Source organism: Streptomyces carpinensis, from assembly GCF_002154505.1.
GTDB lineage: Bacteria > Actinomycetota > Actinomycetes > Streptomycetales > Streptomycetaceae > Streptomyces > Streptomyces carpinensis.
In genome coordinates this window covers 1-49,861 of record NZ_MUBM01000201.1, presented here as the reverse complement: position 1 = coordinate 49,861, position 49,861 = coordinate 1, and the positions used below count along the sequence as shown (strand labels likewise).

45 protein-coding genes, 1 tRNA gene and 2 pseudogenes are annotated in these 49,861 nt (G+C 70.3%); 33 read left to right on the top strand and 15 right to left on the bottom strand.

All coding sequences use genetic code 11. The annotated features are described in order from the left end of the window. Positions 1–2,411 (top strand): alpha/beta fold hydrolase (locus BZY54_RS26035; RefSeq protein WP_086727752.1); only part of this gene is annotated, 2,411 nt, incomplete at its 5' end. Then, complete coding sequence (locus BZY54_RS26030; RefSeq protein ID WP_086727751.1) at positions 2,408–3,268, top strand: ABC transporter permease; 861 nt, start codon at positions 2,408–2,410, stop codon at positions 3,266–3,268. The genes BZY54_RS26035 and BZY54_RS26030, both read left to right, overlap by 4 nt. Positions 3,269–3,339: 71 nt before the next feature. On the opposite strand, the gene BZY54_RS26025 is transcribed toward BZY54_RS26030, so the two are convergent. After that, complete coding sequence (locus tag BZY54_RS26025) at positions 3,340–3,735, bottom strand: rodlin (RefSeq protein ID WP_086727750.1); 396 nt, start codon at positions 3,733–3,735, stop codon at positions 3,340–3,342. Between the two features lie 249 nt (positions 3,736–3,984). On the opposite strand from BZY54_RS26025, the gene BZY54_RS26020 reads away from it, so the two are divergent. The 17 genes from BZY54_RS26020 to BZY54_RS25945 all read left to right on the top strand — a co-directional run bounded on the left by BZY54_RS26020 (position 3,985) and on the right by BZY54_RS25945 (position 17,582). Next, positions 3,985–4,386, top strand: coding sequence for a rodlin (locus tag BZY54_RS26020; RefSeq protein ID WP_086727749.1), 402 nt, complete (start codon positions 3,985–3,987; stop codon positions 4,384–4,386). Between the two features lie 250 nt (positions 4,387–4,636). Beyond that, complete coding sequence (locus BZY54_RS26015; protein ID WP_086727748.1) at positions 4,637–4,864, top strand: chaplin; 228 nt, start codon at positions 4,637–4,639, stop codon at positions 4,862–4,864. Between the two features lie 137 nt (positions 4,865–5,001). Beyond that, positions 5,002–5,661: a chaplin gene (locus BZY54_RS26010; RefSeq protein WP_086727747.1), complete on the top strand. Its 660-nt coding sequence runs from the start codon at positions 5,002–5,004 to the stop codon at positions 5,659–5,661. An 805-nt stretch (positions 5,662–6,466) separates the two neighbouring features. Then, positions 6,467–6,706 (top strand): chaplin, encoded by a 240-nt coding sequence (locus BZY54_RS26005; RefSeq protein ID WP_086727746.1) that lies wholly within the window; start codon positions 6,467–6,469, stop codon positions 6,704–6,706. A 639-nt stretch (positions 6,707–7,345) separates the two neighbouring features. After that, positions 7,346–7,561, top strand: a complete 216-nt coding sequence (locus BZY54_RS26000; protein WP_143668124.1) for a hypothetical protein — start codon at positions 7,346–7,348, stop codon at positions 7,559–7,561. Between the two features lie 223 nt (positions 7,562–7,784). Continuing rightward, complete coding sequence (locus BZY54_RS25995) at positions 7,785–8,069, top strand: hypothetical protein (protein ID WP_086727744.1); 285 nt, start codon at positions 7,785–7,787, stop codon at positions 8,067–8,069. A 178-nt stretch (positions 8,070–8,247) separates the two neighbouring features. After that, the gene (locus tag BZY54_RS25990; RefSeq protein WP_086727743.1) at positions 8,248–8,766 is read left to right on the top strand and encodes a hypothetical protein; all 519 of its coding nucleotides are present in this window, start codon (positions 8,248–8,250) and stop codon (positions 8,764–8,766) included. Positions 8,767–9,038: 272 nt separating this feature from the next. After that, positions 9,039–9,515, top strand: a complete 477-nt coding sequence (locus BZY54_RS25985) for a tyrosinase cofactor (RefSeq protein WP_244217337.1) — start codon at positions 9,039–9,041, stop codon at positions 9,513–9,515. Continuing rightward, a complete protein-coding gene (locus BZY54_RS25980; RefSeq protein WP_086727741.1) occupies positions 9,499–10,365 on the top strand; it encodes a tyrosinase family protein in 867 nt (288 codons plus the stop codon). The genes BZY54_RS25985 and BZY54_RS25980 overlap by 17 nt, the downstream gene beginning before the upstream one ends. Positions 10,366–10,957: 592 nt before the next feature. Next, the gene (locus BZY54_RS25975) at positions 10,958–12,859 is read left to right on the top strand and encodes an alkyl/aryl-sulfatase (protein ID WP_086727740.1); all 1,902 of its coding nucleotides are present in this window, start codon (positions 10,958–10,960) and stop codon (positions 12,857–12,859) included. Between the two features lie 165 nt (positions 12,860–13,024). Next, the gene (locus BZY54_RS25970; RefSeq protein WP_086727758.1) at positions 13,025–13,336 is read left to right on the top strand and encodes a DUF6416 domain-containing protein; all 312 of its coding nucleotides are present in this window, start codon (positions 13,025–13,027) and stop codon (positions 13,334–13,336) included. A 112-nt stretch (positions 13,337–13,448) separates the two neighbouring features. Continuing rightward, the gene (locus BZY54_RS25965) at positions 13,449–13,814 is read left to right on the top strand and encodes a hypothetical protein (RefSeq protein WP_143668123.1); all 366 of its coding nucleotides are present in this window, start codon (positions 13,449–13,451) and stop codon (positions 13,812–13,814) included. Positions 13,815–14,029: 215 nt separating this feature from the next. Further along, positions 14,030–14,899: an LLM class F420-dependent oxidoreductase gene (locus BZY54_RS25960; protein WP_086727738.1), complete on the top strand. Its 870-nt coding sequence runs from the start codon at positions 14,030–14,032 to the stop codon at positions 14,897–14,899. 361 nt (positions 14,900–15,260) lie between these two features. After that, entirely contained in the window at positions 15,261–16,067 is an 807-nt protein-coding gene (locus tag BZY54_RS25955) for a YwqG family protein (RefSeq protein WP_086727737.1), read from the top strand. Positions 16,068–16,168: 101 nt separating this feature from the next. Next, positions 16,169–16,636, top strand: coding sequence for a YxiG-like protein (locus BZY54_RS25950; RefSeq protein WP_086727736.1), 468 nt, complete (start codon positions 16,169–16,171; stop codon positions 16,634–16,636). Positions 16,637–16,818: 182 nt separating this feature from the next. Further along, complete coding sequence (locus tag BZY54_RS54805) at positions 16,819–16,944, top strand: hypothetical protein (RefSeq protein ID WP_279634706.1); 126 nt, start codon at positions 16,819–16,821, stop codon at positions 16,942–16,944. An 89-nt stretch (positions 16,945–17,033) separates the two neighbouring features. Beyond that, on the top strand, positions 17,034–17,582 hold the full coding sequence (locus BZY54_RS25945) for a DUF1062 domain-containing protein (RefSeq protein WP_086727735.1): 549 nt from the start codon (positions 17,034–17,036) through the stop codon (positions 17,580–17,582). Between the two features lie 177 nt (positions 17,583–17,759). Here BZY54_RS25945 and BZY54_RS25940 read toward each other — a convergent pair whose 3' ends face one another. The 3 genes and pseudogenes from BZY54_RS25940 to BZY54_RS25930 form a co-directional block, all read right to left on the bottom strand. After that, positions 17,760–18,785 (bottom strand): hypothetical protein, encoded by a 1,026-nt coding sequence (locus BZY54_RS25940; protein WP_086727734.1) that lies wholly within the window; start codon positions 18,783–18,785, stop codon positions 17,760–17,762. Positions 18,786–19,207: 422 nt separating this feature from the next. Further along, a pseudogene (locus tag BZY54_RS51720) lies at positions 19,208–19,619 on the bottom strand (DUF4265 domain-containing protein). A 281-nt stretch (positions 19,620–19,900) separates the two neighbouring features. Continuing rightward, the gene (locus BZY54_RS25930) at positions 19,901–20,074 is read right to left on the bottom strand and encodes a CsbD family protein (RefSeq protein WP_086727733.1); all 174 of its coding nucleotides are present in this window, start codon (positions 20,072–20,074) and stop codon (positions 19,901–19,903) included. 246 nt (positions 20,075–20,320) lie between these two features. On the opposite strand from BZY54_RS25930, the gene BZY54_RS25925 reads away from it, so the two are divergent. The 3 genes from BZY54_RS25925 to BZY54_RS25915 all read left to right on the top strand — a co-directional run bounded on the left by BZY54_RS25925 (position 20,321) and on the right by BZY54_RS25915 (position 22,925). Further along, the gene (locus BZY54_RS25925) at positions 20,321–20,491 is read left to right on the top strand and encodes a DUF5670 family protein (protein ID WP_086727732.1); all 171 of its coding nucleotides are present in this window, start codon (positions 20,321–20,323) and stop codon (positions 20,489–20,491) included. 597 nt (positions 20,492–21,088) lie between these two features. Next, a complete protein-coding gene (locus BZY54_RS25920) occupies positions 21,089–21,763 on the top strand; it encodes a formylglycine-generating enzyme family protein (protein WP_208640765.1) in 675 nt (224 codons plus the stop codon). A gap of 472 nt (positions 21,764–22,235) precedes the next feature. Then, positions 22,236–22,925, top strand: a complete 690-nt coding sequence (locus BZY54_RS25915) for a tyrosine-type recombinase/integrase (RefSeq protein ID WP_244217335.1) — start codon at positions 22,236–22,238, stop codon at positions 22,923–22,925. A gap of 1,457 nt (positions 22,926–24,382) precedes the next feature. Here the strand turns inward: BZY54_RS25915 and BZY54_RS25910 are convergent. The 6 genes from BZY54_RS25910 to BZY54_RS25885 form a co-directional block, all read right to left on the bottom strand. Next, on the bottom strand, positions 24,383–24,736 hold the full coding sequence (locus BZY54_RS25910; protein ID WP_086727730.1) for a hypothetical protein: 354 nt from the start codon (positions 24,734–24,736) through the stop codon (positions 24,383–24,385). A gap of 269 nt (positions 24,737–25,005) precedes the next feature. Continuing rightward, positions 25,006–26,532 carry an FAD-binding oxidoreductase gene (locus BZY54_RS25905; protein WP_086727729.1) on the bottom strand — a complete coding sequence of 509 codons (1,527 nt, stop codon included), beginning with the start codon at positions 26,530–26,532 and terminating at the stop codon, positions 25,006–25,008. A 402-nt stretch (positions 26,533–26,934) separates the two neighbouring features. Beyond that, complete coding sequence (locus BZY54_RS53570) at positions 26,935–27,291, bottom strand: hypothetical protein (protein ID WP_244217334.1); 357 nt, start codon at positions 27,289–27,291, stop codon at positions 26,935–26,937. Positions 27,292–27,638: 347 nt separating this feature from the next. Further along, positions 27,639–27,896, bottom strand: a complete 258-nt coding sequence (locus BZY54_RS25895; protein WP_086727728.1) for a hypothetical protein — start codon at positions 27,894–27,896, stop codon at positions 27,639–27,641. Positions 27,897–28,916: 1,020 nt separating this feature from the next. Beyond that, positions 28,917–29,354 (bottom strand): NUDIX hydrolase, encoded by a 438-nt coding sequence (locus tag BZY54_RS25890; RefSeq protein WP_086727727.1) that lies wholly within the window; start codon positions 29,352–29,354, stop codon positions 28,917–28,919. Positions 29,355–29,366: 12 nt separating this feature from the next. Continuing rightward, positions 29,367–29,852 carry an NUDIX domain-containing protein gene (locus BZY54_RS25885; RefSeq protein ID WP_086727756.1) on the bottom strand — a complete coding sequence of 162 codons (486 nt, stop codon included), beginning with the start codon at positions 29,850–29,852 and terminating at the stop codon, positions 29,367–29,369. Positions 29,853–30,065: 213 nt separating this feature from the next. Between BZY54_RS25885 and BZY54_RS25880 the strand changes: the two are divergent. The 3 genes and pseudogenes from BZY54_RS25880 to BZY54_RS25870 all read left to right on the top strand — a co-directional run. Continuing rightward, positions 30,066–30,407: pseudogene (locus tag BZY54_RS25880) on the top strand (replication initiator); the annotation flags it as partial. Continuing rightward, positions 30,404–30,592: a helix-turn-helix domain-containing protein gene (locus tag BZY54_RS25875; RefSeq protein WP_086727726.1), complete on the top strand. Its 189-nt coding sequence runs from the start codon at positions 30,404–30,406 to the stop codon at positions 30,590–30,592. The pseudogene BZY54_RS25880 and the gene BZY54_RS25875, both read left to right, overlap by 4 nt. Further along, positions 30,592–31,815 carry a tyrosine-type recombinase/integrase gene (locus tag BZY54_RS25870; RefSeq protein ID WP_086727725.1) on the top strand — a complete coding sequence of 408 codons (1,224 nt, stop codon included), beginning with the start codon at positions 30,592–30,594 and terminating at the stop codon, positions 31,813–31,815. The genes BZY54_RS25875 and BZY54_RS25870 overlap by 1 nt, the downstream gene beginning before the upstream one ends. A 75-nt stretch (positions 31,816–31,890) precedes the next feature. Here the strand turns inward: BZY54_RS25870 and BZY54_RS25865 are convergent. Beyond that, positions 31,891–31,966, bottom strand: a tRNA-Arg gene (locus BZY54_RS25865). A gap of 320 nt (positions 31,967–32,286) precedes the next feature. Between BZY54_RS25865 and BZY54_RS25860 the strand changes: the two genes are divergently transcribed. The 4 genes from BZY54_RS25860 to BZY54_RS25845 all read left to right on the top strand — a co-directional run bounded on the left by BZY54_RS25860 (position 32,287) and on the right by BZY54_RS25845 (position 38,854). Then, entirely contained in the window at positions 32,287–33,909 is a 1,623-nt protein-coding gene (locus BZY54_RS25860) for a dynamin family protein (RefSeq protein WP_086727724.1), read from the top strand. 630 nt (positions 33,910–34,539) lie between these two features. Next, positions 34,540–36,354, top strand: a complete 1,815-nt coding sequence (locus BZY54_RS25855) for a YfjP family GTPase (RefSeq protein ID WP_086727755.1) — start codon at positions 34,540–34,542, stop codon at positions 36,352–36,354. Between the two features lie 231 nt (positions 36,355–36,585). Then, positions 36,586–37,158: a single-stranded DNA-binding protein gene (locus BZY54_RS25850; protein ID WP_086727723.1), complete on the top strand. Its 573-nt coding sequence runs from the start codon at positions 36,586–36,588 to the stop codon at positions 37,156–37,158. 301 nt (positions 37,159–37,459) lie between these two features. Further along, on the top strand, positions 37,460–38,854 hold the full coding sequence (locus BZY54_RS25845; RefSeq protein ID WP_086727722.1) for a thioester domain-containing protein: 1,395 nt from the start codon (positions 37,460–37,462) through the stop codon (positions 38,852–38,854). 210 nt (positions 38,855–39,064) lie between these two features. Here the strand turns inward: BZY54_RS25845 and BZY54_RS25840 are convergent, their stop codons facing one another. Continuing rightward, positions 39,065–40,369 carry an MFS transporter gene (locus BZY54_RS25840; protein WP_086727721.1) on the bottom strand — a complete coding sequence of 435 codons (1,305 nt, stop codon included), beginning with the start codon at positions 40,367–40,369 and terminating at the stop codon, positions 39,065–39,067. Positions 40,370–40,937: 568 nt separating this feature from the next. Between BZY54_RS25840 and BZY54_RS25835 the strand changes: the two genes are divergently transcribed. The 4 genes from BZY54_RS25835 (at position 40,938) to BZY54_RS25820 (ending at position 44,240) form a co-directional block, all read left to right on the top strand. After that, a complete protein-coding gene (locus tag BZY54_RS25835; protein WP_208640763.1) occupies positions 40,938–41,198 on the top strand; it encodes a hypothetical protein in 261 nt (86 codons plus the stop codon). Positions 41,199–41,406: 208 nt separating this feature from the next. Then, a complete protein-coding gene (ettA, locus tag BZY54_RS25830; protein ID WP_086727720.1) occupies positions 41,407–43,071 on the top strand; it encodes an energy-dependent translational throttle protein EttA in 1,665 nt (554 codons plus the stop codon). 6 nt (positions 43,072–43,077) lie between these two features. After that, positions 43,078–43,515 carry an acyl-CoA thioesterase gene (locus tag BZY54_RS25825; protein ID WP_086727719.1) on the top strand — a complete coding sequence of 146 codons (438 nt, stop codon included), beginning with the start codon at positions 43,078–43,080 and terminating at the stop codon, positions 43,513–43,515. Further along, positions 43,512–44,240 (top strand): DUF8010 domain-containing protein, encoded by a 729-nt coding sequence (locus tag BZY54_RS25820; RefSeq protein ID WP_086727718.1) that lies wholly within the window; start codon positions 43,512–43,514, stop codon positions 44,238–44,240. The genes BZY54_RS25825 and BZY54_RS25820 overlap by 4 nt, the downstream gene beginning before the upstream one ends. A 72-nt stretch (positions 44,241–44,312) precedes the next feature. On the opposite strand, the gene BZY54_RS25815 is transcribed toward BZY54_RS25820, so the two are convergent. The 3 genes from BZY54_RS25815 to BZY54_RS25805 form a co-directional block, all read right to left on the bottom strand. Beyond that, positions 44,313–45,272, bottom strand: a complete 960-nt coding sequence (locus BZY54_RS25815) for an ABC transporter ATP-binding protein (RefSeq protein WP_086727717.1) — start codon at positions 45,270–45,272, stop codon at positions 44,313–44,315. 175 nt (positions 45,273–45,447) lie between these two features. Next, on the bottom strand, positions 45,448–48,210 hold the full coding sequence (locus BZY54_RS25810; protein WP_425276314.1) for an FtsX-like permease family protein: 2,763 nt from the start codon (positions 48,208–48,210) through the stop codon (positions 45,448–45,450). A gap of 1 nt (position 48,211) precedes the next feature. After that, positions 48,212–49,861: FtsX-like permease family protein (locus BZY54_RS25805; RefSeq protein ID WP_143668122.1), on the bottom strand; the 1,650-nt coding region annotated here is incomplete at its 5' end.

Genomic DNA, 49,861 nt, shown 5'->3' with positions numbered 1-49,861 from the left:
TCGGCGGCAGCAAGGACGACGTACGCCGCCAGGCCGAGGGCCTCGCCGAGGACGGGTACGCGGTGCTCACCTGGTCCGCCCGCGGCTTCGGCAGGTCCACCGGCAAGATCGGGCTCAACGACCCCAAGGGCGAGGTCGCCGACGTCTCGAAGCTGATCGACTGGCTGGCCCGGCAGCCCCACGTCCTGCTCGACCGGCCCGGCGACCCGCGCGTCGGCGTGGCCGGCGCCTCCTACGGCGGCGCGATCTCCCTGCTCGCCGCCGGGTACGACCACCGGGTGGACGCCATCGCCCCGGCGATCACGTACTGGAACCTCGCCGACGCCCTGTTCCCGAACGGCGTCTTCAAGAAGCTCTGGGCCGGCGTCTTCATCAACTCCGGTGGCGGCTGCGCGAGGTTCGAGCCCGAGCTGTGCCGGATGTACGAGCGGGTCGCCGAGTCCGGGAAGCCGGACGCCGAGGCCCGCAGGATGCTCCAGGCGCGTTCACCGTCCGCCGTGGCCGACCGGATCAAGGTGCCCACGCTGCTGGTACAGGGGCAGTCCGACTCGCTCTTTCCGCTGGGCCAGGCCGACGCCGCCGCCCGGGCGATCCGGGCGCACGGCGCAGCCGTGGACGTGGACTGGATCGCGGGCGGGCACGACGGCGGCGACCTGGAGAGCGACCGGATCCAGGCACGCGTGAAGACCTGGTTCGACCGGTACCTCAAGGGGGACAAGGGCACCGACACCGGCCCGGCCTTCCGCGTCACCCGCACCTCGGGCGTCGACTCCACCGACGGCGCGGCCGTGCAGCGGGGCGCGAGCGCGAGCACCTATCCGGGGCTGGCGAGCGGGCAGCGGACCGTCGCCCTGACCGGACGCGAGCAGCGGTTCCAGAACCCGGCCGGCGCGAACCCGCCCGCCGTCTCCTCGCTGCCCGGCCTCGGCGGCTCGGGCGGCGGGCTCGCCCAGCTCTCCGCGCTCGGCGTCGGCGTGTCCCTGGACTTCCCCGGCCAGTACGCGAGCTTCCAGTCCGCGCCGGTCGGCAGCGATCTGCGGATCACCGGATCGCCGACGGTGACCGTCCACACCACGTCCACCAGCGACGACGCCGTGCTCTTCGCGAAGCTGTACGACGTCGGACCGGGCCGGGCGCGGCCGGTGCTGCCCGCTCAGCTGGTGGACCCGGTGCGCGTCGCGGGCGCCCGGGCAGGCAAGGACGTCACCCTCACCCTCCCGGCGATCGACCACGAGGTGCAGAAGGGCCACCGGCTCCGCCTGGTCCTCGCCTCCACCGACCTCGGCTACGCCTCCCCGGCCGCCCCGGCCACGTACACCGTTTCCCTGAAGAGCGACCTGAAGGTGCCCACCGCCCCCGGCGTGACCACCGGCGCGGCGCCGCTGCCCGCCTGGGTGTGGTGGCTGCCGGCCGCGGGCGCGCTGACCGCGCTGGCGCTGCTGCTGACCGCCCGCCGCCGTACGGCCGGACCGGCCCCCGATCCGGACCTGGCCGACGTCCCGCTCCAGATCACCGGCCTGAGCAAGCGCTACGCCCGGTCAGCCGACCGGTACGCGGTGCGGGACGTGTCCTTCCGAGTGGAGCAGGGCCAGGTGCTCGGTCTGCTCGGGCCGAACGGCGCCGGAAAGACCACCACCCTGCGCATGCTGATGGGCCTGATCCGGCCGGACGGCGGGGAGATCCGCGTCTTCGGCCACGCGATCCGGCCCGGCGCGCCCGTGCTGTCCCGGGTCGGCGCCTTCGTCGAGGGCGCGGGCTTCCTGCCGCACCTGTCCGGCCGGGAGAACCTCGAGCTGTACTGGCGGGCCACCGGCCGCCCACCCGAGGACGCCCACCTCGACGAGGCCCTGGAGATCGCCGGGCTCGGTGACGCGCTGGCCCGCGCGGTGCGCACCTACTCCCAGGGCATGCGCCAGCGGCTGGCCATCGCCCAGGCCATGCTCGGCCTGCCCGACCTGCTGATCCTCGACGAGCCGACCAACGGCCTGGACCCGCCCCAGATCCGCGAGATGCGCGAGGTGATGATCCGGTACGCGGCCGGCGGGCGCACGGTGATCGTCTCCAGCCATCTGCTGGCCGAGGTCGAGCAGTCGTGCACGCACCTGGTCGTCATGGACCGGGGGCGGCTGGTGCAGGCGGGCCCGGTGGACGAGATCGTCGGCTCCGGGGACACCCTGCTGGTCGGCACCGCCACGCCCGTGGACGAGCCCGTGGCCGAGAAGGTGTCGGCACTACCGGGCGTCGCCTCCGCCGTCCGCGCCGAGGGCGGTCTGCTGGTCCGGCTGGAGCCCGGCGGCACCGCCGAGCGCCTGGTCGTGGAACTGGTGCGGCTGGAGGTGCCGGTCGCCTCGGTCGGACCGCACCGCCGCCTGGAGGACGCCTTCCTCACTCTGATCGGAGGTTCCGCATGAGCACGTCCGTCGTCGCCGAGACGGCCATCGGTTACCGGGCGGGCCGCACCCTGCCGCTGCGGGTGGAGCTGGTGCGGCAGCTGAAGCGGCGCCGCACGCTGATCATGGGCGGGATCCTGGCCGTCCTGCCGTTCGTCCTGGTGGCCGCCTTCGCCATCGGCGGCGATCCGGGCGGCCGCAACAACCAGGTGACGCTGATGGACACGGCCACCGCCTCCGGCGCCAACTTCGCCGCGGTGAACCTGTTCGTGTCGGCGGGCTTCCTGCTGGTGATCCCGGTGGCGCTGTTCTGCGGGGACACGGTCGCCTCGGAGGCCAACTGGTCCTCCCTGCGCTATCTGCTCGCCGCGCCCGTGCCCAGGGCCCGGCTGCTGTGGTCCAAGCTGGTCGTCGGGCTGGGGCTGAGCCTGGCCGCCATGGTGCTGCTGCCGCTGGTCGCCCTCGCCGTCGGCACGGCCGCCTACGGCTGGGGCCCCCTGCAGATCCCCACCGGCGGCGCGCTCGACGCGGGGACCGCCGCGCAGCGGCTGCTGGTGGTCGTGGCGTACGTCTTCGTGTCCCAACTGGTCACCGCGGGACTGGCGTTCTGGCTCTCCACCAAGACGGACGCGCCGCTGGGCGCCGTGGGCGGCGCGGTCGGACTGACCATCGTCGGCAACGTCCTGGACGCCGTCACGGCCCTCGGGCACTGGCGCGACTTCCTGCCCGCGCACTGGCAGTTCGCCTGGGCCGACGCCGTGCAGCCGCACCCCGAGTGGTCGGGGATGATCCAGGGCACGGCGGTCTCCGTCAGCTACGCGCTGGTCCTCTTCGCCCTGGCCTTCCGCGGGTTCGCCCGCAAGGACGTGGTGTCGTAGGAGCGTCGCGGGGGAGCAACGCGGAGCGGGCCGCCGAGGGACTCGGCGGCCCGCTTCCGTGTCGACCGCGGTCAGTTCCCGGAACTCCGGGACAGCAGCGAGACGTTCTCCAGCAGGTGGGCCAGCGCGCCGTCCCGCTTGGCCTGGGTGGAGTTCTCGGCGCACTGCTGGTTCAGGTCGTCCGACAGGATCGGGATGTCCTGGGCCGTGACACCGAGCAGGGCGGCGCCGATGGGCAGGTCGCTCACGGCGATGCACGGCTTGTTGAACGAGCCCTGGATGAGCGCCAGCTGAGGGCTCATGGTCCCGTACGTGGTCGAGTTGCCGAAGCTCTGCCACGCGCCCCTGGCGTTGTCGGCGGTCGGCCCGCCGTCGTTGTTGATCGCCAGGGCCTGCGGAGCCGCGGCGGCCGTGGCACCGAAGGCGGAGGCGGCGATGGCCGCGGTGGCAACAATCTTCTTGATCACTGAGCGATCCTTTCTGAGGAAACCCCGTCCACCGGAGCGTTCTGGTCAACTGCTCGACGGCGGCCTGGTTTCTCCCGTTCACCCCCACGGCGGATGCGGCGAAGTGCTTGTGTGTTTTCCGGGATTCCCGATTTTCGGGGACTTCCGGCCGCGACGCGAGCCAACCGGGTGAATATCCGCAACCAAACCTGAAGGCTCGTGTTGAATGAGGCCGTAGGGCATGCGTCGCTACGAGGAAAGGAACGCGTAGTGCTCAAGAAGGCAATGGTCGCCGTTGCGGCCGCCGCTTCTGTCGTGGGAATGTCAGTGGCGGCAGCTCCCACGGCGCTTGCCATCGACAACGACAGCGGACCGTCCGTCACGAACGGCTCCAACACTTCGTCGTCGTTCGGCAACTCGGCGACGAACGGCAGCATGAGCCCGCAGCTCTCACTGGTCCAGGGGTCGCTCAACAAGCCGTGCGTGGGGGTTCAGAACGTCGACGCCGGCGTCGCCGCCCTCATCGGCGTCGTGGCCGAGGACATCCCGGTCCTGTCGGACCAGGAGCACCAGCAGTGCGCCGAGAACTCCACCCAGGCCAAGCGGGACGGTGCGCTGGACAACGTCCTGGGCAACGTGGCGCTCCTCTCGTCCAACAGCGAGGGAAGCTGAGCCGATTCCGGCCGGCCCGGGCAGTCCGCTGCTCCGATCGCGGGCTGCCCGGGTTTTTCCGGGAACTCTTTTCGCCCGAGCGGTCGAGGCCGACGCGTATGGCGCGCGGCACAATCGAGTGAATTGTCGGGCGACTCGTTTTCCGTCGTTTTCCATTGTGTCTATTCCTCGTCAGTGCCGCGACCGCCCAGGTCGTGCTCACTCGGTTTCTGGCCGTCATTGGGGAATACGACCCCAGAAGGGACCTTTCATGAAGAAGAGCGTTGCTGTCGTGACGGGCGCCGTCCTGGCTCTGGGCGTGGCGGGCCCTGCCTTCGCCAACTCCGGGGCCACGGGCGGCTCCGCCGACTCCGCGGGCGTGATCTCGGGCAACACCATCCAGATCCCGCTCCACGCCCCGATCAACCTGTGCGGCAACACCGTCGACGTCATCGGTCTGCTGAACCCGGCGTTCGGCCACACCTGCGCCAACGCCTGAGCGCACGGGCGCACCAGCCACCCCGGCTGTGTCTGGGCCGGCCTCGGACGTCGAACCTCACGACCCGAGGCCGGCCCTGCCACATCGCCACGTTCCTCAAGCGGCTTCGAGCAGCTTCGAGCAGGAAGACAACTAGATTGCGACAGACCCTGAGCAGGGGAGTGTTCGCGGCGGCCGCCGCGACGAGTGTGCTGTCCCTGTACGGCAGCGCCGCCTTCGCCGACACCCAGGCGGACGGAGTTGCCCAGAACTCGGCCGGCGTCCTGTCCGGCAACACCGTCCAGGCGCCGATCGAGGTGCCGGTCAACGTCTGCGGCAACACCGTCGACGCCGCGGCCGCGCTCAACCCGGCGTTCGGCAACAGGTGCGGCAACGTCTCGGACGGCACGACGTCGACGGTGACGACGCCACCGACGACGCCCGTGACCGCGCCACCGACGACGCCGACGAGCACGACGCCGACGAGCACGACGCCGACGAGCACGACGCCGACGACGAGCACGACGCCAAGGACGTCGGCAGTGACCGACTCCAGTTGTGACGACCAGGGCGGGTCTGGGGACGAGGACGGGTACGGGAACGAGGACGGGTACGGGGACCAGCCATCCGGCGACTGCCCGACGTCACCGCCCACCGAGCACACCCCGCCCGCGCACCACAGCACGCCTCCGCAGATGGCTGAGACCGGCAGCGGGAACACCGGGGCGATGATCGCGACCTCGGCCGCCAGTGCGGCCCTGATCGCGGGTGGCGCATTCCTCTACCGCCGCAGCCGGACCATCGGCTTCAACCGGTAGGTCCTGTCGTCAGCTTCCCCTGGGCGGACCGCCCGTGGGCCATTGCGACGTGCATGGCCGGTACCGACGTGAGCCGCCGTGCCCGAGCGCCCCATAACGGGGCAGGGCACGGCGGCTCACGCGTACCGTCGATCAGTGGTTCCACACCACCTCGGATCCCGCACAGGAACTCCAGGAACTCCCCGCTCCGGGGCCTTCCCCGGCCGCGGTCGCGAACACCGCCGCGCTCAGCGGCCTGCTCGGCTCGGCCGGCACGTTCCGGACCCGGATCGGCACGCCGTGCGGACCGTTCGACGAGCCGCTCGCATCCCAGCCAGCGACAGCGCGGCCGTGACGGTGATGCCGATGGCGATTCCCCCACGCCCACGGGCCGCCGGCCGCGGCGTCGGCTCAGGAGGCCACGACGATCTCCGCGGCCATGGCACCGAACGGATACCGGGTGTCCCGACCGCGGTGACGTGCTGGTGCGCCCCCGGCCCCTGCAACATCCCAAGCACCACGATCCAGGGCGCCGCGGGTGGGGTACGGGGCAGGACCCTCGGCCCGGTGTGGTTGGGCGACAGGCGCATGTGTGCGGATTCCATGGTGGAGAAGGCGCACGCCTGCCGAAAGGATGGGCGAAAGGTCCGCGATGACTGGCCGAGCGGTCCCACCTCGGCGATCCGGACGAGCGTGTCCGAGCCGTGAAGCCGGTCCGATACCGAGATCACTCCTTTGGCGGCACAACCCTGACAAGTGCCACGCGTTGACACAGCGCCGGGCATTCGCCCGGGTGCCTTTACGTCAACTCGAGGAGCATCTCTCCATGTCGCGTATTGCCAAGGGCCTGATCCTTACCTCCGTCGCCGCCGCGGCTGTCGCCGGCGGTGCCGGCCTCGCCGCCGCCGACACCGGTGCGAGCGGCTTCAGCACCAACTCGCCGGGCGTCGTCTCGGGCAACACCATCCAGGTCCCGCTCCACGTCCCGGTCAATGCCTGCGGCAACACCGTGGACGTCATCGGCCTGCTGAACCCGGCGTTCGGTACCCCCTGCACCAACGGCTGAGGTCCGCGGGAATCCCGCTGGCCGGCCGCTCTCCCGGGACCCGTCTTCTGCGGTCCTCGGGCTCCTTCGGTTCCTGTGGCTCCGCTGGTCCCCCTCGGGAGGGCGGCCGATCGCAGCACCCCTCGAACGGGGGCGCGGGCCACACTGGTCCCCGGCGAACTGTAGCGCCGGGGACCGGGCTTCGGTCGCGGCGGTGCGGCCACGACGCCCATCAAAAGGAACCCCCCTATGCGTGGTCTGGCCGCACGGCGTGCCGCGTCCACCGCCCTCTGCACCGCCTTTCTGGTCGGGATCGGCGGCCCGGCCGTCATGGCGGCCGAACAGCCAAGCGGCGGCGCCCCGGGCGCCCCTCCCCGGCGCCGACAGGCTGCTCGCCCAGGTCAAGGGCCTCGGGGGCCGCGACGACCGGCTCGCCCCGGTCCGCGATCTGGCGATCGCCGTATTCAGCTCCGACCACGGCAAGTTGACGGCCGACGAGCCAAGAGGCTCGGCGACGCGGCGAAGGACGCCCTCGCCAAGAAGGTAGCGACGGCCAGGGGCAGCGCAGGACACCCCGGCGGCTGCGTGGCGGGCCGCCGATCCGACGAGCGAGGCGTCGGCAGCCTCCTTGAGTCCGTCACGTCCGGAGACGTCAGTCGGGTGCCCCCGGCGGTCACCAGCCTGATCGACCTGGTCGGCGTCACGCTGCGGGACAGCGCTCCGTCGGTGCCGCCGAGCACGTCGCCGGGAGTCTCGCCGAGGAAGCTGCCCGCCTTCACCGTCCCCGAGGTCACGGTCCTGGACGTCACCGTGCCCGACATCGCGATTCCCGCCGTCACACTGCCCGCGGCGACGGGTACGACGTCGAGGTGGTAGCACGCTCCTAGGAACACGCCGAGCACTGTGCCCAGGACTCACCCAGCCGTTGTACCGACCACCGGAGTCGGCACAACGGCTGTTCTGTCTCCTCTGTGAGGTCTGCCTCTCATATGAGGACTCGACATTCTCCTGCACCGGGGTTTCCGGCCCGCCTCGGACTCGTTGGGCACGGCGACACCATCGCCGCCGGTGACGTACGTCGCCGAAAGAAAGGAACACGATGAAGTCCCTGAAGGCTGCCGCTGTCGTTGCCGGGTCTCTGGTCGCCGCCGGCGCCGCCGCGCCCGCGTTCGCCTACGACACCGCCGAACTGACGCCCACCAGCCTCAACGGCGCCGTGAACACGCTCACCAAGGGCCCCGTCGACGTGATGCCGCTCCAGCACCAGTCGGACGCGCTCGACACCGAGAACAAAGGCTCGCTGCTCCACACGGTGAACAGCGCCACCAAGAGCCTGAACGAGGCCCACGCCCCGCTGCTCGGCGGACTCCCGCTGCAACGCTGAGGCCGCGCGTCCGCCCGGCCGCAGGTGATCGGGGGAGCCGTGAGGCCCGTCGTACCCGTGACACCCGCCGTAGGTCCCACTACTGCGGCACTCGGAGGAATCCTGCGCCGGTGGCGAAGACAGGATCGTCGGGCGCTACGGACTTTGTGCTTCACATCGGAAAGGGACCGTGCCTGTCATGAAGCCGACCACTCGAGGAACCCTTGCCGCCGTCGTCACGGGCGTGGCGGCAGCCGTCGGCGCCGCCACGGCCACCCCCGCCGCGGCGGTCGGATCGGTCCCCGTCTCCGTGCCGTTGGGCGGCGCCGAGAGCGCCCTCGGTATGAAGCTGCCCAAGGTCGGCGGTGAGCTTCCGGTGCCGACGACGGGCACGCCGGAGGGACTGCGTCTCGTCCGGGGGCGACTCCTTCCGGAGCGCGTGGTGCCGCAGGTACCGGTGCACGGAGGACTGCCGGGTCTGGACGCACGCGCCCCTCTGGCGCACGTCCTCGACGACGGCTCCGACCACGTCGGCGTCGAGGCGCCCGCCTCCGGCCTGCGCGCACTGGCGCCGGGCCTGTCCGTGGACGGACCACTGACCGCGCCCGAGCCCGGCCGCGCCGGACTGCCCGACCTGAAGCTGCCGGAACTGGAAGTCCTCGGCCCCGTGCTGCAGACCGCGCCCGGCGCCGACCTCACGGCGGGCCCGGGCCTCTAGGGTCTTTCGTTCGGATCAGGCCGACATGATCCGAACGAGAGGTCCGGCACGCTGATCCGTTTGGCCCCGTGCCGGTGACCGCACGGGGCGTTCGGTGGTTACGGCTACGGACAACCGAACCGAACGAGGAGCGCGCCATGGTCGTCGGCATCGGCGGAGTACCGGTGGAGACGGGTACGGGAACGAGTACAACCAGTACGGCAAGCGGAGTTGGCACGGTGAGTACGCGGCGGACGTGCGGAACGGTCGGGGCCGCGACGGTCAGGACCGGAGTGGGCCCAGGGGCAGCCGCCACGGCGGCCGCAGCGGCTGCCGGGACGAGCCGTCCGGCGGGCAGTACGCGGCGGGAGGCGACGCGCAGGCTGCTCGCCTCCGCCGTCGCCGCCGCGATGGCCCCGGTGGTGGTCGGCGCCTCACGGCCCGCGCGCCCGGGCGACACCACCTTCGAGGAGACCTACCGAGGCCGCCGCATCCGCGGTGTGTGGAGGCACCGGAGCAGCGGCGTCAAGGCCGGCGAGTGGCACGTCACGGTGGACGGCCGTCCGCTGCACTTGATGCGCCGCGCCGACGGCACCTGGCTGAGCCTGGTCGATCACTACCAGTCGTACCGCACACCCCTGGAGGCCGCCCGCGGCGCCGTCGACGAGCTGGGCCCCGGCCAGCGGCTGCGCGACCTGGCCCCCGGGCCCGTCGGCGAGGAACTGCACCGCCTGCTGATGGGGGGAGCACACGGTGGCGTACACGCGTAAGGACGTCGGCAATCTCACCCGCGAGGAGAGGCGACGCTTCGTCGACGCGCTGCTGACGATCAAACGGCGCGGCGAGTACGACGACTTCGTGCGGACGCACATCCGGTACTTCACCGCCGACGGCGAGAACGGCCTGCGTCCGGCGCACATGGCGCCCTCCTTCCTGCCCTGGCACCGCAAGTTCCTGCTGGAGCTGGAACGGGCGCTGCGCCGGGTGGACTCCTCGGTGACAGTGCCCTACTGGGACTGGACACGCCACCGCACGACCACCTCCGTGCCCTGGCGCGAGGACCTCATGGGAGGCAACGGGCGGCGCTCCGACCAGCAGGTGACGACCGGTCCGTTCGCCTACGCGCACGGCAACTGGACGCTCAGGGAGGGCGTGACCGACGGGGAGTTCCTCACCCGGGACCTGGGCCGCGCCCGCGCCCCGATCCAGCTACCCACGAAGAGCGAGCTGGAGTGGGCGCTGAAGGACCCCGTCTACGACGTGGCGCCCTGGGACTCGACGGCGAGGAAGGGGTTCCGCAACAAACTGGAGGGATGGGGCACCGGCCGGGGGAGCGCCTCCTGGCTCAACCACAACCGGGTGCACCGCTGGGTGGGGGGCGTCATGCTCGGCGGCGCCTCCGTCAACGACCCGATCTTCTGGCTGCATCACGCCTTCATCGACCTTCAGTGGACCCGCTGGCAGCGACGCCACCGCGGTGCCCGCTACCTGCCCGCGACCCCGCCCGGCCGGGGTGACGCGCAGCGCGGCCGGATCGTCGCCCGGCACCAGAAGCTGCCGCCGTGGGACGTCACACCGGACGAACTCGAGGACATGGGCCAGATCTACCGGTACGCGTGAGCCATGGGGACGCCGGCTGCACGTGAGCCATGAAGAGACCCCGGCGCTCGAGGCGCCGGGGCCCTTCACATGGGTGGGGACGAACGGCGTCAACCACCACGGCACCCGTGCCGAGCGCTACGGCAGCCGCTTTCGCGATGCGAGACGTCGCGTTCTCCTGACTGATTCGGTGAGTGCGGCGGCAGAAGGTGCGACCGCACTTCCCGTTCAACCGGACGAGGCCACCCGGTGCCGGTGGCCCCGCCCCGGATCACTTGTTTTGAACAGGGCAAACAGTGAAAACGCCCCCGGAGGGAGGGCAGTGCGGGGCGGCGGGCGCTCCCTCCGAGGCGACAGGCACCAGCGGCTTGCTTTTGGGGCCGGCTTCAGCGGCCTGCCCTCGCGGCGGGCACTCTCGGCCGGGGCCCTCGGCCGTTATTTCCGGCGGGTGCTCTCGGCCGGGGCGTCTGGCCGGGCTCCCTCCAACGGCGTACACCGGGTCGTGCCGGGTGCGGGTCCCGGGGAGGGTGGGTCGCACTGACCGCCCAGGTCGGCACTGACCGCGCCGGTCCGTGCCGCCGGTTCTTCGCACGTCGCCCGCGAGGAGATCGAGATGGCCCGGAACATCGAAGCCAAGCCTGCCGAGGAGGGCATCGCGCAGGCCAACGTGGCCGTGCGGCGGCGGTTCGCCTTCGACGACGCCCGGGACCTCGAGGACGCACGGCGCGGGTTCATGGGCACGGCGCAAGAGAGCGTGATCCGGGACGGCGACGGGCGCACGGTGTGGGACCTGGACGCCTACCGCTTCCTCGACCAGGAGTGCCCGGACACGGCCAACCCCAGTCTGTGGCGGCAGAGCCGGCTGTGCTCCGACCACGGGCTGTTCGAGGTGACCGAGGGCATCTACCAGGTGCGGGGCTTCGACCTGTCGAACATGACCATCGTCGAGGGGGAACGCGGCGTCCTCGTCGTCGACCCGCTGCTGTGCGCCGAGACCGCGGCGGCGGGCCTGGCCCTGTACCGCGCCCACCGCGGCGATCGCCCGGTGACGGGTGTGCTCTACACCCACAGCCACGTCGACCACTTCGGCGGCGTACGGGGCGTCGTCGGCGACGAGGACATCGCCCGAGGCGTGCCCGTGTTCGCCCCGCAGGGCTTCCTGGAGCACGCCGTCCGCGAGAACGTCTACGCCGGCACGGCCATGAACCGCCGTGCCGCCTACATGTACGGCGCCGCCCTGCGGAAGGGGGAGCGCGGGCAGCTCGGCACGGGCCTCGGACAGACCGTCTCGACCGGCTCGGTCGGCCTGATCCCGCCGACCGCGGACATCACCCGCACCGGACAGACGGCGACCGTCGACCGCATCCGGATGGTCTTCCAGCTCACCCCCGGCACCGAGGCACCGGCGGAGCTGAACATCCACTTCCCCGATCACGCGGCGCTGTGCATGGCCGAGAACGCCACCCACAACCTGCACAACCTGCTGACACTCCGGGGCGCCGAGGTCCGCGACCCACGGGTGTGGGCCCGCTGCCTCACCGAGACCGTCGACCTGTTCGGCGCGTCCTCGGACATCGCGTTCGCCTCGCACCACTGGCCGGTCTGGGGCCGCGAACGAGTCGTCACGTTCCTGACCGAGCAGCGCGACCTGTACGCCTATCTCCACGACCAGACCCTGCGGATGCTCAACCAGGGCCTGACGGGGCCGGAGATCGCCGAGGAGATCCAGCTGCCCCCGGCGCTGGAGCGGGCCTGGCACACCCACGGCTACTACGGCTCGGTCAACCACAACGCCAAGGCCGTCTACCAGCGCTATCTCGGCTGGTTCGACGGCAACCCGGCTCATCTGTGGCAGCATCCCCCGGTCGAATCCGCCAAGAGATACGTGGAGTTCATGGGCGGCGCCGACGAGGTCGTGCGCCGCGCCCGCCAGTCCTTCGCCGACGGCGACTTCCGCTGGGTGGTGCAGGTGGTCGACCACGTGCTGTTCGCCGACCCGGAGCACGCGGAGGCCCGGGAGCTGCAGGCCGACGCCCTGGAACAGCTCGGCTACGGCAGCGAGAACGGTACCTGGCGGAACTTCTACCTGACGGGCGCCCACGAACTGCGCCACGGCTCGGTCGGCACCCCCACGGCCACCACCTCGCCCGACATGCTGGCCGCCCTGACGCTTGAGCAGCTGTTCGACTCCCTGGCCATCCGCGTGGACGGTCCCCGCAGCTGGGACGCGGACATCACCGTCCGCCTGAACCTCACCGACGGCGAGCCCGTGACCCTACGGCTGCGCAACGGCGTCCTCACCCACGTCACCGGCACCGGGCCCGCCGCGGCCGACCCGGACGTCGAGATCACCCTCCCCGAGAGCGACCTGCGGGCGGTTCTGCTCGGCACCACCGCCCCTGCCGACCTGGCCGGCCGCGAGAACGTCAAGGTCACCGGCGACATCGCCGGCCTGACCGGACTCCTCGACCACCTCAGCACCCCCGACCCCGACTTCGCGATCGTCACTCCCTGAGGCGAGAGCCGGGCGAAGGCCCCGGACGCTCCGGCAGAATGGAGATGCTCGAGAACAGGGTTGGGGGCGGACGTGACGGCGTATCTGGGTGAGACCGACCCGCGGTGGGCTGAGCATTCTGGTCAAGGGGGGCACTGCGATGACCCGGAATGGGGCCCGGAGGACTTGAAGCGCGCCGCGGTGTTCTTGGACGAACTCGCGCCGCAGGCCCGGCGAGTGTTCGAGTACCTGCTGCGCCACCCCGGCCGGAGGATCCATTGCGCGGAGCTGGTGGACAAGGTCCTCGGCGGACCGAACGAGGGCGACCCGGCGCGGCGCGTGGCCGGCGTCCTGTCCGGGATGAGCAGGGGACAGAGCAACAGCGGGCGGCGCTTTCCGTTCTACTGGTGGGAGGCCCCCGAGGGGAGCGCGGGCGCGTCGTACGCAGTCCGCCCCTCGGTGGCAGCGGTGTTCCTGGCGGCCCAGCTCGGCCAGTGACTCCACTGCCCGTTCGCCTCGGGATCGCCGGTCTCGTCGTCGGTGTCCTACGAGCGGAGGAGTGACCGGACGTGAGATCCCCATGGTCTGCCGCGGCTGTGATGATCTCTGAATGAGGTATCCCGGTGCAGAAGAGTTGTCGCCCGCACAGCGCGCATTCATGATCAACGCGTCCGAGATCGACCTCCTTCCCGGTGTCCGGGGCGATCTGGACGAGCCGCTCGCGTCCGGGGGGCCCTCAGATCTTGCCGAAATCCTGCTGCCGCTGGTCGACGAAGGCTGGGTCGAGGTGTGCCGCCTCGTTCCCTGGATCGCTCCCGACGGGGCCCGCGGTCTCCAACCCGGTCCTTCCATCCCGCGACAGGACCTTCCTGCGCTGCTGGCGGACGCCGAGAACTGGGAGTATCCGGACGACGGTGAATGGTCGGGCCGCCTGACACTCGTCCTCACCGAAGCGGGACGACGCATTCCCCGGTGACCTGAAGCCGACCGCCCGGTCACGACGTGTTCCGGCCGGAAGACTCGGCGGCCGGAAGACCCGGCGGCTCGCCGGGCGGGGCCGGAATGACGGCGCGGGCAAGGGCGGTGGCCTCGCCCGCGTGGGTGACATGCCGTGCCGCCTCCACGCGCGGCGTGCCACGTCACCCGAACGCGTCCGCGGCCCGCACTTAGGGTGACGTCAGGAGGTGGCGGATGCGAGTGGGGCTGCATGCGCTCGGCATCGGTGACGGTGCTCGTCCGGAGGTCATCCGGGCGGTGGCCACTGCCGCGGAGACGCACGGCTTCGCGAGGCTCTGGTGCGGCGAGCACGTGGTGCTCGTGGACGCGCCCGTCTCCCGTTACCCCTACTCCGAGGACGGCCGGATCGCCGTGCCCGCGGACGAGGACTGGCTGGACCCGCTGCTCGCCCTGAGCTTCGCGGCGGCGGTCACCAGCCGGATCGAGCTCGCCACCGGCGTGCTCCTGCTGCCTGAGCACAACCCGGTCGTGGTCGCCAAACAGGCCGCCACACTCGACGTGCTCTCAGCCGGGCGGTTCAGCCTCGGCATCGGGGTCGGCTGGTCGGCCGAGGAGTTCGCGGCGCTCGGAGTCCCCTTCGCCAGGCGTGGGCGGCGCGCGGAAGAGTATCTCGCCGCGATGCGCACTCTCTGGGCCGATGATCCGGCCTCCTTCGCGGGGGAGTTCACCCGCTTCGACGCGGTCCGGGTGAACCCGAAGCCGCTGCGTGGCGGCCGGCTCCCGGTCATGGTCGGTGGCAACAGCGATGCCGCCCTGCGCCGCGCGGTCATGCTCGCCGACGGCTGGTACGGCTTCAACGTCCCGGCGGCCGATGTCGGCTCGCGCGTCGCCGTCCTTGCCGACGAGTGCGCCCGCCATGGTCGCGCCCTCGACGATTTCGCAGTTGCCGTCGCGCTGAGCGACGGCACACCGCAGCACCTGCCCGCCCTCGCCGCAGCCGGCGTCGCAGAACTCGTGGTCGTCGGCGGACCCCCGCCCGATCCCGACGCGGCGGCCACCTGGGTCGCGGAACTCGCCCGGACGTGGATTCACCGGAGGGAATGACCAGGATCGGTCGGGGCACCAGCCCACATGGCGCCGGGCTCTTCGCTTGCTGACTCACGCAGCCGGTGATCCAGTGCGGACGCTTTCGATCCCGCCCCGGCCTGGTCACGGTCCACCGCGTGCACGGGGGCCGCACGTGGCCGCCGGTCATTGCCGCTGACCGTGATCGTTGATGTCGACGCTGGATGTCAGCGGAACAACCCCGGCACCGTGCAGACCTCCAACTGCTCATCCGGCCGGCCGGCCGGTCGGCCCGGCCCCACCAGACGTGCCGATCGGCGCACTTGCATGGGGTTGTCAGTGGCACGCACTAACGTTCCCGCAGCGTCCCGTCGATGTTTGTACGTCTTGAGGAGCCACGATGCCCGGAGACACACCCGAGCCGCCCGCGAAGGACCTGCGCACCCTGATACCGGAATACGCGGGCCTTGCCCGGGACACCACCCTCCTCAACCCGGAGCCAGGCGACCCCGGCGTGCGGGAGAGCTCGCTGGGAGGCAGGCTGCTGTGGCCCGCGGACGAGCCGTGGCCGTACTGCGCGCAGGAAGACCACTGGACGTACGGGACCGACTGGCGCAACCGCACCGAGATCATCCCGGGCGCGGTGCCGATGGTGCCGATCCTCCAGCTGTTCGCCCGGGATGTGCCGGGGTTGGAGTTCCCGGAGGGCAAGGATCTGCTGCAGTTGGTGTGGTGCGCGCTGATACATGAGCAGGATCCCGGGCCGGTGATGCCGCAGCTGTACTGGCGCAACGAGGCCGAGGTCGTGGCCGGCGGGCTGCTGTCCGAGATCCCCGGAGTGAGCGAGGGGGAGTACGACGAGGACAACATGCCGGAACCGTCCACGTTGTCCCCGATCGCGGCGGAGGACTATCCGAGGTGGCTTGATCTGCCCAAGGGCATGTGGGAGACCTGGGAACCTCGTCTCCGGTTGCCGACGGGCCGCGCCATGTGGCCACCCGACTCCAACGTCATCGGGACGAAGGTCGGCGGCTGGCCGGCCTGGACCCAGCCTGCCGACTGGCCGGACTGCGAGAGCGGACACCGCATGGAGCACCTTCTGACCATCACCGGCGACATACAGCTGGGCGACTGCGGCGGCGTCTACTTCTTCCATTGCCGCCTGTGCCCCGGCCTCCCGTGGGACTGGCGCTTCGACTGCCACTGACAGCCGAGGGCGGTCGAGTTCCGATGACCGGTCAGGGGCGCAGTCGGTCCGCCTCGAACAGCCCGGAGACGGCCCGACGTCGCGCCATGTAGAACTGGGCCATGGATGTCCCGGATCTCCAGCGCGTACTCGACGAGATGTTTGATCAGGCACTGGTCCATCACGGCTACGCCGAGTACATGCGCGACTATGAACTGGTCGTACACATGGCGGCGGATCCGAGCACCGACATCCCTCCGGGCGACTACCGGTACCTGTTCCGCCACTGTGTGGAGGCTCGCTGCCGTACCTCGCTGGCGCCCGCAACATGGCAGGCCTCGTTGGATGAGAGGCTCACAACCTGCGAGACGGGGAAGGATCTCGACGGCTTCGTCTGGGGCGTCAAGTGGCAGCCCCTCTATCCCGGCGCGACCATCGTTTCCGGGTCGGAGGCCGCTGCCCGGTGGGCGCAGGCCATTGGCATCGACTTCCACGAGGTCCGAATCGAGACCAACGCCCATGTTCTGACCCTGGTCTTCTCCGACGTCCAGGTGAGCGAGGTGGCCCCGGGGTACGCCGCGCCAAGGTGACTGGCTGAAGTCGTGGAGCCGATCCCCGGCCACGAAGTGTTCAGACCTCATGCACGGTGTGCCCTGCCCGGAGGAGCGAAGCGACGACGGGTGCTTGATGAAGTAGGGGGCGACAAGCGGGCCCACGTCTTCCACGCACCGTCACCGTCACCGTCGCCGGGATCCGGGCTCTGGCTTGGTCCGTGATCCGCCGGACCGAACCTGGCGGTGGGGCGCTCGAAAACCAGTGGAGCAGCGCCGCCGTGCGCCATTACCGTGCTGCCGATCCAAGTCGTCTGGTCAAGGACGTGCCGCTGTACACCCTGTGAGACCTCCCGAGCGCTGATTCGTCGCGCGTCGCGCATGTGCGCCGCGCTGCTTTTTGCTGCGGACTTCTCACTGGAACCGGTGTACTTCTGTGCTCGATAACTGGGTGGTCGCGCCCACCTGCCTGCCGCTCGTTCTCCGCGGTTGCCACGCGTGCGCGTCAGAGCGCTTCCGGGCAAGCGGCAAATTCCGCGTCAACGCACACCACAAGCTCATCGACGCCTGGCTCCTCGCGCTCTGTACCGCTTGCGGGGAAACGGCAAAGCTCACGGTCCTGGAGCGGATGAATGTGCGCTTTGTACGGCCTGAGCTGCTGGACCGGCTGCATGACAACGACCCTGGCCTGACAGCTGAACTGCTCCAGGACCCCGTCGTGCGGCGCCGTAACCGCATCGCCCTCGACTGGGACAACGCCTGGCGCCTCGACACCGGCGGATCGGATCACCTGGACCGCGAGGTGATCGACGTCTCGGTCCGCTTCGCGGCGCGGATCCCTGTCCGGCCGGTGCGACTGATCGCCGAAGGTTGCGGCCTTTCACGGGCCGAGGCCGAGAGACTGATCACGGAGGGGAAGCTCGTTTCGGCAGTCCGGCTGAACGGCAAGCTCTCCGGCGACTTCACCTTCACGCTCAAGCGCTGATCCCTCCTCGGGAGCAGGGCCTGTCCGGCAAGTCCGCCGGACAGTCCTGCGGCACGCGGACGGCCGGGCTCTCCGGACTGGATGGCGCGGCCCTCGCGCGTCGGCATCACGTGGCGCTGCAAGGAGCTGCCCCCGACCACCACGTCTGGCCGGGGGCAGCTGATGTGGTGCGGCGGCTCAGAGGGCCTTGTCGTTGACGAAGAGCTTGGCAGGACCGCTGGAGATTCTCACGCCACTCTCGATGTTGCCGTACGTGGTCGCACCCTCGGTGATCGCGCCGTCGCTGATGCTGTCCGGCGTGATCGCGCCGTCGACGAGGGCGCCGTTCGTGACGGCGCCCTCGGTGATCGCGCCCGGCGTGATGACGTTGCTGAGAGCCGTGATCTTGCCGGCGTTGGTGCTGCGGAGGCAGTCGTCCGGGTTCTCGCCCGGAGCCGAGTCCCACGCGCCCCACTGCACATCGGTCACGGGCTGGAACGCGTAGTCGCCGAACTGGTAGTCGCCGAACTTGTAGTCACCGAACGACCAGTTGCCGAACGACCAGTCGCCGAACGACCAGTCTCCGAACGAGGCCGGGGAGTTCCAGCTGGTGGTCCCGGCCGCATACGACGGCTCCCCCTTCCAGCCGTTGAGGATGAAGCCGGTGTACTGGTTGGCCTTGCGGGCCTCGACGTCGATGTCATAACCGAGGGTGCCGGTGAGGACGCCGGTACGGCTGCCGGTCCGGGTGCCCTCACGGGAGGCGTCCCGGCTGCCCTCGCGGATGCCGACGTGCGAGACCGTCCGGGTACCGGTGCGCTCGCCGTCGCGCACGCCGTCGCGGTGGAACGTCTTGGTGCCGTTGCCGTTGGTGTAATTGCAGGTCAGGTCCTGCGATACGACCTGGGTGGCTACCTGGGTGCCGGTCTGGGTCCCGGACTGGACGCCGACCTGCGAGCCGGTCTGCGAGCCGGCCTGGACGACCTCCTGCGACAGCGACTGGGACGTCGGCTGCTTGGCCGTGAACGCGAGGCTCTTGCTGTCGACGGCCTTCTGGAGCGCGGCGTTGTTGTAGCCGAGGGCGGTCTGGACGTCCCCCTTGCCGATGAAGCCGGTGCCCGTGGTCGGGTCGAAGTTGACCGATGCCGAGGCGGGAGTGGTGCCGAGAGCTATCGCCGCCACAGAGACTGCGACGCTGCCGATGAGTATGCCGCGAATGCGCATGTACTGGTCCTCCGTCGTGCCGTCACTTTGCCTGCCATCGCTGGCGTTCGAGGCCGAGTCGGTGCGCCTCTCCTCCGGTCGCTGGCTGCGCGGCCGGGACAGCGCCCCATGCCGCAGGGTCAATTGGCGCAGCAAGTGAAGAAAAGTGAAGGTTGGATGGAGATTCCGTGACCTCCTTGTGATGTATGCTGAACTGGCAAGCCGAGTTCCTTGCCTGACCTGGCACGGGTTCGACACGGCCGCCTCCCCAGGGCGGCCTGACTCGCCGGTCTTCATGCCCTGCCTCTTGCCGGGGAGGTTGAGACGCTGGGAATGTGTGGGCCGGGACACTAGTCAGCAGTGGCCCATCAGCCGTTGTCGGCTGTTGCCGATCGGTTTCGGACGGCTCAGGGGCGGCCCCGCCGTTGCCCACGTGATCGGCGTCAGCTGACGGAAGCGGCCCGCCACTGCGCGGGGATGCACCCCTCTTCCATGGCCCACCACTCCTTGGCCACACCATGGTTGAGCAGCCTTTGCACCTTGGCCAGATCGGCGGTGGGCGGGACGTCCAGGGCCACCATGCCGAACCGCTCTATGCCCTCGCCATCGACGCCGAGTTTCCGGAACGCGTTGAACACGCTCTGTCGGGCAGCTCCCGAGCCGCCGTCACGGAAGACGATGAGGCGGATGGTGCAGTTTTCCGAACGCCGAACCACCTCGCCGGCCCATCGCACGCCTTCCTCGTCGGCCTCCGTGGTCACGATGTCTCCGCAGGCGATGCCTCGGGACGAACCAGGGGACGTTGTCGAGCCGCACGGTGCCGTCACCCTGATCGATGACCTAAAGGCTCTCCACCGAGGCCGGAGGTCAGTCGCCCTCTGTCTCGAGCCGGAAGTGCACCTTCACGTACGAGCCGCCGGGATTCGTCATGCCGCCCAGGATGCACGCAGCAGAGCCGTCCGGAGAGCGGGTCCGTCTTGGATGGTCCGCTTGATGTCGCCTGATAGGCCCTGGGTTTGAGGTGGTGTGACACGCACTGGTGCCTGGCATCTGTCCGGCCCGGGACTTATAAGGGCACAGGCGTGGGGGCGGCCCCGAGACCGAGACCGCCCCTACACGCAGGTACTCCGCGCCCCTCAGGGCCGACCGGTGTCCTTGAGCGACTCCTTGGCCTGGCGGGCGTTGCCGGCGGCCTCGGCCGCGTGGCCCTTGGCGATCAGCGTCTGGTTGCCCATGGCACGTCCGGCTGCCTGGGCGGCCTTGCCGACGGCCTGCTCGGCCTTGGCCCTGGCCTTCTCGCTGGCGGCCATACTGCTCACCTTCCTCGGTGCCGGTTTCAGGTGCTGGATGTGCGCATGGCCTCTCATCTCGCCGGTAAACCTATGGCCAGAGCGACGCATTGAGTGACCGGCGATGGGTGGCCGTGGTGCGTGCGATACGCGAGAAGGGGAATCGTGCAGGGCGTGAGGATGCCCTTAGCCCGGTGGAAGTAACTCATATTTTGTGTGCTTGTAGGCCTGAAGTAAGGGCATCCGGTGGTCAGGAGGTTGATGACAATGGTTCCCTTGCTTCTGGTTCTTCTGCTGGCTCTGATCCTCTTCGGTGCGGGCTTCGCACTGAAGGCACTGTGGTGGATCGCGGTGATCGTGCTCGTCGTGTGGCTGCTGGGCTTCGTCGTCCGGTCCGCGGACAGCGGCGGCCGAAGGGGCCGCTGGTACCGCTGGTAGTGAGCGCGCCTGAGCGCGCCTGAGCGCGCGGGGCACGCTGCCCCGCGAAAGAAGCATGAGGCCCGGCCGGAACGCTGGCCGGGCCTCACGTACGTGAGAAAGCAGAAGCTGGCATGACTGGAAGAGATCGGGCGTATCGGACGCACCGCAGGGTACGCGTGAAAAACGGCGGCCCCGCGGAATCAGCAGTGGAACCCTGCCTCCTAAATTCCGGGGGGCCGCCCGCGCCCGGCCCCCCTTCCGGAACCAGCCAGTTCTACGGGGCCGCCGCGCACCCGGAACCTGTCGGCTCACCGGCCGGACCGCTCGTTACGAACACGGCCTCCGGCTGCCGTCGTCGACTGGTGCGGCGGCCAGACAGAAGTGCTGGTGCACGCCTCAGTTCGGCGTCGCTGATGTCAGCGCTCGATGTCAGCAGCCTTCTGGCCCGTAGCTCTATTGCCGCGCGATGGGATCCAGGTCCCCTCCTTCGTCCGGAATGCCCAACTGCTAGCGTCCGGCACCATGTGGGCTCAAGAGATCGTGGCCGGCCGACCGGCTTGGCGGCACACCCCCTCCGGAGTGATCTTCCGGGCTGTACCCGGTGGGACGTTCCGGATGGGCTTGTCCGACGCGGAACTGGACGCTGTTCGTGCCATCGAGCGGGCCGACTGTGCCGATGACGACCTCAAGGCGTTCTTCGCTGGTGCTGTCCGGGCACGCCCGGTCCGAGAAGTGCGGGTCGAGCCGTTCCTGATCGCACGTCATCCGCTTACGGTGGCGCAAGTACGGCACTGGCTACCCGAGTACGAGGACAGCTTCGCCGACTCGGCTTCGAGCACGGCCCGGTTCGAGGACGACTTGGATGACCTGCTCGGGACGTTGCCGTTCCGGCTGCCCAGCGAGGCGGAGTGGGAGTATGCGGCCCGGGCAGGCACGACCACGCTGACCTTCCGCGGGAATGGGAGGCCGGACGAGGACCAGGTCCTCGACGACTTTGCCGACGAGGAGCGCACTGCCGCGGCTGAGAACGCCTTCGGGCTGGCGGCGATGGGGTCGGCAAACGAAATCTGCGCTGACATGTGGATCCCGCATTTCGCGGACGCGCCGGTGGACGCACGCCCCCGCACCGGGGACGGACCGCGGGTGGTGCGAGGAGGCGCCGGCGACCTCTATCCGTGGCAGGGCTGCGACGAGTGGCTGCTGTTGCTATCCGCCACCCGCTACGAGTTCCAGGACTTCACCGCGGTCCGACCGGTTGCACCTGTGCCAACCAGTCAGGCGGCATGCTGAGCACAGAGGCGACTGCGTAGTCAGGACGCGCGCCAGTGCGCACAGGAAGAACCTGGGCCCTACCTAACGTGCGGCCATGGCGCCAGTTGGAAGATCGCGTACGCGGGTGGGCGCCGGCAGTCAGACCAGCGGCCTCGATGCCTTCTTGCTCTGGGTCTTGTCGGGGACCTTGGTGATCTGCGTTCTTCCTGCTCAGTACTGGTAGGTTCGCGTACTCAGCGGTCGCCGTTGGTTGTTCTCGGCCACTGTCGAGCAGCGCGAACGCGACCGGGTCGTGGAGGAACGCTGGAAGTGGGTTCGTCAGGAACGTCGCCAGGCCTACGCGGCTCATCGTGCACCTCGGCTTCCAGGCTGCCGCGACGCTCCTGGAGGCAGCGTCCCGGCTGAACGACCGGAAAAACCCGAAGAGAGCGCTTGAGCTGCGGACCCGGCTCGACGAGCTGCGGACGCGATCTCGGCCGAGGTGGCTGACGTGCAGCTCGTCGGCAAGGAGCAGGCGGCGGCACTCCTGGACTGGATCCGGCGCCGGCCTCGCGGCGGCAGACGGCTGCACGCCTTCTTCGCCACGCTCTACTACTGCGGTCCGCGGCCAGAGGAAGCGGTGGCCATGCGGGTGAAAGACGTGACGCTTCCCGATCCCGGCGCTGACGACCAGTGGTGTGAACTGCTGATCCACACTGCGACTCCGGAGGTCGGCAGGCAGTGGACCGACACGGGGAAGATCCACGAAGAGCGCGACCTCAAAGGCCGTGCCGAGGGCGACACCCGTACCGTGCCGGGACATCCCGCCCTCACGCGCATCCTGCGGCAGCACATCGAGGATGAACAGCTGGAGCCGGGAGATCTGTTGTTCCAGGGCGAGACGGGTGGCATCCTCGCGGGCTCCGTCATCCGCCGAGCCTGGCGCGGTGCCCGCAAGGCGGCGTTGCCTCCGCACGTCTTCGAATCACCCACGGGGAGGCGCGTGTACGACAATCGGCATACGCGCCTGACCAAGTGGCTCAACGACGGGGTCCCGCCGGCGCAGGTGGCGGAGTGGGCCGGAAACAGCGTGCCTGTGCTTCTGGCCACCTACGCGCGATGCGTCGATGGGCAGCTTCACGACCTGAAGAGGCGGCTGGAAGCGGCAGGGGATCTGCCTGAGTGGCCCGAAGCCGACTGATCTTGGCGGCCGGGAACTTCGACACGTATTCGACACAGCCACCCGCGAAAACCCGGTGAGAGCCGGACAGCCCCGGAGCCTTCCCTTGATCGTCGGGGGAGTGCCCGGGGCTTCGGCGTGTCGTATGTCACCCGTTCTGACCAGCGAAAAAGCCCTCCCGAGGGGAGGGCTTTCGGTGGCGGCCCCGGCAGGACTCGAACCTGCGGCCAAGCGCTTAGAAGATGCGGGCACATGGTGGTGTGGCGGTCTGCCAACACGCGCCGGCACCGTGCCAGGCTGCTGCGTGCCGCTGGCGTCCGCTGTCGTTGCCGTCAGCATTGCCGTCACTGCCGACCGAGACGTCGAGTTGCGGTGTTGATGTCAACCATTGATGCCAGGCCGTTGGCTATGCCCAACTGCTAAGCTTCTGGCCCCTCCGGGGACCCTAAGGCGGGCCCTGCGTTGCTTCGAACCGCGTCTTGACCCGCCAAGCGGCGTGCTTTGGCATCCCGCGTATACACCGTGAGCGGCGGCAAGGGCTCTTCCCGTAGAAACGCACCAAGGCAACTCAGCCCCTCATAGGTGACGCTGAATGCACCTTGCTTGCGCTCAGTGTGAGATCCCTCAAGGCCTTGAAAGGCCATCCGGCTGGCCATCAGGACGTCTCCGAGACGCTCTCCGAGGGCACGGTCTGGAACCCTCACAAGAGTGACCTCAATACGCTGGTGATGTTTGTTGGCTGCCAAACGAAAGTGCCGCATAGCTCTTTCCGGAGCGTCCTCTGCCGGGTACGTCCAAGCAAGCTCTCTGAGGGCGATGAGTTCTTGGGTGATCGCGTCGACTGTCTCCCTCGCAAGCCGTGCCCGCTCTTCTCTGCGAGCTTCGGCCTTTTGATGTCGTTGAGTGACCAGCGTCGTGGCGATCGACCCTCCAGCGCCTACCAGCGCGCCGGCGAGCCCCGCGGCGGCCCCTATCCACACCCCTGCGTCCACGGGAGCATCCTGATACAGAGGTTCGTCCTCCCGCTCCGGGATTGACCAAACTGGCACCCAGACGGCCACGGAAAGGCTTGGTTGCTGTGCCGGTCAGTCGCCGGACTTGCCGGTCTGCTGATCACCCGTTTGGCTCACCAGCGTGACTGAAAGCACCAGATTCGGCGGCCGTACTGAGCGCCGAGGCCATCAGCTTGGGAAGCCGAGCATTTGGGGGTGGTTCGACTGCTGACTTGGGCGAACCCCAGGGTTGAGGCTCCGTCGGCGGCTCCTGCTTTCACCGTGATTCCCCGCTGTTCCCCGCTCTATCTGGTGCGCTTGTGGTGCGGCCGCGCAGTCTGTCACCTTCTGATCCGTAGCTCTATGTGGATCGGTCGGTGACGGTCATACCGGTCGGGCGACGGCCGTACGAGGACGCTGCCGGACGGGGCCGGTTGCTGTGGTTGCTGTACTTCGCTGCTGTATTGCAGTCGGTCGGGCAGATCCTTAAGAGGAGCCTGGTGGGCACCCGCCGTCGTGGCTGTCACATTGTGCCGCGCCACCGGAAGAAGCGACGCCCGACCGGAGGGCGAAGAGCAACGTGATGGCAGCCATGATGGCCAACGCGAAGCTGAGCGCGTCAGCGAGTTCGACGACCGGGTAGGGCGCGTGCAACAGGCCGGGCACCTGGCCGCCGATCAACACTAGGCCCATGAGGAGAGGGGGCCAGAAGAAGCGCATGACCTGGCCGGGGCTCTGTCCCTTCGAAACCATGGTGCGTTCCCACCAGCGGCCGGCGAGACTTCCGAGAACGATCAGACACCCCATCGCGGCCAGGGACCAGCGCATGAACGGCAGCATCGCGCCTCCTTGACCGGCAGGATCTTCCTCTTGAGATAGGCCGCATGCAAGGGTGGGCCCCGAGAACCCGGCGCCCACCCGGCACGACAGCCGGACCGTCAGCCCTGCCCGCAGCAGAAATCTTCACTCTGAGCGAGCAAAGGGATCGTCAGCAAGCTGACGATCCCTCAGGCAAGATCGAGGCTAACGACACCCCTTCGACTGCGTCGGGCCCTTCTGCGTGAAAGGCCGAGCCTGACCGGAGCGGGGCCCCGACGGCGAACCGTCGATCAGCGTGACGCGGGCGGGATGCTCTGCTCGTACTGGAAGACGTTGTAGGGGTCGTACTTCGCCTTGATCTCGCGCAGCCGCTCGAAGTGGCGTCTCCCCCAGTAGGCGGTCTCCCACTCCTGCATGCCGACGTTCGGCACGTTGACGTAGGCGCCGTCCACGAAGCTGCGCATCGCCTGGCTGAATTCGGCGGTCCAGGCCTGGCACGTCGAGGTGAGCGGGTCGCAGACGCCTGGTGTCGTTGAAGGAGTCCCCCAGGCTGCGCCGATCTCGCCGTAGAAGATCGCGTCGCGGTGCACGAACGCGGTGCCGCCGCGGGGCTCCTTCTTGATCGCTCCGCCGAAGGCATCGACGAAGTAGTTGCTGTCCTCCGTGGGAGCGTTTCGCATGTAGTAGCCGATGACGTCGATTGCCTTCTTCGGGAACAGCTTCTTGGCGAACTGTGAGAAGAACTTGACGTTGGCGGGCTCCTGCGAGCGCGGGACCTGGGCTCCGGCAAAGATGGGGCCCCAGTTACCGACCTGCACCTTCACATCGGGCGTGCCGATCGACAGGATCGGGGCCAGCATCTTTTTGGCCTCTGCCGCCGTGCCCTCCGCGAGCCACGCGAACAGCAGGATCTGGGACTTGTGGATCTCGACTTCGGATCCGAGGCGGTTGTCGGCGAACGGTACCGTGCGCTGCCAGGCATCGAAGATCCCATGCAGGTCCGTAAGGCCGTCCCAGGTCGCCGTCACGTAGGCGATGCGCTTGAGCGGGTGCACCTTGTAGGTGAGTTGCGTGACGATTCCGAAGTTGCCGTTTCCCGCCCCACGGAGCGCCCAGAGGAGGTCTGAGTGGTCCTTCAGGTCGGCATGGATCACCTTGGCGCAGTCGCGACCCGACGGGACGACGATTTCGGTCCCGATCAGGCTGTCGCAGGCCATGCCGAGATAGCGGTTGAGGGGGCCAAGGCCGCCGCCGACCGTCGCGCCGACCAAGCCGACGCTGCCCTCGCTTCCGGTCGTGACCGCGAGGTCCTGCTTGGCGAGCGCCGTCACCGCTTCCTGCTGGGTCAGGCCGGCGCCGACCTTCGCGATACGAGTGTTGGTGTCGATGTGGACCGACTTGAGCTGGCTGACGTCGATCACGATGCCGTTGTCGATGTTCGACCAGCCCTCCAGGGCGTGGCGGCCGCTGCGTACCCGCAGTGCGACGTTGTGCTGCCGCGCCCAGGTGAGGGCGTTCACCACGTCCTGGGTCTTCTGGGCGAAGACGATGACCAGCGGGTAGTGAGAGAACAGCTGGTCGTAGTCGATGCGATCATCCGTGTACGAGGCGTCACCGGGGCGGACGACGCGACCGGTCAGCTTCGCCGGCGGACATCCCGACGACCCTTTAGTCGGGTCGCTCGCGGCCAGAAGGCCCGAGGTGCTCGCGGCCGCAATGTCCGGCGCGCCTGCGGCCATAAGGCCCGGGACGACGACCGCCCCGGCGCCGGCGGCCGCTGACGCCCTGAGCAGGTAGCGGCGGGAAAAATCGCTCAAGGTCCAGATCCTCTCGATCGGGCTACGCCGGTACGCGGCTGAGGGAGCCCTTACCCGCCAGCCGCCGGGCAGTCCTTTGTGGTCGACCCCCGCACGGTAACGGGGCGACCATGCGGTGTTTCCCGACACGCCAATTGAGGACGATGACGACAGCCTGAGGGAGTAACTCAGCGGGATCCCGTCATGACCGGTTTGGGATGCGCCGCGTCCTGCTCGAAGCTACCCCTTGGTCCAAGCGGTCAGAATACGCGGGTGCTCTCAAAGATGATGGGCTCGCCGAGCTTGCTAGTCAGTTCAGCATCTCGCAATGGCCCGACGAACCGCCTTTCTGATAAGAATTGTGGGCGTGCCCCTGTAATCACCACTCTCCGCCTGGATAACCCAGCTGGTCACTCGCGGGACTCATCGTGCGAACGGTGTGCCGCTGTGCGCACGTGTACGCCGGTTGGTGTCGGCCGCTGATGTCAGGCCGCCCGCCTGTTTTCCTGGCCACCACTGGCAGAAGGCCACGGTCGCGTCATCACCGGATTTGTAGCGTTGCCACCGGATGCCGGTTGGATCTGTCGCCTCAACCTCGCGAACAGAATGTGTGTCCATGCCCAGGGACACTTCCTGCGCATCGGGCTCGTCGAAGTCGCACGTGAACAACAAGGAGAACCCCTCCTCGTCGTCCGACTCGGCCACTCCCGCCATCACACAGTCGTCTTGGTCCGGATCATCGAACCCGCAAGCAAGCTGCGCCGTGAATCTGTACGCCATGCGGGTGTTTCTGGCACCCCGGGCTGACAGTCTCGATTACATCGGGGGACGGCCGGGGCACCTCGATGACGAGCTCAGGTGAGGGAGGCGACGCACCCTTTGCCGGGTGCATCGCCCCGTTGTTTGGAGCTCTGGCCTCATCCTTATCAGGTCGATCACGGGCCGCTGTCAACCTCGGTCAACCTGCCCTGCGCGTCGGCTGGCTGACCGCTGAGGTTCGGCGTTGACCGGCGATGTTCGCGCCTGTTGGTGTCAAGCGTTGATGTCAGGAATCGAGGCGCCCTTGACAAGAGCACGGAGAGCCCGCCACAGGATTTTGAACCCCGGAGTGAGCCCGGCCTTGGCGCTCAGCCCTCGTCGTCATCGTCGAGGCCAAACCCATTCGGCACCTCCAACAGGGCGTTGCGCCACGGCCCCTCCGGCTCCTTCATGGCCGCTTCGCGAAACAAGCTCGCGAGTCGATGCCGGTCCTCCATGTCGAGACGATCAAAGAGGTACGCCGGGTACTCAAACCATCTGGACACCGCGTCCGGCGACGCTTGCTCATCCGTGCTGGTGTCGACTGCTGCCACAAGATGCGCCATGGCCTCCGCCAGGATGCTCAACAGCGGATCGCCGTGGGACCGAGGGAGCCGCCTGTACCGCTCGCGAACCGGCTCCTAGGTGAGATCGTCACGAGACACGTGATCGAGCAGGTTCTCTCCCGCCTCAACAAGATCAAGGCACTCATGAGGCAGGCTGGTCTTCGACCCGTTCGGAAGCCTCACCAGTGCCTTTCCGTGCCGGTCCTCCAGGAAGACAACGAGCGTTGATGCGAGATCACCAGGATTCATGGCGGGCACCGTACTCCGAGGTCGGCGGGACGACTCTGGCCGGGAGTTTCAATGACCGAGTCAAGGGCGCATGCAGCACTCGATCAGTTCTTCTGGAAGTGATGACCCAAGTCTCTGGCGTGCGGCGGCTCACTGCGGCTGAGCCTGTGACCTGCGTGGATGCCGGGACTAGTTGTCATCATCTGTCAACGCCGGTTCGCCTCGGACGGCCCAGAGACGGCCCAGACTCATCCCACCAGTAGACCGGTGCACCAGTCATGCCGTGGTCAGCTCGCGTAGCAATGCTTCCGAAGGGATCAGTGGTGCCAGGACGGTCCGGACGTATGCCTCACGCTGCTCCGGTGTCCATGCGGCCACGGTCGCGGCGTTCTCGGTCAGGTGACGGCGCACGACGGTCAGGAGGTGAGGGTGAGCCTCAGCGCCACCTGCGAATTGTGGCAGGGTCCGCACGAGGTCGGCCTAGCGACTTTGGCCTGGAGCTGCTTTGGCGCGAGTGATCATGGCCCCGTAAGCTTCCGGCGCGTCGGGCAGTCTGTGGACCTGCCCGCTAAAGCACGACGTTGGGGCCATGATCTTCGAGGCTCGCGCCAAAGTGGCTGGCTAAAGTCGCGGAGCCGACCGCCCCAGCCACGACGTGTTCTGACCTCATGCTCCGTGTACCTGCCTCTTGGGCGGGAGCGGGCGGCCGGCGGTGCCGAGCGGGGCGGAGACATGAGCGCGGGCGCCGCCGGCCGCCCGCGCCCGCCCGGAGGAGCGAAGCGACGACGGGTGCTTGATGAAGTAGAGAAAGTCTTATCCCGCTGGGATGAGTCGCCGTCCGTCGTGGCTCCTGACCTGGGGGCCGTTGCCATCCAAGGCATCCAGCACCCTCATCGCGAAGACCTCGGACATGCGCTCGCGTACCTCGTCGGGAGTGAGCCATTCGACGGCGGTTGTCTCATTGGACGTCCGCTCGGTGCCGGCCACTGGCTCGCAGCGGAAGGCCAGGGCCACGACACCTTGCCTCATGTTCTTGTACACGCCGGTGAGTTGGCGTACGTCGACCGTGATGCCGATCTCTTCGAAGACCTCGCGAGCGACGCCTGCCTGCGGGGCTTCGTCCAGTTCCAGTACGCCGCCGGGTGGTTCCCAGGTGCCGTTGTCCGCTCGGCGGATGACGAGGATCCTGCCGTCCTCGCGGACGGTGATCCCGGCGACCGATGCCGAGTGTCGTGGGCTCGCGGTTGGCATTTGCCCGGCCTGCTACGCCGCCGCGTTGCCCGGCGCCTGGCCGTGCTCGAGGTACACCGGGGCGCTCTTGGCACGGGCATCGATCGCTGCTCGGATACGGCGGGCCAGTCGCGGGATCGTGCGGTCTGCGATCTCGTGCGGGGGTACGAACCTGACGCCCTTCAGCTCGTCGGCCTGCGGGCGGATCCCTTCGACAACCTCTGAGGTGAGCTGGCCTCCGTCGAAGAGGTACAGCACCTTGTCGCCCTCGGTGGTGTTGGGTGCCCAGTCGACGGCCAGGAGGCACCCGAGCGAGGGCGTGATGCCGAGTTCTTCTCGTACCTCTCGGGCCGCAGCCTGAAGTGGTGATTCGCCGGTCTCGACGTAGCCTCCGGGGATGTCCCAGTAGTCCTTGTAGGTTGGCTCCACCATGAGGACACGTCCGTCGGCATCAAAGAAAAGCGCACCCGCTGCCATGCGCGGATGCGCCATCTTCGCTTCGTGCTCGTTGGCTGCCATGCAGCCGAGCGTACCCACCTAGACCACGTGCAGCCGATCGGCGAGTGACGCCATGGTCGGGCTTGGCCGGCCGCAGTGGTTGCGCACCCATGTGAGGACCAGCTCGCGTGCGAGGTAGTGGCTTCGTACCTGCTCGGGGGCCCAAGACTCGGCTTCGAGGATCACCGCCAGGGCGTCATCGACGCGGTTGTGAGCGCTGAGCGCAGCCGCGACCTCGACGAGTTGTACCCCGACCGGCGCCTGTGGGCCTGGGCTCACATGCTCGGCTTCCGCGGCCACTTCTCCGCCAAGTCCCGCCGCTACTCCACCACCCTCGGCACCCTCCGCCAGGCACGCGCCGACTACCGCGCCGCACAGGAACACGCCGCCCTCGGCCTGGACGACGTCGAGCCGGACACCGTCCTCGTCCTGGCCGACTGGCAGTACGCCGGCCACGGCCACACCCCCGGCGAGTCCGCCCTCGCCGCCACCATCGCCCGAGACCTCCAGCTCAACCGCGAAACCGCCCGTGAAGCCCTACGCGACCAACTCGCCCTGGAAGGAGCCGCAGCATGACTACCGCCACCGCCGAACTGCTGACCGTGCCCGAGGTCATGGCGCGGCTGAGGCTCGGACGCTCCACCGTGTACGACCTCATCCGCTCCCGCCGCCTGGTCTCCATCACTGTTGGCCGTTCTCGCCGTGTTCCCGCTGACGCCCTGCGTGACTTCATCGCCCGTGAGATCGAGGAGGCTGCCTGATGGCCAAGCGGAATCCCAACGGCGAAGGCACCATCTACCGTCGCAAGGACGGCCGGTACGAGGGAGCGGGCTTCGTCCTGATGCCGGACGGAACCCAGAAACGACGCCGGGTCTACGGCAAGACGTGGGAAGAGACCCGGAAGAAGCTGACCGAGATGCTCGCCAAGAGCGACCAGGGCATCCCGGCTACCGACACGACCGAAAGCCTCGGCGCCTACCTGGCCTACTGGCTTGAGCACGTCGTGCGCCACAAGGTGCGATCTTCGACGGTCTACAGCTACAGCAAGTGCGTGGACGGGTACATCGTCCCTCGGCTCGGAAAGAAGAAGCTCGCTCGGCTCACCGCCAAGGACGTACGCCTCTTCCTCGACTGGGCCCGGCAGGCATGCCAGTGCTGCGCTCAGGGACGTGATGCCGCCCGCCCGGCCGGCCAGCGTCGCTGCTGTGCCGCGTCCCCCAGGCGATGCTGTGAGCGTCGGTTGTCGCCTCGCATGGTCCAGTACCTTCACGCGGTGCTGCGAAATGCCCTCCAGCACGCGGTCCGTGAGGAGCTGGTGCAGCGAAACGTCGCCAAGCTGGTGCAGGTTCAGACTCCTCGGTACCGCGTCGGCCGCGGCCTGTCCGTCGCCGAGGCGAAGAAGCTATTGGCCGATGTGCATGATGATCGGCTCGGTGCGGCCTACGTGCTCGCGTTGTACCTGGGGCTGCGGCGGGGTGAGTTGCTGGGGCTTCACTGGTCGGACGTTGATCTGGACGGGGGATCTTTGGAGATCCGTACCGCACTCCAGCGAGTCAACGGTGAGTTGACGTTGAGCGCGCCCAAGACGCGCCGCTCGGAGCGGCCCGTACCGCTTCCGGCCGTATGCGTCGAGGCGTTGCGCCGGCGCCGTGAACGGCAGGCCGAAGAGCGGGCGGCCGCGGGAGAGCGGTGGCGGGAAACCGGTCTGGTCTTCACCACCAGGCGGGGGACCCCGATCGAGCCACGGAACCTGAATCGGCATTTCTACCCGATCCGCGACCGGTTGGGCCTGGAGGTCCGCTTCCACGACCTCCGGCACACCTGCGTGACCCAGCTGCTCGGCCTCGGCATTCCGCCGCACATCGTCCGCGACATCGTCGGGCACAGCGCGCTGGACGTGACCATGAACATCTACGCGCACGCCGACATGACCGAGAAGCGGGCCGCCCTGGATCGGCTCGGGGGCCTGCTGGCCGACGAGTGACGGGGTCGTTGCCGTCAAAGGCGCCAAACGCCCTGGAGGGAAGATCCCCGCCAGGGCGTTTTTGCTGTTGGCGGGTGGCGCCCCCGGCAGGACTCGAACCTGCGGCCAAGCGCTTAGAAGGCGCCTGCTCTATCCACTGAGCTACGGGGGCCTGGTGTGTGGCCTCTGTCGTGGTGCCCGGGTGCGGGCTGATCCGTGACGGTGCCGGGGACAAGGATAGGGCTCCCGAGTCCTGGTCCCTGTCGCTTCCCCTCCGTGGCTCGATGTGGAGGTTCGGTGAAGCGGTCCTGATAATCGCAGGCAGGTACGAATCGTGCACCGCTTTTGGCGTCTCGCGCACCGGGTGTTGTGCACTCGTTATGCCTCGGTTGCGCCCTCGTCCCAGTAGTCCCTTCCGTCCCGTGTGTTCACTCGGCGCGCAGACATGCTCATATGCTTCAGAAATCCCCTAAAATTGGGCATTCTGCACATGTGGTGACCTTGGACGTACGGCCTCAGCTGCTCGAAGCACTCTCCGCCCTGCGCGACCGCGTCTCCGCCGCACGCTTCCCACTACCCCTGGAAGGGGCGTCACGCGCGCGTGCCAACCGCGACGAACTGCTCGCCCAGCTCGACGACTACCTGGTGCCCCGATTGCGGGAGCCCGAAGCGCCCCTGCTGGTCGTCGTGGGCGGATCGACCGGCGCGGGGAAGTCCACGCTCGTCAACTCGCTTGTCGGCAGACGCGTCAGCGAGGCGGGGGTGCTGCGGCCGACGACCAGGACCCCCGTGCTGGTGTGCCACCCGGAGGACCACCACTGGTTCAGCGATGTGCGCGTCCTGCCCGGCCTCACGCGCGCGTGGGTGCCCCGGCAGGATGCCGGCGCCGGCCTGACCGGGGACGAACTGCTGACATCCGAGGACGATCCCGCCCGCGTGCTGCGCGTCGAGACCGTCGAGACCGTGCCCCCCGGCCTCGCCCTCCTCGACGCTCCCGACATCGACTCACTGATCGCCGACAACCGGGCCCTGGCCGCCGAGCTGATCTGCGCCGCGGACATCTGGGTGATGGTCACCACGGCCGCCCGGTACGCCGACGCCGTCCCCTGGCACCTGCTGCGCACCGCCAAGGAGTACGACGCCACGCTCGTGACCGTCCTGGACCGGGTGCCGCACCAGGTCGTCTCCGAGGTCTCCAAGCAGTACGGGGCGCTGCTCACCAAGGCCGGCCTCGGCGACGTACCCCGGTTCACCGTGCCGGAACTGCCCGAGTCGGCCTGGGGCGGCGGGCTGCTGCCCGCCACCGCCGTGGCACCGCTGCGGGCCTGGCTCGTCCACCACGCGCAGGATCCCGCGGCCCGGCAGTACGCGATGGCCCGCACGGCACACGGCCTCCTGGACTCCCTGAAGGTCCGGATGCCCGAGCTGGCCGGCGCCGCCGCCGCACAGTACTCGGCCGCGCTGCGGCTCACCTCCGTCGTCGACGCCGCCTACGACGGTGAGTCCGCGCGTGTGCGGGGTCGGCTGGATGCGGGCGCCGTGCTCGCCGGGGACGCCCTGAAACGGTGGCGCGCCTACCCGCTGGACTGCACCGCCGGTGAACTGCTCGACGCGCTCGTGGAGAGCCTGGCCGCCCTGCTGCTGTGCGCCGTCACCGCGGCCGATGAGCGCATCGACGACGCCTGGCGGCGCGAGCCGGCCGCGGGCGGCCCGGGCCTGGCCGACCGCGACCCGTCGGCGGAGAGCGCCGAGCACCGCATCGGGCTGGCGGTCCGGCGCTGGCGGCGGGAGCTCGAGGAGTACGCCGACGACGAGGTGCGCGAGCTCGAGCGGAACGCCGCGCCGGATCCCGAGGTGGTCGCTGCGCTGGCCGCGACCGGGCTGCTGGGGGGCCGCCGGGGGCGGTCCGCGGGCGAGGGACTCGCCGAGCGGATCGGCGCGCACGGTGCGCTGCGGCTGCGCGACCGCGCCGGGCGGCTGCTCGCCGACTACCTGGACCGGGTGATGCACGCCGAGCGGGAGCGCCGGCTCGCCCCGCTCGACGCCCTCGAGGTGCATCCGGACCCTCAGGCCGAACTCATTGCCGCGCTGTCCGTACTGCTGAAGGAGAGGTGACCGGTGACAGCCGTCACTGATCAGAACCAAAAGGAACACACCGCTCATACGGAGGGCATGGTTCAAAGGGACGGCAGGGACTCCACGGACGGGCAGAGAGCACCGGACGACCGGGGAGTCGGGGAGATCCCCGAGTCCCGGACCGTTCAGGAGGCCGGAACCGGCCGGGGGCGCGGGTCCGACCCGGAGTACGGGGGCGTTTCGGGGGCCGGGGGCACTGCGCGGTCCGTGACCATCCCGGAACACGACAGGGCGCCGCGCCCGGAGGGCGCCGGGAGGCGCCGGGCGCTGGAGGAGGCCGGCGTGGCAGACGCGAGTGATCTTGCCGCGGGCCGTTCTTCGCGGGTCGTCTCCGGGCAGGGCACCCGCCTGGAGGACGACGGCATCGCAAGGACCGGCCACACCCGCGCCCTCGTCCGGCCGGACGACCGTCACGCACCCGCGGACCGCCTGAACCGCCCCGTGCGCAGGCAGGACGACGACCGCCCCGCGCGCAGACAGGACGACGACCGGCAACAGCGCCGGCAGGACGACGACCGGCAACAGCGCCGGCCGGACGAGAACCGGCACGCGCGCGTCAGGGACGACGACAACCACGCACGCGTGCACGACGGTGACGGCCACGCGCGCATGACGGACGGCAGCCACGCACGCGGGCATGAGGGTGACCACCACGCACCCGAACACCAGGGTGACCACCACGCGCGCGTGCAGGACGGTGACGCCCGGGGTCGTACCGAGTCCGAGGACGTGTGGGACGACGGACTGATCGCGCGCCGCGTCACCGAGACCGGGACGAGCGCGGCCGACCTCGTACCCGTGGATCCGCGGCCGGCCCGGACCATGCCGGTGCCGCCCCTCGCCTACGACGGACCGCTGCGGTCGCGGCTGGACGCGCTGCGTGAACTGGTCGGCCTGTCCCGCACCCGGCTGGACAGCCGCACCCTCGCCGAGGCGGGCCGTGTCCTCGACGAGGCCGCGGCCCGCCGCAGGCTCTCCGGGCAGCACACCGTCGTGGCCATCGCGGGCGCCACCGGCAGCGGCAAGTCGCAGCTGTTCAACGCCCTGGCCGGGGTGGCCATCTCGGAGACCGGCGTGCGCCGGCCGACCACCGCCGCACCCATCGCGTGCAGTTGGAGCGACGGCGCGGCGAGCCTCATCGACCGGCTCGGCATCCCGGGACGGCTGCGCAGGCGCCCCGTACAGGGCAGCGACGCGGATCCGCAGATGCGCGGACTGGTCCTGGTCGACCTGCCCGACCACGACTCGGCCGCGGTGCAGCACCGTGAGCACGTGGACCGCATCCTCGGGCTGGTCGACGCCGTCATCTGGGTCGTCGACCCGGAGAAGTACGCCGACGCCGTGCTCCATGAGCGCTACCTGCGGCCCATGGCGGGTCACGCGGAGATCATGTTCGTCGTCCTCAACCAGATCGACCGGCTGCCCGGGGAGGCAGCCGACCAGGTACTGGACGACCTGCGCCGGCTGCTCGACGAGGACGGGATCGCGCTCGGGGAGTACGGCGAACCGGGCGCGACCGTGCTCGCCCTGTCAGCGCTCACCGGCGACGGCGTAGGCGAACTGCGCGAGTCCCTGGGCCAGTTCGTGGCCGAGCGCGGGGCTGCTGCCCGGCGCATCTCGGCCGACGTGGACGCGGCGGCGACCGGCCTGCGGCCCGTCTACGCCACGCGGGGGCAGGCAGGTCTGAGCGAGGAGGCGCGCGAGGAGTTCGCGGCCCGGCTGGCGGACGCGGTGGGCGCCGTCGCCGCGGGCGAGGCGGCCGAACGCGCCTGGCTGCGCAACGCGGGCCGCGCATGCGGGACGCCCTGGCTGCGGCTGTGGCGCTGGTGCCAGGACCGGCGCGAACCTCCCACAGGCCGGCTTCCGGTGCGCACACAGCCCGACGAGGAGGCCACCGCGCGGCAACGCGTCGAACAGGCGGTGCGCACGGTGGCCGACCGGGCCTCGGCCGGTCTGCCCGTCCCCTGGGCGCAGGCGGTGCGCGAGGCCGCCGTACGTGGGGCGCAGGGGCTGCCAGAGGCGCTGGACGACCTGGCGGCGCGGGCCGGGCTGCCCCCGGGACGGCCGCCGCGGCCGGGCTGGTGGCCCGCGGCGGTGCTGGCCCAGGCGTCGATGACGATCCTCCAGGTCGTCGGAGGCCTGTGGCTGGTCGGCCAGATCGTGGGCGTCATGGCGCCGAACCTGGGGGTGCCGGTGCTGCTGATGCTCGCCGGCATCGGCGGCGGACCGCTCGTGGAGTGGAGCTGCCGCATCGCGGCGCGTGGCCCGGCCCGGCGGTACGGCCAGGACGCGGAGCGCCGCCTCCGGGAAGCGGCGGCGGGATGCGGCCGGGCCCGCGTGCTCGATCCGTTGGCGGCTGAGCTGCTGCGCTATCGGGAGGTACGCGAGCAGTACGCACGGGTCACGGGGGCAGGGGGACGGTGAGCCGGAAGGGGGTGAGCGCTCGGATGGGCGGTGAATGTCACCCGTCCGGGTGAGGGAGTTTTCCACAGGCCGGTGGTGGTCCACAGGGCTCGGCGGGCTCGTCCCGGCGGATGCAGTCTGATCCCGCGGCGATCGCGACGGACGCGGTCGGCGCCGGCAGACGCAGCCGTACGGGACGGGCCCGTACGTGTGTCCGCCCGGCCGGGTGGCCGGGCGAGGGAGGGAAGCGCGATGAACGAGACGATGATCTGCGCGGTGGGCAATGTGGCGACCCGGCCGATGTACCGGGACCCGGCGTCGGGGGTGTCCGCGAGGTTCCGCCTGGCGGTCACCTCGCGCTACTGGGACCGCGAGAGGAACGCCTGGACGGACGGGCACACCAACTTCTTCACGGTGTGGGCCAACCGCCAGCTCGCCGCGAACGCGATGGCGTCGCTGAACGTCGGCGACCCCGTCGTCGTGCAGGGCCGGCTGAAGGTGCGCACGGAGTCCCGCGACGGCAACACCAGGACCTGGGCGGACATCGATGCCGTCGCGATCGGCCACGACCTGGCGCGGGGCACATCGGCCTTCAGGCGCACCGGCAGGCCCGAGCCGACGACGCCCCCCGCACCCGCCCAACCGGAGCCGGCCTGGGAGACCCCCACCACGGCCACGGACAGGGATACGGATACGGACACGGCCGCGAACACGACGACGCCGACGGAAGCGCTGCCGGATACGCCATCCATGGGGACGGCCGCTGACGCCGGCGCCATGGCGGGGGAGGCCCGACAGCGGCGCGAGCCGGTGGCGGTGACGTGACGTGGGCCGTGGCGGCCGGTCGTGCCCGCCGAACCGCGGCTGATCGGCGAGGGCGTTCGGAAACGCACCGCGCACCGGTTGATTTGTCGATAGGCCCGGTTCACCGGCAGTTGGTGGCGATAACGATTCCGATTCGGATCAGTCATCTGACGATCTGACAGCAAACCGCGGTGCACTGGATCTTTAGGATGCCGGACATGGCTCGGTGAGCCCGGAGATTCTGCTGGTGGGACCGTACCCCCACGTCAACGGGTCCTGCTCGGAGGGGAATTCTGTGTGTGCTTCGTACGCTGCGCCGTCCGTGCGCAGGCGAGGGGCGGCCCGCCTGGCCGTCACGACCCTGGCGTCAGGTCTCGTCGCCGCCGGTGTCCTGACCGCCGCAGGCCCGGCCGCCGCCGACGGGATGCCGCAGAGCCAGGGCGGGGCCACCGCCACCATGGGCGGCCTGAAGACCTTCGGCACCGCCGTCATCCATGACAAGGCCGGGAACCATCAGGTGCCCGCAGGCCTGTTCGAGATGTCCGTGGACGGCGGCGGCACACTCCAGACGTACTGCGTCGACCTGCACAACGCCACGCAGAGGGACGCCAAGTACCACGAGACGCCCTGGAGCGGCACGTCGCTCGGCGCCAACAAGAACGCCGGGAAGATCCGCTGGATCCTGCAGAACTCCTATCCGCAGGTGAACGACCTGACGGCGCTCGCCGCCAAGGCGGGGGTGAAGAACCTCACCGAGCAGGACGCGGCGGCCGGCACCCAGGTGGCCATCTGGCGCTACTCCGACGGCGCGCACGTCGACGCCGTCGACCCCCAGGCCGAGAAGCTCGCGGCCTACCTGCGGCAGAGTGCCCGGGACCTGGCCGAACCGCGGGCCTCGCTGACCCTGGATCCGCCCGCCGTCTCCGGCCGTCCCGGCGAGCGGCTTGGCCCGGTGACGGTGCACACCAACGCGAGCGGCGTCACGGTGACACCCCCGGCGGACGCCGCCACCAGCGGCGTGCGGATCGTCGACCGGCACGGCAAGCCGGTCACGTCCGCCAAGGACGGCAGCCGCCTGTACTTCGACGTCCCCAAGGGCACCGCCGACGACGGCTCCCACACATCGGGTACGGCCGAACTGACCGTCCAGGCCTCCACCACCGTGCCGGTCGGCCGCGCCTTCGCCTCCGACAGCCGCAGCCAGACGCAGATCCTGGCCGGCTCCAGCGAGTCGACGGTCGCCGCGGCCACGACCGCCACCTGGGCCGACGAGGGCGCGGTACCCGCGCTGTCCGCGGCGAAGGACTGCGCCAAGGGCGGCCTGGACATCAGGGTGGCCAACAAGGGCACCGAACCGTTCAGCTTCGACCTGATGGGCGCCGAGCACACCATCGCCGCGCGCGCGACGCGGACGGTCACGATCCCGCTGCAGGAGGACCAGGCCTACGACTTCACGATCAAGGGCCCCAGCGGTCACGGACAGCGCTTCACCGGCGTCCTCGACTGCCGCACCCAGGGCAGCGAGGCCGGGCTGACCACCCAGACCGTCAGCGAGCCCAGCCCGGCCACGGCCGGCGGCATCTCCGGCGGCACCGACCTGGCTCAGACCGGCGGCACCGACAGCACCCCCCTGATCGCCGCCATCGGCCTGAGCCTCCTGGTCCTGGGCGGCACGGCCCTCAGCATCGTCCACAAGAACAAGGCCTCCCGGAACTGAGCCGGAACCCAGGCGAACGAACCTTGCCAACTCGACAGAGAGTGTCCGACACATAACCCACCGCCCCCATGCTCATCGCCACCGCGCGAAAGACCGGCGTCTCGGCTTACGTCAAAGACGGCACCAACCGGTGGCCTGCCGTGCATCGGCTCGACGCGGCGGTCCTGTCCCGTCTGGCGGTGGGAAAGGCACCTGCGGGCAGCGGAGCCGTCAGGCAGACGGGACCGGAGTCTCCGGCGGGGCGGGAAGCCTCCGGCCCAGGCGGGCGAGTGGGGACAGGGCCATCAGTGCCGGCGACAGCAGCATGCCTGCGGCTGTCACCAGGAGGCTGGTGCGCGTCCCCCCCACTTCCGCGAGAAAGCCGCCGAGCAGCGAACCGAGCGGTGTCAGCCCCATGCCGACAAAGTTGATCGTCGCGGCCGCGCGGCCCTGCATCCCGTCCGGAGTGAGGGTCTGCCGGACGGCCATGACCGTGACATTCACCAGCTGGCTGAAGGTCCCGAAGACGAAGTTGACCGTAAGGAGCGCGGGAACCGTCACCACGGAGGAGCCGTGCAGCGCAGGCACGAACAGGAACACGCCGTCGCCGAGTGCTGCGGCGGACACGAGTACAGCGCCATGTCCTAAGCGGCTCGGTAGGCGGGCGGCCAGCAGCGAGCCCAGGAGCGCGCCCGGCCCCGTCGCCGCGAGCGCCAGCCCGACGGCGGTGCCCGACAGGTGCAGGTCCCGTGGCAAGAACAGCAGATAGACGGTCGTCACAGCCGCGAAGAAGAACTGGAAGGCGGCTGATGCGAGGCACACGGTCCGCAGCGAGGTGTCGCCGGCGACAAAGCGGAGGCCCTCGTGGATCCGCCGCCAGACCCGAGGAGGACGTTCCGAGCGCTCCGGGATGGATTCGCGGCGACCGATCCGTCGGATCGACAGGAACGACAGTGCGAAGAACACTGCGCTTAAGGCGGCAGCGATCGGCGCCGACAGCACAGACACCAGCGCACCGCCGAGGGCGGGACCGCCGATCTGCGCAGCGGACCGACTGCCCTCGAGCGCGCTGTTGCCCCGCACCAACTGATCGCGTCTCACCAGCCGTACCAAAGACGCCTGGTATGCCACGTCGAAGAACACGGACAGAGCCCCGACGGCGAAGGCAACCACAAGCAGCGCCGGCAGGCCGAGCCCACCGAGGAGGCCGACCACGGCGGCGGCGCCCAGGGCCAGGGCTCGGCCGGCGTCCGTCAGCACCATTAGCGTGCGGGTCCGCCACCTGTCCACCCACGCGCCGGCGAAGAGCGACAGCAGCAGGATCGGCGCCTGCCCCACCGCGCGTAGGGCGCCCAACTGGCCGGCACCGGCGTCGAGCGTCAGGACGGCGCAGAGCGGAAGAACCACCAGACTCGCATCTTCGCCCAGTTGGGAGGCCGTCTGACCCACCCAGAGCCTGCGGAAGTCGCCGTCCCGCCACAGGCTTGACGGAACAGGTCGACCGGAATCGGATACAGCGGAGGAAGAGGATGGCACAGGGACCCCTCGGATGACCGAAGACGAGACCCGCCAACCGGCGCACGTCAGGTGCGCCGACCATTTCAGGCAGCGGGAAAGGAAGGCTCGCTGTGCCGCGCATCGAGGGCAGCACGCGATGACAGGCCGCGTACGGCCTCAGATGTCAACGCGTGCTCGGACGACCGACCATGTCTTCACTCCTCGTGAGTCACTCGCTGCGCGAACACTAGCTCCCGCTCGGCAGGGCACGAAAGGCGATCAAAGGGCCGGGCAGACGGCGGGAGGCCGCCTGCTCGCGCCGGGTCACGAGGGTGGAGCGGCTCGACTGCTCGCTCGGGCCGTGGAGGCCGCTTCACAGCACCGCTGCCGCACCCCAAGCCCACCAGATCGAGCGGGAAACAGCGGGGCATCACGGTGAAGGGGCCAAGCCCCAAGAGACCGCAACCCCAGCCGTTCGACCAGGCCGGCACCCGAACCAGCCGCAAACGATCGCAGCTCCCCAAGATGAGGGCCGCGGTCGCATCGTCACGGCCAGCCGTTAGCGCCATGTGCGCGATTGGCTGCCGACGCGTCCCCTACCCGCCGCATGCTCCTGAGTCACGGGCCGGAGCCGGAGGACGGCCGCTTCTCGTTGGATGACGAGTGCAGGACAGAGGAGTACGAGAATCTGAACCAGATCTTCGAGGCGCTGGGCGCGTCCACGAAGCCGGTGTGCCTCTTCTCCACCGCCGACCCGGAGAGCGGCATTCACGTGATCCACTGGGAAGACGCGCGCCTCGGGCCGGACCGTACCTTCACCCGGCTCCACAGCGAGCGGCTGCGGGTGGCGGCCCAGCCGCTTGAGTGAGCCGTGCCGATGCCGGGCCCTCCCTGGGCCGTCCGAGGCCCCCGAGGCCGGCCGACGGCGACCGACAGTGGCGGACGAGCCGTAGCTCCCACCAGTGAAAGCCCAGGTCAGAGGGCTCCGGCCCCACTGGTTTCCGCTACGGGGTGGCGGTCAGGCAAGATGGAGTGTATCTGCCCACTGCCAGATTCAAGCTGCCGGACGGTTTCTCTTGGCTGAGTTCATTTACACCATGCGCAAGACGCGCAAGGCGCACGGCGACAAGGTGATCCTTGATGATGTCACCCTGAACTTCCTGCCGGGGGCGAAGATCGGCGTCGTCGGCCCGAACGGGGCCGGTAAGTCGACCGTGCTGAAGATCATGGCGGGGCTGGAGCAGCCGTCCAACGGTGACGCGTTTCTTTCGCCCGGCTACAGCGTCGGCATCCTGCTGCAGGAGCCCCCGCTGAACGACGAGAAGACGGTCCTGGAGAACGTCCAGGAGGGCGTCGCCGAGATCAAGGGCAAGCTCGACCGGTTCAACGAGATCGCCGAGCAGATGGCGACCGACTACTCGGACGCGCTGCTGGAGGAGATGGGCAAGCTCCAGGAGGAGCTCGACCACGCCAACGCCTGGGACCTCGACGCCCAGCTCGAGCAGGCCATGGACGCGCTCGGGTGCCCCCCGGGCGACTGGCCCGTCACCACCCTCTCCGGTGGTGAGAAGCGCCGTGTCGCGCTGTGCAAGCTGCTGCTGGAGCAGCCCGACCTGCTGCTGCTCGACGAGCCCACCAACCACCTCGACGCCGAGTCGGTGAACTGGCTGGAGCAGCACCTGGCCAAGTACGAGGGCACCGTCGTGGCCATCACCCACGACCGGTACTTCCTCGACAACGTCGCCGAGTGGATCCTCGAGCTCGACCGCGGCCGCGCCTACCCGTACGAGGGCAACTACTCCACGTACCTGGAGACCAAGGCCACCCGTCTCAAGGTCGAGGGCCAGAAGGACGCCAAGCGGCAGAAGCGCCTCAAGGAGGAGCTGGAGTGGGTGCGCTCCAACGCCAAGGGGCGCCAGGCCAAGTCCAAGGCCCGTCTCGCGCGGTACGAGGAGATGGCCGCGGAGGCCGACAAGATGCGGAAGCTGGACTTCGAGGAGATCCAGATTCCGCCGGGCCCGCGGCTCGGCAACATCGTCGTCGAGGTCGACAAGCTCAACAAGGCATTCGGTGAGAAGGTCCTTGTCGACGGCCTCAGCTTCACGCTGCCGCGCAACGGCATCGTGGGCGTCATCGGCCCGAACGGCGCCGGCAAGACCACGCTGTTCAAGATGATCCAGGGCCTGGAGACGCCGGACGCCGGCAACATCAAGGTCGGCGAGACCGTCAAGATCTCCTACGTCGACCAGACCCGCGCCAACCTCGACCCGAAGAAGACGCTGTGGGAGGTCGTGTCCGACGGGCTCGACTACATCAACGTCGGCCAGGTCGAGATGCCGAGCCGGGCGTACGTGTCCGCGTTCGGTTTCAAGGGCCCTGACCAGCAGAAGCCGACCGGCGTCCTCTCCGGTGGTGAGCGCAACCGCCTCAACCTGGCGCTCACCCTCAAGCAGGGCGGCAACCTGCTGCTCCTCGACGAGCCCACCAACGACCTCGACGTCGAGACCCTCTCCAGCCTGGAGAACGCCCTGCTCGACTTCCCGGGCTGCGCCGTGGTCGTCTCCCACGACCGCTGGTTCCTCGACCGTGTGGCCACCCACATCCTCGCCTACGAGGGCGACTCCAAGTGGTTCTGGTTCGAGGGCAACTTCGAGTCGTACGAGAAGAACAAGATCGAGCGGCTGGGTCCGGACGCCGCGCGTCCGCACCGCGCCACCTACAAGAAGCTGACCCGGGGCTGATCGATCTTGCGCCACATCTACCGCTGCCCGCTGCGCTGGGCGGACATGGACGCGTACGGCCACGTCAACAACGTGGTGTTCCTCCGCTACCTGGAGGAGGCCCGTATCGACTTCCTGTTCCGCCCGGACAAGGATTTCCAGCAGGGGTCCGTGGTGGCGCGCCACGAGATCGACTACAAGCGGCAGCTCGTCCACCGGCACGAGCCGGTGGACGTCGAGCTGTGGGTGACGGAGATCAAGGCCGCCTCCTTCACCCTCGGCTACGAGGTCAAGGACGGCGACCACATCTACGTCCGGGCGTCCACGGTGATCGTGCCGTTCGACTTCGAGGCCCAGCGGCCGCGCCGGATCACCGAGGAGGAGCGGCAGTTCCTCCGCGAGTACATGGACGAGGCCGAGCCCGAGACCGCGCTCAAGGCCGAGGAGGAGGCCGTCGCCGCATGACGGTGCTCCACCTCGCAGACGAGACGGAGGCGGCGGACCTCGCCGCCTTCCTCTCCCGGCTGCTCCACTACGACCGCGCCGCGGCCGTGCGCCTGCAGGCGGCCGGCACGGCGCTCGCGGTGTTCGGACGGCCGGCGTCCTTCGAGGTGCTGGCGGTGCGCGCGGTACGTCTGTCCAAGCCCTACGAGAACGGGCTGGACGTCACCCTCGACGTGACCGTCTCCGCCGGTGAACTCCTGGAATCGGTCGACGAGGCGGCGGCCACGGCCGCCGTGCCTGCCGCGGTGACCGGGCCGCCGTGGGCGGGCGTGCTGCCGCCGCGCGGCGGCTGGCGACCGGAGCCGGGGCTGCCCCCGGCGGGCTCCCTGCGCGCCCTGGTGACCGCCGCCGTCGCCGAATTCCGCTCCCGCACCCAGGAGTTGGTGCCCGAGCTGCGCACCCGCGGCGAACTCGACCGGATCGGGCGGGAGATCTGGTCCCGGACGGTCGGCCAGACCCGGCTGCCGGTGCGGGCCGTACACGCGGCGCAGTCACTGGGCTTTCTGCGTCCGGCGCCGGCCGAGGGCGATTGCGCGGCCGAGGGTCAGGGCGAGGGTGGTGCCGGAACCGAGGGCGGCCTCGCGATCTTCTCCTCGGGTGCCTGGCTGCGGCTGCGCACCCCGTACGGTTCGATCGCCGTACGGCAGGCGACGGGGCTCGGGACGCTGGGCGTCAGCGTCCGCTGAGGAGCCCCCCGGTCGGCGTACCTCCCGGGTGCCGAGCCTCTCCGATCGGCTGCGCCGGATGAAGTCCCCGGGTCAGCCGCCCGCGCTGTCGTCCGGCCAGACCGCGATGTGGTCCTGTTCGAGTTCCAGCGCCACCCGGTCGCGCATGCCGAGGGCCTCGGTGTACTCGGCGGGGAGCTGGAGGCGGCCGGCCCGGTCCAGCATCGCGTACTCGCGGCTCACCAGCCGCTCGTCGCCGGTCGCCGCGTCCACCTCGCTGCGGCGCAGCACCTCCGTGGAGGTACGGCCGTCGCGGATGGCCACGGTGCGGCGGACCTCCCCGGCCACGGCCTGGTCGTGCGTGACGATCACGATGGTGGTGCCCAGCTGCTCGTTGGCGGTGCGGAAGGCGGCGAAGATCTGTTCGCCGGTGTGGGAGTCGAGTTCGCCGGTGGGCTCGTCGGCGAGCAGCACCGCCGGCTTGTTGGCCAGGGCCACCGCGATCGCGACGCGCTGCTGCTGACCGCCGGACATCTGGTGGGGGCGCCGGTCGCGGCAGTCGCCGACGTCCAGCATCTGCAGCAGCTCCAGTGCGCGTTCCGCCTTGGCGCGGCGGCCGTGTCCCCGGGCGCCGGACAGCTGCATGGGCAGGGCGACGTTCTGCGCGGCGGTCAGGTAGGGCAGGAGGTTGCGGGAGGTCTGCTGCCAGACGAAGCCGACGACCTCGCGCCGGTAGCGCAGGCGGTCCTTGGCCGTCATGGCGAGCAGGTCGTGGCCCCCGACCCGGGCCGCGCCGGCCGTGGGAGTGTCCAGGCCGGCGAGGATGTTCATGAGAGTCGACTTGCCGCTGCCGGAGGCGCCGACGAGGGCCATGAGCTCACCCTCGCGGACCAGGAGGTCAAGGCCCTGGAGGGCCTGCACCTCCACACCGTCGGCGGAGAAGATCCGGACCAGTCGGTCGCAGCTGATCAGGGCGTCGTGACCGTAGGCCGGCCGGGTGCGGTCCGCGGTGGCGCGCCGGGCCAGATCGGCGAGGGTCGGATTCGTCGTCATCGGGAAGCTCCTGCACGAGGGCTACGGCGGCTACGGCGGTCATGGCGGCTGTGGTGGTCACGGCAGGTGGGGCGGTTGCGGCGGCCACGGCGGCCGTGACTGCCGCGGAGGCCGCGGCGGTCACCGGGGCTGTGGCGGGTGCGGCCGGCACAGCGGCTGCGGGGCTTCAGCGGGTTCATCTCGACTCCCCCGCCCGCAGCTCCCGCACCGAGCCCCGCCGTCCCGTCCACCAGGCCTGTCCGACGGCGACCGCGACCGCCAGCAGCAGCACCGCCGCCGCGGGGAGAACGAGTGACAGCGGATCGGTGCGCAGCACGTTCTCGCCGACGGAGCCCGCGGTCGACGGCAGGGCGATGCTGGTCAGGTCGATGCCGGGGGAGAGCAGACGGATGGTGGCCCAGCCCGTCAGCGCGCCGCCGGCCGCGGCGAGCACGGCCTGCGGAAGGGACTCCAGCACGAGCAGACGCCGGCCCTGGGCGCGGGTGAGGCCCATCGTGCGCAGGCGGGCGAGGAGCGCCGCTCGCTCGGGCGCGGCCCGCAGCAGCGCGAGGAGCAGCGCCAGCACGGCGTAACCGGCTCCCGCGGCCACCGCCGCCGTGTAGATGTGCTCGGCGCCGGACTGCAGGGGCGAGTCGACGTAGCGGGCCCGCTCGCCGGACCGCAGCTGCACCGTCGCCGCCTTGCCGGCCGCCCGGCGCAGGGCGCCCCCGTCCAGCCGGTCGCCGGTCACCAGCAGCGCACTGGTGCGGGCCGCCTCGCGGCTCAGCCCGGCCCGGTCCACGATCAGGAAATCGGTGCCGACCACGGCCGGGGTCCGGTCCCGGACCAGGGCGATCCGGAGGGTGACGGTGGTGCCGTCGTCCAGCCGGACCGGGAAGGGCTGTGTGCCGTACGTCCTGGCGACCGAGGGGGAGGCCAGCGCCGGCAGCGGGGCCCGCCCGCCGTCGGCCGGTCGTCGCAGCCGCTCCTGCGGGAAGGCTCCGAGCCCGGTACGGCGGGCCAGGGCCGCGTAGTCGGTGGGGACGACGCCCGCGAGGGGCAGCTGGGTCAGGTTCGTGCCCGCCTTGGCCTGGTAGTTGGCGCTCACCTCGGTGAGGCCGCGGACCCCCGGTGCCCGGCGGACCGTGTCGGCCAGCCCGGCCGGCAGCGCGCCGATCGCCTCGATGCGGGCGTCCGCGCCCACGGTGAGGAGGGCCGCCTGGTCGCGGGCATCGGCCACTCCGGACAGCACGGAGCCGCCGAACGCGGCCGTGGTGAGCGCGGTCAGCAGCGCCAGCAGGGGCAGCACCGCCGAGACGGACGTACGGCCCGCGCGGGCGAGGGACAGATGGCCCACCGCACCGCGCAGCCGGCCCGCGGGGCGCGTGAGCCAGCGCAGCGGCAACGGGTACAGGCGGACGAGCACCAGGGCCGCGATCACGCCGACCAGCACCGGGGCCAGCGACACCAGTTGGTCCCCGGACGTGCCGGCATCACCGGACGCCCCCGACGATCCGGCCCCGTTCGTGACGCCTCTGCGCCGCAGCGCTTCCACCGCGCCGGCCGCGATCAGCAGCAGTGTGAGTTCGGCGACCGTACGGCGCCGGGAGGGACGTACCGACGCCGTGTCCTCGCGCGGGCCGTGCACGCGGACCGCGCGGTGCGTGATCGCCGCCCGCAGGGGCAGCGTCGCGCAGGCCACGGCCGTGACCGTGCCGGCCGCGAGGAGCGCGGGCAGGCGGCGGGCGCCGGGGAAGGCGAGCAGGGCCACGGCGAGTCCGACCGCCCCGGCGGGCACGGCGACCACCGCAGTCTCCGCCAGCAGCCGCCCGGCCAGGCCGCGCAGGGAGGCGCCACGGGCCCGCAGCAGGGCGAGTTCGGTGCGGCGGCGGTCGGCGGCGAGACCGCCGGCCATCAGCAGGACGACGCCGGCGACCGTCGCGCTGCCGAAGGCCGCCACCGCGACCAGCGGGCCGATGCCCGAACTCAGCCGGTCGTAGGCGGTGAGCACGTCGTCGAGGTCGGTGGCGGCCGCCGCGGCCGGGTCGGTGACCGCGCGCACCTGTCCGAGACCCGGCCCGGACTCCAGCGAGGCGACCGCCGACTTCAGCCGGGCGAGGTCGCGGGCGTGCAGGGCGCCGGTGTCCGGGGCGACCTGCCAGTAGCGGACCGGTTGCCCGTCCGTGGCCAGCAGGGCGGGCGCCGCCTCGGGCGGCAGGAGCAGGGCGCCGAGCCAGTAGTACATGGGGTCGCCGTTGCCGGGCACGCGCGCCAGGGCTGGGGTGCGCAGCAGGGGCTCGGTCGCCCAGTAGGCGCCGCCGGGCTCGCGCGGGTCGAGGATGCCGGTGACGCGGACGGCGAGCGGGGGCCGGGACACGGCGGGTACGTGGACGACCGAACCGACCTTGACGTGCAGGTTCCTGGCCGTCTCCGCGGTCACGGCGGCCTCCACCTCGGTGGTCTGCGCCGTCACGCGGCCGCTCGTCCGCGGCATCCGGCCGGTGCGCACCGAGGAGTGCGCGCCGAGTCCGTTCTGCGCGACGAGACGCACCTGCGCGGGGATGCCGTTGGGCCGGGGTATCCACCGGTCGGGGACGGTGAGGTCGTTGCTGGTCTGCACCCCGTACGACGACTGGTCGCGGTCGGCGACGAGCGGACGCTCGACGGTGCCGAGGACGTCGGCGTACTGGCGTTCCAGGGCCGGCGGGAGCAGCGCGTGTTCCCGCTGCCGGGGCGGGAACTGGAGGCCGGGCTGCGGTGCGACCACGGTCAGGGTCGTGCGTTTCGGGGTCGCCTGCTCGGTGGCCCGGGTCAGGCCGGCGTCCTCGTACCGGTCGAGCGCGCGTGGGAACGCGGCGGCCAGGCACGCGGTGAGCGCGACCAGCAGGGCGAGGGCTGCGGCGGCGCCCGGCGCGGTACGCAGCCGTACGCGGACCCAGGCGGGAGCGATCGTGTTCAGCTCACTCACCTCCGCGGTCTCGAAGGGACACCGCCGGGTCGGCCCGGCGCAGGGTCAGCGCCGCCGTGACGACGAGCGGTGCGGCGGCGACGGCCGCCAGCAGCAGGGCCACCTGGGCGACCGGCAGTTCGACCAGCACTTCCGGCACCGGCTTCGTGGCCTGCCCGGTCAGCACGATCAGCGGGATCACGGCCCGGGTCAGCACGGCGCCCAGGGCCACACCGACCAGCAGCGCCAGGGCCACCAGCACGCTCTGCTCGGCGGCGAGCATGCGGGCCAGCTGACGGCGCGGGGCGCCCAGGGCCCGCAGCACGGCGAACTCGGCGTCCCGTTCCCGCAGCGCCCCGGCCGCGCTCACCGCGAAGCCGACCGCGGCCAGCGCCGCCGCGATCACGGCGGCCGCGGTGAACGCCGCGGCGGGCCCGGCGCCGAACGGGTCGTCGCGCAACTGGCCGGCGATCTCGTCGCGCACGACGACCTGCTCGGGATCGACGTCGGGCAGGGCCCGCAGCTCCGCGGCGACGTCCGCCGCCTGGTGGGCGTCGGCGCGCAGCCACCACTCGGTGGCCGGCGCGCTCTCGCCGTAGCGGGACTGGAGCAGCCGGTTCACCGACCGCAGGTCCATCAGCAGGCCTCCGCCGTCGTGGGCCGCGTCCAGGGACGCGCCCCGGTCGGTACCGCTGCCCGTGGTGGGCAGCGCCCGTAGCGAACCGACGATCCGGACCGGGAGGTTCCGGCCGGCGAACGTCACGTCCACGCGCTGCCCCGGATGCGCACCCGCGGCGGTGAGGAAGCGGTCGGTCGCCAGCGCCGTGATCTCCGGCTGCGCGGGCTGTGCGACCTGGAGCCGCACGGAGACGGCGCCCAGCAGCCAGGGCTCCTCGTGCGGTACGTAGCCGGTGCCGTAGGTGACGGTCAGCGGCCGGGTCGCCGTCACCTTCGGCGAGGTCGGGGCGGTGCTGCCGTCGGGGGAGGCGTTCAGGTCGGTGCCGTCCAGGGCCGTGGTCCAGGCGGTCGGCAGCGGCAGCCGACGGACGGTCCCGTCGCTGCCGGTGGCCTCGGCCTGCGAGACGGTGAGGCGGTGCTGTTCGGCCCTGTCGATCGGCTGGGCGACCCCCAGGTCGAGACCGGTCAGCGTCAGCGGGCCCGCGGTGGTGGGCAGGTCCAGGTCCAGCGGGCGGGCGCGGCCGTCCGTCGCGAGCGCGCCGAGCGGCATCCGGTACGGGACGCCGTGCCGGTCCTCCAGGGTGGCCGCCAGGTCCACCGAACCACGCGCGCCTCCCGAACGCCCCGGCGCGGAGCTGTGCAGGGCGGCCGTCAGCCGCAGCCGAGCGGTGCCGGCGGGCAGCTTCAGCCCAGCCGTCGCGCTCTTGGGAGCCAGCCCCGCCAGCAGCCGAGGCACCGGCCCGGACGCCAGGTCACGGCGCATCAGGAACGATCCGGTGGCGCTCGTGGTGTCCAGCGCGAGCACGGTCGCGGTGCGGTCGCCGGACAGCGGGAGCGTGGTGCGGACGGCGGGCGCGGCGGCCCGGACGTGCGGGAGGGCCGCGTACTGCTCGGTCCGGCCCAGCCCGCCCTCGCCGGCGGCCAGCACCCGCACCGGCGCACCGGCCAGGAAGTCGGCCTGGTCGTCCTGGGACCGGTCCCAGGA

Bases quoted from the DNA above. Each gene is read 5' to 3' on its own strand.
- BZY54_RS25930 (WP_086727733.1), bottom strand. From the start codon at position 20,074: ATGGCCGCCAGCGAGAAGGCCAGGGCCAAGGCCGAGCAGGCCGTCGGC.
- BZY54_RS25940 (WP_086727734.1), bottom strand. From the start codon at position 18,785: ATGCGCATTCGCGGCATACTCATCGGCAGCGTCGCAGTCTCTGTGGCG.
- BZY54_RS25885 (WP_086727756.1), bottom strand. From the start codon at position 29,852: ATGGCAGCCAACGAGCACGAAGCGAAGATGGCGCATCCGCGCATGGCA.
- BZY54_RS25925 (WP_086727732.1), top strand. From the start codon at position 20,321: ATGGTTCCCTTGCTTCTGGTTCTTCTGCTGGCTCTGATCCTCTTCGGT.
- BZY54_RS25850 (WP_086727723.1), top strand. From the start codon at position 36,586: ATGAACGAGACGATGATCTGCGCGGTGGGCAATGTGGCGACCCGGCCG.
- BZY54_RS25965 (WP_143668123.1), top strand. From the start codon at position 13,449: ATGAGGTATCCCGGTGCAGAAGAGTTGTCGCCCGCACAGCGCGCATTC.
- BZY54_RS26030 (WP_086727751.1), top strand. From the start codon at position 2,408: ATGAGCACGTCCGTCGTCGCCGAGACGGCCATCGGTTACCGGGCGGGC.
- BZY54_RS25950 (WP_086727736.1), top strand. From the start codon at position 16,169: ATGGATGTCCCGGATCTCCAGCGCGTACTCGACGAGATGTTTGATCAG.
- BZY54_RS25975 (WP_086727740.1), top strand. From the start codon at position 10,958: ATGGCCCGGAACATCGAAGCCAAGCCTGCCGAGGAGGGCATCGCGCAG.
- BZY54_RS25955 (WP_086727737.1), top strand. From the start codon at position 15,261: ATGCCCGGAGACACACCCGAGCCGCCCGCGAAGGACCTGCGCACCCTG.
- BZY54_RS25820 (WP_086727718.1), top strand. From the start codon at position 43,512: ATGACGGTGCTCCACCTCGCAGACGAGACGGAGGCGGCGGACCTCGCC.
- BZY54_RS53570 (WP_244217334.1), bottom strand. From the start codon at position 27,291: ATGGCGTACAGATTCACGGCGCAGCTTGCTTGCGGGTTCGATGATCCG.
- BZY54_RS25855 (WP_086727755.1), top strand. From the start codon at position 34,540: ATGACGGACGGCAGCCACGCACGCGGGCATGAGGGTGACCACCACGCA.
- BZY54_RS25875 (WP_086727726.1), top strand. From the start codon at position 30,404: ATGACTACCGCCACCGCCGAACTGCTGACCGTGCCCGAGGTCATGGCG.
- BZY54_RS25990 (WP_086727743.1), top strand. From the start codon at position 8,248: ATGAAGCCGACCACTCGAGGAACCCTTGCCGCCGTCGTCACGGGCGTG.
- BZY54_RS25920 (WP_208640765.1), top strand. From the start codon at position 21,089: ATGGGCTTGTCCGACGCGGAACTGGACGCTGTTCGTGCCATCGAGCGG.
- BZY54_RS25890 (WP_086727727.1), bottom strand. From the start codon at position 29,354: ATGCCAACCGCGAGCCCACGACACTCGGCATCGGTCGCCGGGATCACC.
- BZY54_RS26005 (WP_086727746.1), top strand. From the start codon at position 6,467: ATGTCGCGTATTGCCAAGGGCCTGATCCTTACCTCCGTCGCCGCCGCG.
- BZY54_RS25910 (WP_086727730.1), bottom strand. From the start codon at position 24,736: ATGCTGCCGTTCATGCGCTGGTCCCTGGCCGCGATGGGGTGTCTGATC.
- BZY54_RS25960 (WP_086727738.1), top strand. From the start codon at position 14,030: ATGCGAGTGGGGCTGCATGCGCTCGGCATCGGTGACGGTGCTCGTCCG.
- BZY54_RS26015 (WP_086727748.1), top strand. From the start codon at position 4,637: ATGAAGAAGAGCGTTGCTGTCGTGACGGGCGCCGTCCTGGCTCTGGGC.
- BZY54_RS25995 (WP_086727744.1), top strand. From the start codon at position 7,785: ATGAAGTCCCTGAAGGCTGCCGCTGTCGTTGCCGGGTCTCTGGTCGCC.
- BZY54_RS25835 (WP_208640763.1), top strand. From the start codon at position 40,938: ATGCTCCTGAGTCACGGGCCGGAGCCGGAGGACGGCCGCTTCTCGTTG.
- BZY54_RS25870 (WP_086727725.1), top strand. From the start codon at position 30,592: ATGGCCAAGCGGAATCCCAACGGCGAAGGCACCATCTACCGTCGCAAG.
- BZY54_RS25815 (WP_086727717.1), bottom strand. From the start codon at position 45,272: ATGACGACGAATCCGACCCTCGCCGATCTGGCCCGGCGCGCCACCGCG.